Annotated in this window: 48 protein-coding genes and 1 riboswitch (1 of these 49 cut by a window edge); of the genes, 16 read left to right on the top strand and 32 right to left on the bottom strand. The window is 65.4% G+C overall.

What is annotated here, in order from left to right; all coding sequences use genetic code 11:
* The 8 genes from parC to DN388_RS14545 all read right to left on the bottom strand — a co-directional run.
* Window positions 1-204, bottom strand: the 5' portion of a protein-coding gene (gene parC, locus DN388_RS14580) for a DNA topoisomerase IV subunit A (RefSeq protein ID WP_255000659.1). 2,061 nt of this gene lie to the left of the window's left edge; the window shows 204 of its 2,265 coding nt (coding positions 1-204); its start codon is at window positions 202-204; the stop codon falls past the left edge of the window.
* A 10-nt stretch (window positions 205-214) separates the two neighbouring features.
* Window positions 215-733, bottom strand: coding sequence for a TIGR02281 family clan AA aspartic protease (locus DN388_RS14575; protein WP_078479871.1), 519 nt, complete (start codon window positions 731-733; stop codon window positions 215-217).
* Window positions 730-1,716, bottom strand: coding sequence for an esterase-like activity of phytase family protein (locus DN388_RS14570; protein WP_058541604.1), 987 nt, complete (start codon window positions 1,714-1,716; stop codon window positions 730-732). Before DN388_RS14570 ends, DN388_RS14575 begins: the two co-directional genes overlap by 4 nt.
* Entirely contained in the window at window positions 1,713-3,617 is a 1,905-nt protein-coding gene (gene parE / locus DN388_RS14565) for a DNA topoisomerase IV subunit B (RefSeq protein WP_043863558.1), read from the bottom strand. Before parE ends, DN388_RS14570 begins: the two co-directional genes overlap by 4 nt.
* 36 nt (window positions 3,618-3,653) lie before the next feature.
* Window positions 3,654-4,262 carry a YqiA/YcfP family alpha/beta fold hydrolase gene (locus tag DN388_RS14560; protein WP_255000653.1) on the bottom strand — a complete coding sequence of 203 codons (609 nt, stop codon included), beginning with the start codon at window positions 4,260-4,262 and terminating at the stop codon, window positions 3,654-3,656.
* A gap of 147 nt (window positions 4,263-4,409) precedes the next feature.
* Complete coding sequence (gene cpdA, locus DN388_RS14555) at window positions 4,410-5,225, bottom strand: 3',5'-cyclic-AMP phosphodiesterase (protein ID WP_255000650.1); 816 nt, start codon at window positions 5,223-5,225, stop codon at window positions 4,410-4,412.
* Between the two features lie 85 nt (window positions 5,226-5,310).
* Window positions 5,311-5,763, bottom strand: coding sequence for a DUF1249 domain-containing protein (locus DN388_RS14550; protein ID WP_043863561.1), 453 nt, complete (start codon window positions 5,761-5,763; stop codon window positions 5,311-5,313).
* On the bottom strand, window positions 5,754-6,371 hold the full coding sequence (locus DN388_RS14545) for an NUDIX domain-containing protein (protein ID WP_043863562.1): 618 nt from the start codon (window positions 6,369-6,371) through the stop codon (window positions 5,754-5,756). Before DN388_RS14545 ends, DN388_RS14550 begins: the two co-directional genes overlap by 10 nt.
* Window positions 6,372-6,553: 182 nt before the next feature.
* On the opposite strand from DN388_RS14545, the gene DN388_RS14540 reads away from it, so the two are divergent.
* A complete protein-coding gene (locus DN388_RS14540) occupies window positions 6,554-7,300 on the top strand; it encodes an RsiV family protein (RefSeq protein ID WP_043863563.1) in 747 nt (248 codons plus the stop codon).
* Here the strand turns inward: DN388_RS14540 and cytX are convergent.
* Together cytX and thiC are read right to left on the bottom strand one after the other, a co-directional pair.
* On the bottom strand, window positions 7,269-8,552 hold the full coding sequence (gene cytX / locus DN388_RS14535; protein ID WP_054915741.1) for a putative hydroxymethylpyrimidine transporter CytX: 1,284 nt from the start codon (window positions 8,550-8,552) through the stop codon (window positions 7,269-7,271). The two genes, DN388_RS14540 and cytX, sit on opposite strands and share 32 nt — an antisense overlap.
* A gap of 118 nt (window positions 8,553-8,670) precedes the next feature.
* Window positions 8,671-10,551, bottom strand: coding sequence for a phosphomethylpyrimidine synthase ThiC (gene thiC, locus DN388_RS14530; RefSeq protein ID WP_196933001.1), 1,881 nt, complete (start codon window positions 10,549-10,551; stop codon window positions 8,671-8,673).
* 146 nt (window positions 10,552-10,697) lie between these two features.
* Window positions 10,698-10,803: riboswitch (TPP riboswitch) on the bottom strand.
* Window positions 10,804-10,945: 142 nt separating this feature from the next.
* Between thiC and DN388_RS14525 the strand changes: the two genes are divergently transcribed.
* Window positions 10,946-12,376 (top strand): TolC family outer membrane protein, encoded by a 1,431-nt coding sequence (locus DN388_RS14525; RefSeq protein WP_043863566.1) that lies wholly within the window; start codon window positions 10,946-10,948, stop codon window positions 12,374-12,376.
* A gap of 78 nt (window positions 12,377-12,454) precedes the next feature.
* On the opposite strand, the gene waaA is transcribed toward DN388_RS14525, so the two are convergent.
* Window positions 12,455-13,729, bottom strand: coding sequence for a lipid IV(A) 3-deoxy-D-manno-octulosonic acid transferase (waaA, locus tag DN388_RS14520; protein WP_236176704.1), 1,275 nt, complete (start codon window positions 13,727-13,729; stop codon window positions 12,455-12,457).
* A gap of 14 nt (window positions 13,730-13,743) precedes the next feature.
* A complete protein-coding gene (locus DN388_RS14515; RefSeq protein WP_043863568.1) occupies window positions 13,744-14,634 on the bottom strand; it encodes a LysR family transcriptional regulator in 891 nt (296 codons plus the stop codon).
* Between the two features lie 85 nt (window positions 14,635-14,719).
* On the opposite strand from DN388_RS14515, the gene DN388_RS14510 reads away from it, so the two are divergent.
* The 4 genes from DN388_RS14510 to DN388_RS14495 all read left to right on the top strand — a co-directional run bounded on the left by DN388_RS14510 (window position 14,720) and on the right by DN388_RS14495 (window position 18,099).
* Entirely contained in the window at window positions 14,720-15,052 is a 333-nt protein-coding gene (locus tag DN388_RS14510; RefSeq protein ID WP_043863569.1) for a multidrug efflux SMR transporter, read from the top strand.
* Between the two features lie 68 nt (window positions 15,053-15,120).
* Window positions 15,121-16,296 carry an FAD-binding oxidoreductase gene (locus tag DN388_RS14505; protein ID WP_058541608.1) on the top strand — a complete coding sequence of 392 codons (1,176 nt, stop codon included), beginning with the start codon at window positions 15,121-15,123 and terminating at the stop codon, window positions 16,294-16,296.
* On the top strand, window positions 16,293-17,105 hold the full coding sequence (locus DN388_RS14500) for an aldo/keto reductase (RefSeq protein WP_058541609.1): 813 nt from the start codon (window positions 16,293-16,295) through the stop codon (window positions 17,103-17,105). The genes DN388_RS14505 and DN388_RS14500 overlap by 4 nt, the downstream gene beginning before the upstream one ends.
* 40 nt (window positions 17,106-17,145) lie before the next feature.
* A complete protein-coding gene (locus tag DN388_RS14495) occupies window positions 17,146-18,099 on the top strand; it encodes a hypothetical protein (protein ID WP_043863572.1) in 954 nt (317 codons plus the stop codon).
* A gap of 36 nt (window positions 18,100-18,135) precedes the next feature.
* Here DN388_RS14495 and hldE read toward each other — a convergent pair whose 3' ends face one another.
* Together hldE and msbA are read right to left on the bottom strand one after the other, a co-directional pair.
* Window positions 18,136-19,557, bottom strand: coding sequence for a bifunctional D-glycero-beta-D-manno-heptose-7-phosphate kinase/D-glycero-beta-D-manno-heptose 1-phosphate adenylyltransferase HldE (hldE, locus tag DN388_RS14490; RefSeq protein ID WP_058541610.1), 1,422 nt, complete (start codon window positions 19,555-19,557; stop codon window positions 18,136-18,138).
* Between the two features lie 122 nt (window positions 19,558-19,679).
* Complete coding sequence (gene msbA / locus DN388_RS14485; RefSeq protein ID WP_255000631.1) at window positions 19,680-21,488, bottom strand: lipid A export permease/ATP-binding protein MsbA; 1,809 nt, start codon at window positions 21,486-21,488, stop codon at window positions 19,680-19,682.
* 152 nt (window positions 21,489-21,640) lie between these two features.
* Between msbA and DN388_RS14480 the strand changes: the two genes are divergently transcribed.
* Window positions 21,641-22,246 (top strand): toluene tolerance protein, encoded by a 606-nt coding sequence (locus tag DN388_RS14480; protein ID WP_255000630.1) that lies wholly within the window; start codon window positions 21,641-21,643, stop codon window positions 22,244-22,246.
* On the opposite strand, the gene DN388_RS14475 is transcribed toward DN388_RS14480, so the two are convergent.
* The 9 genes from DN388_RS14475 to putP form a co-directional block, all read right to left on the bottom strand.
* On the bottom strand, window positions 22,232-23,344 hold the full coding sequence (locus DN388_RS14475; RefSeq protein ID WP_058541613.1) for a glycosyltransferase: 1,113 nt from the start codon (window positions 23,342-23,344) through the stop codon (window positions 22,232-22,234). The genes DN388_RS14480 and DN388_RS14475 overlap by 15 nt on opposite strands.
* Before the next feature lie 48 nt (window positions 23,345-23,392).
* Window positions 23,393-24,166 carry a glycosyltransferase family 2 protein gene (locus tag DN388_RS14470; RefSeq protein ID WP_058541614.1) on the bottom strand — a complete coding sequence of 258 codons (774 nt, stop codon included), beginning with the start codon at window positions 24,164-24,166 and terminating at the stop codon, window positions 23,393-23,395.
* 71 nt (window positions 24,167-24,237) lie between these two features.
* Window positions 24,238-25,194 carry a glycosyltransferase gene (locus DN388_RS14465; protein ID WP_100632911.1) on the bottom strand — a complete coding sequence of 319 codons (957 nt, stop codon included), beginning with the start codon at window positions 25,192-25,194 and terminating at the stop codon, window positions 24,238-24,240.
* A gap of 49 nt (window positions 25,195-25,243) precedes the next feature.
* Window positions 25,244-26,653, bottom strand: a complete 1,410-nt coding sequence (locus tag DN388_RS14460; RefSeq protein WP_255000625.1) for a PIG-L family deacetylase — start codon at window positions 26,651-26,653, stop codon at window positions 25,244-25,246.
* Window positions 26,650-27,546: an antimicrobial resistance protein Mig-14 gene (locus DN388_RS14455; RefSeq protein WP_255000623.1), complete on the bottom strand. Its 897-nt coding sequence runs from the start codon at window positions 27,544-27,546 to the stop codon at window positions 26,650-26,652. Before DN388_RS14455 ends, DN388_RS14460 begins: the two co-directional genes overlap by 4 nt.
* Complete coding sequence (locus tag DN388_RS14450; protein WP_255000622.1) at window positions 27,546-28,676, bottom strand: glycosyltransferase; 1,131 nt, start codon at window positions 28,674-28,676, stop codon at window positions 27,546-27,548. The genes DN388_RS14455 and DN388_RS14450 overlap by 1 nt, the downstream gene beginning before the upstream one ends.
* Entirely contained in the window at window positions 28,660-30,417 is a 1,758-nt protein-coding gene (locus tag DN388_RS14445) for a carbamoyltransferase (RefSeq protein WP_043863582.1), read from the bottom strand. Before DN388_RS14445 ends, DN388_RS14450 begins: the two co-directional genes overlap by 17 nt.
* Window positions 30,418-30,628: 211 nt before the next feature.
* A complete protein-coding gene (locus DN388_RS14440; protein ID WP_043863583.1) occupies window positions 30,629-31,465 on the bottom strand; it encodes a 23S rRNA (adenine(2030)-N(6))-methyltransferase RlmJ in 837 nt (278 codons plus the stop codon).
* A gap of 128 nt (window positions 31,466-31,593) precedes the next feature.
* Window positions 31,594-33,078, bottom strand: coding sequence for a sodium/proline symporter PutP (gene putP, locus DN388_RS14435; RefSeq protein ID WP_210013885.1), 1,485 nt, complete (start codon window positions 33,076-33,078; stop codon window positions 31,594-31,596).
* Between the two features lie 351 nt (window positions 33,079-33,429).
* Here putP and putA point away from each other — a divergent pair, with 351 nt between their 5' ends.
* The 8 genes from putA to yccS all read left to right on the top strand — a co-directional run bounded on the left by putA (window position 33,430) and on the right by yccS (window position 48,780).
* The gene (gene putA / locus DN388_RS14430) at window positions 33,430-37,383 is read left to right on the top strand and encodes a trifunctional transcriptional regulator/proline dehydrogenase/L-glutamate gamma-semialdehyde dehydrogenase (RefSeq protein WP_255000619.1); all 3,954 of its coding nucleotides are present in this window, start codon (window positions 33,430-33,432) and stop codon (window positions 37,381-37,383) included.
* 203 nt (window positions 37,384-37,586) lie between these two features.
* A complete protein-coding gene (locus DN388_RS14425) occupies window positions 37,587-39,389 on the top strand; it encodes an acyl-CoA dehydrogenase (protein WP_255000616.1) in 1,803 nt (600 codons plus the stop codon).
* A 31-nt stretch (window positions 39,390-39,420) separates the two neighbouring features.
* Window positions 39,421-40,863, top strand: coding sequence for a TldD/PmbA family protein (locus tag DN388_RS14420; RefSeq protein ID WP_255000614.1), 1,443 nt, complete (start codon window positions 39,421-39,423; stop codon window positions 40,861-40,863).
* Window positions 40,863-42,194, top strand: a complete 1,332-nt coding sequence (locus tag DN388_RS14415) for a TldD/PmbA family protein (RefSeq protein ID WP_255000612.1) — start codon at window positions 40,863-40,865, stop codon at window positions 42,192-42,194. Before DN388_RS14420 ends, DN388_RS14415 begins: the two co-directional genes overlap by 1 nt.
* A 110-nt stretch (window positions 42,195-42,304) precedes the next feature.
* Window positions 42,305-43,732, top strand: coding sequence for a multidrug transporter subunit MdtD (gene mdtD / locus DN388_RS14410; RefSeq protein ID WP_043863589.1), 1,428 nt, complete (start codon window positions 42,305-42,307; stop codon window positions 43,730-43,732).
* Between the two features lie 105 nt (window positions 43,733-43,837).
* Window positions 43,838-45,175 (top strand): ATP-dependent RNA helicase DbpA, encoded by a 1,338-nt coding sequence (gene dbpA, locus DN388_RS14405; protein ID WP_229589801.1) that lies wholly within the window; start codon window positions 43,838-43,840, stop codon window positions 45,173-45,175.
* 121 nt (window positions 45,176-45,296) lie between these two features.
* Window positions 45,297-46,478, top strand: coding sequence for an NAD(P)/FAD-dependent oxidoreductase (locus DN388_RS14400; RefSeq protein WP_043863590.1), 1,182 nt, complete (start codon window positions 45,297-45,299; stop codon window positions 46,476-46,478).
* A 121-nt stretch (window positions 46,479-46,599) separates the two neighbouring features.
* Complete coding sequence (yccS, locus tag DN388_RS14395; protein ID WP_043863622.1) at window positions 46,600-48,780, top strand: YccS family putative transporter; 2,181 nt, start codon at window positions 46,600-46,602, stop codon at window positions 48,778-48,780.
* Here yccS and DN388_RS14390 read toward each other — a convergent pair whose 3' ends face one another.
* The gene (locus DN388_RS14390) at window positions 48,781-49,518 is read right to left on the bottom strand and encodes an ABC transporter substrate-binding protein (protein WP_043863591.1); all 738 of its coding nucleotides are present in this window, start codon (window positions 49,516-49,518) and stop codon (window positions 48,781-48,783) included.
* 242 nt (window positions 49,519-49,760) lie between these two features.
* On the opposite strand from DN388_RS14390, the gene DN388_RS14385 reads away from it, so the two are divergent.
* Window positions 49,761-50,213 (top strand): GNAT family N-acetyltransferase, encoded by a 453-nt coding sequence (locus DN388_RS14385; RefSeq protein ID WP_054915757.1) that lies wholly within the window; start codon window positions 49,761-49,763, stop codon window positions 50,211-50,213.
* 68 nt (window positions 50,214-50,281) lie between these two features.
* On the opposite strand, the gene DN388_RS14380 is transcribed toward DN388_RS14385, so the two are convergent.
* From DN388_RS14380 to epd, 8 genes are all read right to left on the bottom strand, one after another.
* Window positions 50,282-50,578, bottom strand: a complete 297-nt coding sequence (locus tag DN388_RS14380) for a helix-turn-helix domain-containing protein (RefSeq protein WP_043863593.1) — start codon at window positions 50,576-50,578, stop codon at window positions 50,282-50,284.
* Window positions 50,579-50,595: 17 nt separating this feature from the next.
* A complete protein-coding gene (locus DN388_RS14375) occupies window positions 50,596-51,096 on the bottom strand; it encodes a YgjP-like metallopeptidase domain-containing protein (protein ID WP_043863594.1) in 501 nt (166 codons plus the stop codon).
* A complete protein-coding gene (locus tag DN388_RS14370) occupies window positions 51,011-53,266 on the bottom strand; it encodes a bifunctional diguanylate cyclase/phosphodiesterase (protein ID WP_255000599.1) in 2,256 nt (751 codons plus the stop codon). Before DN388_RS14370 ends, DN388_RS14375 begins: the two co-directional genes overlap by 86 nt.
* Window positions 53,267-53,530: 264 nt before the next feature.
* Window positions 53,531-54,595, bottom strand: a complete 1,065-nt coding sequence (fba, locus tag DN388_RS14365) for a class II fructose-bisphosphate aldolase (RefSeq protein ID WP_043863595.1) — start codon at window positions 54,593-54,595, stop codon at window positions 53,531-53,533.
* Window positions 54,596-54,695: 100 nt separating this feature from the next.
* The gene (locus tag DN388_RS14360; protein ID WP_043863596.1) at window positions 54,696-55,022 is read right to left on the bottom strand and encodes an MliC family protein; all 327 of its coding nucleotides are present in this window, start codon (window positions 55,020-55,022) and stop codon (window positions 54,696-54,698) included.
* Window positions 55,023-55,073: 51 nt separating this feature from the next.
* A complete protein-coding gene (locus DN388_RS14355) occupies window positions 55,074-55,292 on the bottom strand; it encodes a hypothetical protein (protein ID WP_043863597.1) in 219 nt (72 codons plus the stop codon).
* A 32-nt stretch (window positions 55,293-55,324) separates the two neighbouring features.
* Entirely contained in the window at window positions 55,325-56,488 is a 1,164-nt protein-coding gene (locus DN388_RS14350) for a phosphoglycerate kinase (protein WP_043863598.1), read from the bottom strand.
* Between the two features lie 12 nt (window positions 56,489-56,500).
* A complete protein-coding gene (gene epd, locus DN388_RS14345; RefSeq protein WP_043863599.1) occupies window positions 56,501-57,568 on the bottom strand; it encodes an erythrose-4-phosphate dehydrogenase in 1,068 nt (355 codons plus the stop codon).
* Window positions 57,569-57,671: the final 103 nt, after the last annotated feature.

Here is a 57,671-nt window from a genome sequence, read left to right as displayed (position 1 = left end):
CTTGTGCTTGGAATCGGCGTCCAGGCCCAGTTCGCTCATGGCGTAGACGATGCGTCGCTGCACCGGCTTCAAACCGTCGCCGATATGCGGCAGCGCACGGTCCATGATCACGTACATGGAATAGTTGAGGTAGGCCTGTTCGGTGAAGTCAGCCAGTGACCGGCGCTCTACGCCATCGAGGCTGAGATCAAGGGAGTCGCTCATGCGGGCCTCATCATTTCAAGGTCTGGCGCAGCAGCAAGGTGCCGCCGCGCTGGGTAAATTCGAGTTGTTTCAGGGCACTCATGCCCAGCAGTACCTGCTCGCCGTCCAGCCCCGGCACCACCAGGGCGCGTACGTCGCGCAGCAGAATATCGCCCAGTTGCAGGCTGTCGAGGCGAGTGCGATAGCCCTCGGTACGACCATTGGCGGTACTCAGGGTCACGGGCGCACCACGCTCCAGGCTGAACTGCCGGGCCAGGCTCTCGGGGATCGCCACGTCGGTGGCGCCAGTATCCAGCAGAAAATGCACGGCCTGGCCGTTGATCAGACCGTCGGCCACAAAATGCCCCTGGCCATTGCCCAGCAGCCGCACCTCGACATAGCCATCGCCGTGCTGCGAGCTGATCTGGCTGTTGGGGTTGGCCTGGCGCTGTTCCCAGTCGCCGAAAAAACGCGTGGCCAGGAACAGGCCGGCCGCCCACGCCAGCACCAGCATCACCCGGCCGGCACGCTTGCCCGGTGCCTGGCTCACGGCTTGGCGCTCCAGCCGCCCTGGGGCGCTGCAAAGCGCCACACGATCGGGCGGTTTTCGCCATCGGCGCGGCGACCGCCGTTGTTGTCCAGGCCTATCCAGGCACCCTTGGCATCGATCACCAGGGCCTCGGCCAGGCCGAACGGCTGCGAATACTGCCGCGATTCGATCAGGGCATCGGCAGCGAACGACCAGCAGCGCTCCACGCTTCCAGTGTCGGCATCACGCCGGCAGATACGGTAGGCGTTGCGCTCCAGGGTGAACAGCTTGCCTTCGAACAGCGCCAGGTCGGCAAAATCCCGGGGCCGCTCGCGGGCGTTGGGCATCTGCGCAGGCTGCATCTCGGTGCCGGCCTCGCTGAGCAGCACGCAGCCATCACCGCAGTGCCAGGTGGTCTGCTGGCGATTGATCGAAATCAGCCCGCGGCGCTCGCGCTCGGCGGCCAGCCACAGGCGATCGCCGGCCGGGTTCACGGCGATGCCTTCGAACAATGCATTGAAGTGCAGCAGCATGCCGCTGGCGCGCGCCTGGCGGACCATGCTCGGGTCGATCTTCAGCCAGCTGGGGTCGCCTGCGACTGGTACCTTGAGCACCGCCACATGGGTTTCGCTTACCAGGTAGTGATTGCCTGCGGCATCGCAACTGATGCCTTCGAAATCCAGCTCGCCGCCGCGCACGTAGGACATTGCCCAGTTGCTCGAGCGCAGGCCCCAGGGCAGGCCGCTGTCCGGCACCGGCGGCACCTCCAGGCGAATACCTTCGGCCTGCCACACCGTCTGGGTGGTGTCCAGGCGGTACAGCAGGTCGTCGTCGCGGTCCGAGACGGTCCAGAGCTCGCCGTTGCACAGGGCCAGCCCCGACAGGTTGCCGCCACGCATGCCCTCTACCGGATGCTCGCTCTGCATCGCCAGCTCCGGCCAGGTTTCGGCCAGCGCCGGCACGCCCAGCAGTGACAACAGCGCTGCCAGGCACCGAGCGATCAAGCCAGTACCTCGGCCAGGTTGCCTTTGGACTCCAGCCAGCTCTTGCGGTCGCCCGCACGTTTCTTGGCCAGCAGCATGTCCATGATCTCGCGGGTGCCTTCGAGGTCTTCCAGGGTCAACTGCACCAGGCGCCGGGTGTTCGGGTCCATGGTGGTTTCACGCAGCTGCGGCGGGTTCATCTCGCCCAGGCCCTTGAATCGGGTGACCTGCGGCTTGCCGCGCTTCTTCTCGGCCACCAGGCGGTCGAGGATGCCGTCGCGTTCGGCCTCGTCCAGGGCGTAGTAGATCTCCTTGCCCAGGTCGATGCGGTACAGCGGCGGCATCGCCACGTACACGTGGCCGGCCTCCACCAGCGGGCGAAAGTGCTGCACGAACAGGGCGCAGAGCAAGGTGGCGATGTGCAGGCCGTCGGAGTCGGCGTCGGCCAGGATGCAGATCTTGCCGTAGCGCAGCTGGCTCATGTCGGTGGCACCGGGGTCGACGCCGATGGCCACCGCGATGTTGTGCACTTCCTGACTGGCCAGCACTTCGCCGCCGTCGACTTCCCAGGTGTTGAGGATCTTGCCGCGCAGCGGCAGGATGGCCTGGAACTCCTTGTCGCGCGCCTGCTTGGCCGAACCACCGGCCGAGTCACCCTCGACCAGGAACAGCTCGGCGCGCATCGGGTCCTGCCCGGCGCAGTCGGCCAGCTTGCCCGGCAGTGCCGGGCCCTGGGTCACGCGCTTGCGCTCGACCTTCTTGCTCGCCTTGAGCCGGCGCCCGGCGTTGTTGATCGCCAGTTCCGCCAGTTGCATGCCCACTTCGGGGTGGGCATTGAGCCACAGGCTGAAGGCATCCTTGACCACGCCGGAAACGAATGCGGCGGCCTCGCGGGACGACAGGCGCTCCTTGGTCTGGCCGGAGAACTGCGGCTCCTGCATCTTCATCGAGAGCACGAAGCTGATGCGCTCCCACACGTCCTCGGGGGCCAGCTTGACCCCGCGCGGCAGCAGGTTGCGGAACTCGCAGAACTCGCGCATGGCATCGAGCAGGCCCTGGCGCAGGCCGTTGACGTGGGTGCCGCCCTGGGCGGTGGGGATCAGGTTGACGTAGCTTTCCTGCACGCTGTCGCCGCCTTCGGGCAGCCACAGCAAGGCCCAGTCCACGGCCTCCTTGTTGCCCGCCAGGCTGCCGCAGAACGGCGCATCGGGCAGGCGCAGGAACTCGCTTACCGAGTCTTCGAGGTACGAGCGCAGGCCGTCCTCGTAATGCCACTCGACCTTCTCGCCGGTGCCTTTGTCCTCGAAGCTGACCAGCAGCCCCGGGCACAGTACGGCCTTGGCCTTGAGCACATGCTTGAGGCGGCTGATGGAAAACTTGGGCGAGTCGAAATACTTGGGATCGGGCGCGAAGTACACGCTGGTACCGGTGTTGCGCTTGCCGACGGTACCGATCACTTCGAGCTCGGTGGCCTTGAAGCCGTCGGCGAAGGTCATCTGGTACTCGTTGCCGTCGCGCTTGACCCGTACCCGTACCTGGTTGGACAGGGCGTTGACCACCGAGATGCCCACCCCGTGCAGGCCGCCGGAGAACTGGTAGTTCTTGTTGGAAAACTTGCCGCCGGCGTGCAGCTTGGTGAGGATCAGCTCGACCCCCGACACGCCCTCTTCGGGGTGGATGTCCACGGGCATGCCGCGACCGTCGTCGGACACTTCCAGCGAATGGTCTGCATGCAGGATGACCTGCACGGTGCGGGCGTGGCCGGCCAGCGCTTCGTCGACGCTGTTGTCGATGACTTCCTGGGCCAGGTGATTGGGCCGGCTGGTGTCGGTGTACATGCCCGGGCGCTTGCGCACCGGGTCAAGGCCGGAGAGGACTTCGATGGCGTCTGCGTTATAGGCGCTAGCGCTGGGATTGGCCATGGGTTCTCGTCGTCAGTCGTAGGTGAAAATAATCAGTCAAAGTACAGAAAAATCGAATGCCTGGTACACCTGCGGTGCAATGCCGGCGAAGCTCAGCATGGCCGGCAGGTGCTGCGCGAAGCCCTGGAAGCTGTGGTCGCCACCGGCCTCGATGCGTAGCGCACAGGCCCGATAGAAGGCCTGGGCACGGCGGTAGTCCAGGGTTTCATCGCCCGTCTGCAGCCATACCTGAAAGCGCTCGGGGTCGCTCGGTGCGGGCACTTCCAGCTCGGCCAGGGCCTGCACGTGGTCCAGTGTCAGCTCCCAGGTTTCCCCGGTGTAGAAATTCTGCTGCGGGCCCAGGTAGCCGTCGAACAGCTGGTGCGGATTGACGGCCGGGTTGATCAGCAGGGCCTTGAGCCCGTGGCGCTGGGCCAGGTGGGTGGCATAGTAGCCCCCGAGCGAGCTGCCGACCAGCAATGGCGAACCCAGCTCGGCGATGGCACGTTCAAGCTGCGCCACGGCCTGGCGCGGATGGTTGTCCAGCAGGGGCACGCGCAGCTGCCCGGCCAGCCCCAGCTGCTGCACCACACTGCTCAGCTGGCTGGCCTTGGTCGAACTGGGCGCACTGTTGAACCCGTGGATATAAAGAATCGAACCCGACATGATCGCCCCCGATGCCCATGCAACGCCCGTCGCAACGAGCACAAAAGACGCGCAGTTTAGCCTGTTCGAGAAGCCTTGAGCGGCAACTTTCAAACATCAGGTTACAACCGGGCGGTGATATTCGCGTTCACTTGCAGCTTGCAGCGCTCAGTACCCACTGCTGCCGTAATCGACGGTGAAGGCAAAGTCGGTCACGCGCGAGACCCCGGTCTCGAGCCTGCCGTCGTCATGCAGGCGCAGCCAACGATACCCCGGGGCCTGGTCGCCCACCTTGAAGTCTTCACTGCCCGGCTCGAACTGAATGCAGGTGGACGGCGAAGCGAGCAGACGCACACCGTCACGCAGCTGGTCCCACTCCTGGTGGATATGCCCCCAGAGCAGCGCGCGCACCTGTGGATAACCCTTGAGCAGGTCGAACAGCACATCGGCGTTGCGCAGCCCGATGGGCGCCATCCAGGCGCAATCGATGGAAACCGGCTGGTGATGGAAGCAGATCAGGCAATGGCGCTGCGGTGCGGCCTCCAGGGCCTGCCTGAGCAGTTGCAGCTGATCGTCTGCCAGCAGCCCCGGCACCGAGCCGCACACGGCCGAGTTGAGCATGATCACCCGCCAGGCGCCGGCATCCACCACCGGCTCGAGCAGCGCGCTGCCGCGTGCCACCTGGGCCATGGGGAACGGTTCGTCGTGATTGCCGGCCAGCCAGCGGGCCGGGGCCGGAATCCTGCCGCTGAGGGCCAGAAACTGCAGATAGGATTCGACGCTGCCATCCTGCGACAGGTCGCCGGTGGCCAGCACCAGGTCGACCACCGGCTGTTCGTCGAGTACCCGCTCGACCACACGGCGCAGGCTGTCGCGGGTATTCATGCCCAGCAGCGTGCCTTCGGCTTCGGCGAACAGATGACTGTCGGAGAGCTGCACCAGCAGCACCGAGGCGTCACGGGAAGGGATGATCGAGTGCGGCAAGGCCGTCTCCTTGGGCGGATTCTGCACGATTATGGTGGGAATGCAGGCAACGGCAAACCCCGCGCCCACGACACCGGTCACATTTTCAGCGAACCGCTTCCAGTTCGTGGCCGCAGGCCAGGCAATGGCTCAGCCACTCGCCCAGGAACAGGTTGAGCTGGGCCTTTTCGTCCGGCTGGTGCATGGCCGCATTGGGGTATGGGTAGACACTGCGAAAGCGCCGCGCATGCTCGGCACTGACCACCTCGGCCATGCGCGCGTCGTGGTACACCTGCACCTCCAGCTGCGGCACCGGCAGCCACGGCAGGCTGTGCTCCTGGCGCACGCGCAGGGTGGTGGTGTAAGGGCAGGCCAGCACCACGTCGAGCACCAGCACGCCGAGCATCTGGTCACCCTGGGTCATGCCGATGCGGCGCGAGCTCTGGGTGGTGCGCATGTCGGGCAACAGTCGCATCAGGCGCGCATAGTTGGCCTCGCAGGCAGCCTGCAAGCCGACCAGATCGACCCGGTAGCGCTCGCGCAACAGATTCACGACCACAGCCCCCTGACTTCGTCACGGTTCAACGCCAGCCATTGCAGGGCGATGATGCTCGCGGCATTGGCAATGCGCCCATCGCGCACGGCCTGCAACGCATCCTCGAACGCCCAGGCCTTCACGCGAATGTCTTCGCCCTCTTCTTCCAGCCCGTGCAGGCCGCCCGCGCCGTCGCTGTGGCAACGCCCCAGGTACAGGTGCACGAATTCATCGCTGCCGCCGGGCGACGGAAAGTACTTGGTCATCGGCCACAGCGCACTGAATGTCAGCCCAGCTTCCTCCTGCGCCTCGCGGTGCGCAACCTCCTCGGGCTGTTCGTCCTTGTCGATCAGACCGGCGACCAGTTCCACCAGCCAGGGGTTGTCGACCTTGCCCATGGCGCCGACACGAAACTGCTCGATCAGCACCACTTCGTCACGCTGCGGATCGTAGGGCAGCACGCACACTGCGTCGTGGCGCACGAACAGCTCACGGCTGATCTCGCGGCCCATGCCGCCGGCAAACAGCTCGTGGCGCAGGTGCAGCCGGTCGAGCCGGTAAAAGCCCTTGAAGCAGTTTTCGCGCCGCACGATCTGTACGTCGGTCGGCATGGCCTTTGGCTTGTCTGTCATGGATACCTCGTTACCCCATTACCACGTCGCGCCATCCTAACCTGCACACTGCGCGGTTTCACCCCTTTAAAACAATCGTGCGGGCTGCGAGGATAGGCGCAGCCTTTCTTGTCAGCTTAGTGGCGAACCGACGGCATTGCCGACGGTCCAAGCCCGATTACCGTTGCACTACAAGGATCATCATGTCACTTGCGAAATTAGCCTGCGTGACCGCCCTGGCCTTGACCCTGGGCGCCTGCCAGAGCCTGTTCCAGCCCAACATGCGCGTGCCGCTCGAGGTCAAGCGCGACAGGTGGGAGCACATCAAGCCGGGCTGCACCGCAGCCGACTGCCCGCTGGTGAACATCGACACGGTGCACTTCCCCACCAACCCCAAGCTCGATGCGATCGTCGAGCGCAGCCTGCTCAAGCTCACCAGCGATGGCGAGGGCGCACCGTTGCCGGCCTCGCTCAAGTCCTACGAGGACAGCTACCTGCAATCGGCCCAGAGCCGCAACAGCAGCTACCTGCAGGCCAAGGTACGCGAGCAGCATGACGGCTTGGTGATCATCGAGTTGTCCAGCTACCTGGACACCGGCGGCGCGCACGGCATGCCGGGGCGCGGCTTCATCAACTATTCTCGCCAGCAGGACAAGGTGCTGACCCTGCAGGACATGCTGGTGCCGGGCCAGGAGGCGACCTTCTGGAAGACCGTCGAAGAGGCCCACAAGGGCTGGCTGATCAGCACCGGCATGGACAAGGACGCCGAGTTCGTGAAGAACTGGCCATTCCAGAAGTCACCGCACGTCGCCCTGACCTACGGCGCGGTGGTGGTGAAGTACGAGGTGTATGCCATCGCCCCGTACTCCATGGGCCACATCGAGCTCAAGATCCCCTACCCGCGCCTGAACGGCGTGATCAGGCCCGAGCTGTTTCCCGGCCGCGGTTGAAGCCCAGCAACAGATGCAGCGCCCCTGCCAGCAGCAAGGCTGGCAGGGTGGCGCCAACGTCCGCGGCGTAATGCGCCAGCACATGGTAGGTCGCCACGCCACAGGCCCACGCCACCAGCGCCCCGTAGTGCAGGCCATCGACCACACCCGGCAGGCGACGCCGGCGCAGCACGTAGTGGTCGCTCAGCACCACACCGAACAGCGGCGCGAACACCGAGCCGATCAGCAGCAGGAAGTTCTCGTACTGGCCCAGCGGCGCGAAGCAGGCGATCAGGGTGCACACCACGCCGATCACCAGTGCCAGGTGCTCGACCTTCACGCCTGACAGCAGGCTGCTGGACACCGCCGCCGAGTGGATGTCGGCAAAGGCCTTTTCCGACTCGTCGAGCAGCACCAGCAACAGCGGGATGCCAAAGCCTGCGCCGGCCAGCGCCAGCAGCAGGGTGCTGGCTTCGCCATCGGTGGCGAAGGCCAGGATGTAGGCCACGCCCAGGCTCATCATCCACAGGTTGCCGATGAAGTAGCCCAGTGCGGTACCCACGAACACCTGCCCCGAATGCCTGCCGAAGCGCGAGTAGTCGGCAATCAGCGGCAGCCACGACAGCGGCATGGCGATGGCGATGTCAAAGCCCACCCCCAGCGACATCGAGCCGTCCCCGGCGCGCGCCCACAGGGCAGCCAGGTCGGCCTTGGCGAACAGGTTCCAGGTCAGCCACAGGCAGGCGCCCAGCAGCAGCCAGATGCCCCATTTGCGCAAAATGCGGCGCACGAAGGTCAGCGGGCCGGCCACCGCCAGCGCGGTGGCCAGGGCGCCGAAGCACAGTGCCCACAGCAGCGGGCTGACCCACAGGCTGTCGGCGCCGAAGGCCCGCGCACCCAGCAGGCTGGCGGCGTCGCGCATCACGATGATTTCGAACGCGCCCCAGCCAACCAGTTGCAGCAGGTTGAGAATGGCCGGCAGCGCCACGCCGTGGCGGCCCAGGCTCAGGCGCAGGGTGCCCATGGCCGACAGGCCGGTGTCGCTGCCGATGACGCCGGCGGCGGCCAGCAGCAGAACGCCGACCAGCGTGCCGAGGGTGATGGCCAGCAACGCGCCGGACAGGCCCAGGCCGGGGCCGAGCAAGGCGCCGGTCTGCAGCACCATCAGGCCGATGCCGAGGGAGAACCACAGGGAGAACAGGTCCCGCGCGCCGAAGACGCGCTGGCTGTCGGGAATGGGGGAATCGGGGGAGTAGTGGCTGGGTGTGCTCACGATCAGGGCTCGGCAGGAGAGTGGGGGTTGGATTGCAGGACGCTTTCGCCGGCAAGGCCGGCTCCTACAGGGATTCGTCTCGCCTGTAGGAGCCGGCCTTGCCGGCGAAGGGATCGCCTCAGACCTTCTGGTACAACTGGCTGCCTTCCTGGCGGAACCGCTCGGCCTGCTCGCGCATGCCCTCTTCTACCGCCACCTCGACCGGCTGGTTGGCGGCGTATTCACGCACTTCCTGGGTGATTTTCATCGAGCAGAACTTCGGCCCGCACATCGAGCAGAAGTGCGCGACCTTGGCCGAATCCTTGGGCAGGGTCTCGTCGTGGAACGAGCGTGCGGTGTCCGGGTCCAGGCCCAGGTTGAACTGGTCTTCCCAGCGGAACTCGAACCGCGCCTTGCTCAAGGCGTTGTCGCGGATCTGCGCGCCCGGGTGCCCCTTGGCCAGGTCCGCCGCGTGCGCGGCGATCTTGTAGGTGATGATGCCGGTCTTGACGTCGTCCTTGTTCGGCAGCCCCAGGTGCTCCTTGGGCGTCACGTAGCAGAGCATCGCGCAACCGAACCAGCCGATCATCGCCGCACCGATGCCCGAGGTGATGTGGTCGTACCCCGGCGCGATGTCGGTGGTCAGCGGGCCCAGGGTGTAGAACGGCGCCTCGTCGCAGCACTCGAGCTGCTTGTCCATGTTCTCCTTGATCAACTGCATCGGCACGTGGCCGGGGCCTTCGATCATGCACTGCACGTCATGCTTCCAGGCGACCTTGGTCAGCTCGCCCAGGGTCTCCAGCTCGCCGAACTGCGCCGCGTCGTTGGCGTCGGCGATCGAACCCGGACGCAGGCCGTCGCCCAGCGAGAAGCTGACGTCGTAGGCCTTCATGATTTCGCAGATTTCGTCGAAATGGGTGTAGAGGAAGTTTTCCTTGTGATGCGCCAGGCACCACTTGGCCATGATCGAGCCGCCGCGGCTGACGATGCCGGTCACGCGCTTGGCGGTCAGCGGCACGTAGCGCAGCAGCACGCCGGCATGGATGGTGAAGTAGTCCACGCCCTGCTCTGCCTGTTCGATCAGGGTGTCGCGAAACAGCTCCCAGGTCAGGTCCTCGGCCACGCCGTTGACCTTCTCCAGTGCCTGGTAGATCGGCACCGTACCGATCGGCACCGGCGAGTTGCGGATGATCCACTCGCGGGTTTCATGGATGTGCTTGCCGGTGGACAGGTCCATTACCGTGTCCGAGCCCCAGCGGATGCCCCAGGTCAGCTTGGCCACTTCTTCCTCGATGGAGGAGCCCAGCGCGCTGTTGCCGATGTTGCCGTTGACCTTCACCAGGAAATTGCGGCCGATGATCATCGGCTCCAGCTCCACATGGTTGATGTTAGCCGGAATGATCGCGCGGCCGCGAGCGACTTCCTCGCGTACGAATTCGGCGGTGATCTCCTTGGGGATGCTTGCGCCGAAGCTGTGCCCGGCGTGCTGCTGGTCGAGCAGGCCGGCGGCGCGGGCCTCCTGCAGCTTCATGTTCTCGCGGATGGCCACGTACTCCATCTCGGCGGTGATGATGCCCTGGCGCGCGTAGTGCATCTGGCTGACGTTGGCGCCGGCCTTGGCCCGGCGCGGGTTGCGCACGTGGGCAAAGCGCAGCTTGGTCAGTTCCACGTCGTTCAGGCGCATCTGGCCGAAACTGGAGGACAGCCCGGCCAGGCGCTCGGTGTCGCCGCGCGCGTCGATCCAGGCCGAGCGCACATCGCCCAGGCCCTTGCGCACGTCGATCTGCACGGTGGGGTCGGTGTAGGGGCCGGAGGTGTCGTACACCAGCACCGGCGCGTTGGCTTCGCCGCCGAAATCGGTGGGGGTGTCGTCCAGGCTGATTTCGCGCATCGGCACCTGGATATCGGGGCGCGAGCCCTGCACGTAGATCTTGCGCGAACGGGTGAACGGCTGCACGGACTGCTCGTCGACCTTGGCCGATTCACTCAGGTGCGCGGGGTATTTTTGTTTTTGGCTCATCACAGGCTCTCCAGACGGGTTGGCAGTCGGAGTGAACCTGAAAGGCACGGGCGCACCAGGGCTGGTGCTGTGCCGAAAACGGAAGATGCCACACCAGCCAAAAAGCTGAAATGACAATCCCGCAGCCGACACAAGAGGGCTCGCGGGAGACGAGCAATCTTGTTCCCTACGCAGGCGCTAACCTGATCAGGTTCAACGGGATCCGGAATTATCCGATCTCAGCCTCAACGCAAGGCACCCCGACAAGAACGCGCCCAGCATAGACCGGTGCGACGCGAAACGCCAACAGTCCAAGCACAAGCATGATAAAAGGCGCAAATAGCGGATTGTTGCAAAATGCCTGCGCAACTACACTCATCGGTTCAGAAATACTCAACCGTTCAAGGACTGCCCTATGCTGCGCAAACTTTCACTGGCCCTCGCCGTGTCGTGTGCTACCAACGGAATGGCCTGGGCAGCAGAACCGCCCCTGTCGGTACGCACCGATCTGGTCAGCGTGTATCAGGAAGCGGTGAACAACAACGCCGACCTGGCCGCTGCCCGCGCCGACTACGGCGCCCGCAAGGAAGTGGTGCCCCAGGCCCGTGCCGGCCTGCTGCCCAACCTCTCGGCCGGCGCCGAGATGATGAACAGCCGTACGAAGATCGATCACCCCTCGATCACCGCCAACCGCAGCGGCAACTCCTGGCAGGCCACCCTGGCCCAGCCGATCTTCCGCGCCGACCGCTGGTTCCAGTTGCAGGCAGCCGAAGCGGTGAACGAACAGGCGGCGCTGGAGCTGTCGGCCACCGAACAGAACCTGATTCTGCAAAGTGCCGAGAACTACTTCGCCGTGCTGCGCGCCCAGGACACCCTGGCCTCGACCAAGGCCGAAGAAGCCGCGTTCAAGCGCCAGCTCGACCAGAGCAACGAGCGCTTCGACGTGGGCCTGTCGGACAAGACCGACGTGCTGCAGTCCCAGGCCAGCTACGACACCGCACGGGCCAACCGCATCGTCGCGCAGCGCCAGGTGGACGACGCCTTCGAGGCCCTGGTGACCCTGACCAACCGCGACTACAACTCGGTGCAGGGCATCGTGCACACCCTGCCGGTGCAGGTACCCACGCCCAATGACGCCAAGGCCTGGGTAGAAACCGCCGCAAAGCAGAACCTGAACCTGCAGGCCACCAACTACGCGGTCAACGCGGCCGAGGAAACCCTGCGCCAGCGCAAGGCCGGGCACGCGCCGACGGTGGACGCGGTGGCGCGCTACCAGAAGGGTGACAACGACAGCCTGGGCTTCAGCAACCCCAACCTGACGGGCCAGAACTACCGCGGCGACGTGGAGCAGACCAGCATCGGCCTGCAGCTGAACATCCCGATCTACAGTGGCGGGCTGACCAGCTCGCAGGTGCGCGAGGCGTACCAGCGCCTGAGCCAGAGCGAACAGCAGCGCGAGAGCCTGCGTCGCCAGGTGGTGGAAAACACCCGCAACCTGCACCGCGCGGTGAACACCGACGTGGAGCAGGTGCAGGCGCGCAAGCAGTCGATCATTTCCAACCAGAGTGCGCTGGAAGCGACCGAAATCGGTTACCAGGTGGGTACGCGCAACATCGTCGACGTGCTGGATGCACAGCGCCAGCTGTACACCTCGGTGCGCGACTACAACAACACCCGGTATGACTACATCCTCGACAACCTGCGCCTGAAGCAGGCCGCCGGGACCTTGAGCCCGCAAGACCTGAATGACCTGGGTCGCTACCTCAAGCCCGACTACAACCCGGACAAGGACTTCCTGCCGCCGGACCTGGCCAAGGCGGCGCAGGCCAATTTCGAAAGGCCCTGAAACAGCTTCGCCGGCAAGGCCGGCTCCTACAGGTGTTGCGCACCCCGTGTAGGAGCCGGCCTTGCCGGCGAACAGGCCTCACGCCTTGAGCAGATTCCCCAGCCCATCCAGCAGGCGCTTCAACGCCCCCTGATTGGCCCGCATCACCCCGACCCCCGCCTCGCCCATCTTCAGTGCATCACTGGGCAGCTCGATCAGGCGCCGCACCTCGGCCGCCAGCCCCTGGGCATCATCCACTTCGCACAACGCCCCCGCCTCGCGCAGCATTGCCGCGATCTCGAGAAAGTTGAACAGATGCGGCCCACTCAGCACTGGCCTGGCCAGTGCAGCCGGCTCCAGCAGATTGTGCCCGCCGTTGGGCACCAGGCTGCCGCCGACGAACGCGATGTCCGCCAGCGCATACAGAAACAGTAGCTCGCCCATGGTATCGCCCAGCAGTACCTGGCAATCCGCCGTCACCGGCGCACCGCCAGAGCGGCGCACCGTGGAAAACTGCGCTGCGCACAACCCATGCACCGCGTTGAAGCGCTCCGGATGGCGCGGTACCAGCATCAGCAGCGCGTCCGAATGGTGCGCCAGCAACTGCCGATGCGCTGCCAGGATCACCTCGTCCTCGCCCTCATGGGTGCTTGCGGCAATCCACACCGGCCGTTGCAGCGCCTGCCACTCTTCACGCAGCGCCCTGGCGCGCACCGGCAGCTGCGCATCGATGGTCAGGTCGAACTTGATCGAGCCGGTCACCTGCACGCACTCGGGCCGCGCACCGAGCTGGCGAAAACGCTCGGCCTCGGTTTCGGTCTGCACCGCGATCAGGCTCATCTCGGCCAGCATCGGCCGGGTCAGCCCGGCAAAACGCGCATAGCCCCTGGCCGAACGCGCCGACAACCGCGCATTGGCCAGCGCCACCGGTATGCCACGTCGGGCGCACTGGTGGATATGGTTGGGCCACAGCTCGGTCTCCATGATCACCGCCAGTTGCGGGCGAGCACGCTCCAGAAACCGCGCCGCCGCCCACGGCAGGTCGTACGGCAGGTAGCAGTGCTGGATGCGTGGCTCGTTTGCGAACAGCGCCTGGATGCGCTCGGAACCGGTGGGCGTCATGCAGGTGATGGTGATCGGCAACTGTGGATAACGTTGCAGCAGGGCGCGCACCATCGGCGCGGCGGCGATGCTCTCGCCCACCGACACCGCATGCACCCAGATGCCCCCCGGCTGCAGGGGCGGCAGCTTCAGGCCGAAGCGCTCGGCGATGCGCCGGGCATAGGCCGGCGCCTTGCGCGAGCGCAGGTACAGGCGCAGCGCGACCAGCGGCAGGCCCAGGTGAAACAGCAGGGTATATAGGGTTCTGTTCATGGCGCCGAAGTGTACTAGCCAATGGCGCACAAATGCACTGCGAAGCGCTCGGCCAGCCAGCGCGCGGCCGGCCCCAGCGGCTCGTCGCGGCGCCACGCCAACTCCACCACCAGCGCCGGCGGGCGCCACTCGCTGGCAAGCTCCACCATCTGCTGCTGGTAGGCCGGGTACTGCACCACATGGCGCGGCAGCCAGGCCCAGCCCAGCCCGCGCATGAGCATCTCGGCCATCACGTAGAAGCTGTCGGCGCGCCAGATCTGCGGGCTGATCGGTTCGCCGCCAGGGTAGCCGCTCTGCTGGGGTGTGATCAGCAACTGACGGTGCTGCGCCAGCTGCTGGCGATTGACGCTGGCCAGTTGCGCCAGCGGGTGATGCACCGCGCACACGGTGACCATCTCCACGCTGCCCAGCGCCTGGCGCTCCAGCGCTGCAGGCATGTGCTCGTGGTGAAACATCAGGCCCAGGTCGGCACGGCGCTCCAGCAGCTTGCGCGCCACATCGCCCTGGGCCCCGCTGGCCACCTGGATTTCCAGCAGCGGGTACTGCACGGCCAGCTCGTCGAGGCTGTCGAGCACCGGCTGGAAGGGCATGGCCTCGTCCTGCGCCAGGCGCAGTTGCGCCTCCTGCCCGCGCATCAGCGCCTGCGCCCGGCCGTCCAGGCGCTCGCACTGGCGCAGCAGCTCGCGTGCCTCCTCGAGCAACGCCTGGCCGGCATCGGTCAGGCGCGGCTGACGCCCGCTGCTACGCTCGAACAGCGTGACCCCAAGGTCGGCCTCGAACAACGCGATGGCGTTGCTGACCGCCGACTGGGCCTTGCGCTGCTCACGCGCCACCGCCGAGAACGAGCGCAGTTCGGCGACCCGCACGAAGGTGCGCAGCTGTTCGAGGTTCCATTGACCGTGCATGCCAGCCTATCTCCAGAATAGATAGGTAATGACTTTACCCCATTGCGCCATCCTCTAGAATGCGCGACCAGAACAGAGGACTACCATGAACGCCTATACCTACCTGGCCATCGCCATCTGCGCCGAAGTCATTGCCACCGCCTCGATGAAGGCGGTCAAGGGCCTGAGTACGCCGCTGCCCCTGCTTCTGATGGTGTGCGGCTACATCGTGGCGTTCTGGATGCTGACCCTGGTGGTGCGCAGCATTCCGGTAGGCATTGCCTACGCCATCTGGTCGGGCCTGGGCATCGTGCTGATCAGCATCGCGGCGCTGGTGATCTACGGGCAGAAACTGGATGTGCCGGCCATGCTCGGCATGGCCATGATCGTCGGCGGCGTGGTGGTGATCCAGGTGTTCTCCAAAACCACCGGGCATTGATGAGCGACAGGGTACGAAACCTCACAGGCTGTATACTGCGCTCCTGTCTTTGCTTGTGAGGTGCGTGCATGTCATCCGTTATTTCCACCGACGTGCTGATCGTCGGCGCAGGGGTCGCAGGCCTCTGGCTCAATGCCCGCCTGCGCCGCCTGGGCTACTCGACGGTGCTGGTGGAACGCGCCAGCCTCGGTGGCGAGCAGACCCTCAAGTCCCAGGGGATCATCCACGGTGGTGCCAAGTACGCCCTGCACGGTGCGCTCACCGGCGCCTCCGAGGCCATTGCCGACATGCCGCGGCGCTGGCGCGAGGCCCTGGCCGGCAACGGCGAACTGGACCTGAGCGGCGTGCGCCTGCTGTCCGAGGCGCACTACCTGTGGTCGCCCGGCACCCTGGCCGGCAACCTCACCAGCTTCTTCGCCAGCAAGGCGGTACGCGGCCGGGTCGACCAGGTCAAGGGCGACCAGTTGCCCCCTGCCCTGCAGGACCGTGCCTTCAAGGGCAAGGTGTACCGCCTGGCCGAACTGGTGGTGGACGTGCCGAGCCTGCTCGCGCGCCTGGCAGAGCTGGCCGGCGACAGCCTGCTGGCCGGTGAACATATCGAACCGCTGCATGAAGGTGACGAACTGGTCGGCTTGCGTGTCGATGGCCGCGATATCCGCGCCCAGCGCGTGGTGCTCAGCGCCGGTGCCGGCAATGCCGCGCTGCTGCAAAGCCTGGGCCTGAGCCAGCCGGCCATGCAGCGCCGACCGCTGCACATGGTCATGGCCAAGGGCCCGAGCCTCAAGCCGCTGTACGCCCACTGCCTGGGCGGCGGGCCCAAGCCGCGCATCACCGTGACCACCCACCCGGCCGCCGACGGCCAGTGGGTGTGGTACCTGGGCGGCGACCTGGCCGAAGCCGAGGGCGTTGCCCGCGAACCCGAAGCGCAGATCGCTGCCGCCCGCAAGGAGGTCGCGGGGCTGCTGCCCTGGGTCGACCTCAGCCAGGTGCAGTGGGCCACCGTGCGTGTCGACCGCGCCGAACCCGCGCAATCGGGCCTGGTGCGCCCCGACAACGCCTTCCTCGCCGACCAGCAGCGCCTGCTGGTGGGCTGGCCGACCAAGCTGGCCCTGGCACCGGACTTCGCTGACCGCGTGCTGAACAGCCTGGAACGTGACGGTATCAAGCCAGGCAATCTGCCTGCCCTGCCGCCCCTGCCAAAACCGCCCCTGGCACAACCGGTATGGGAGCAACTGCTGCCATGAGCCTGCCGACCCTGCACCCCTATCACCGCCCGCTGGGCAGCACCGGCCTGAGCGTTTCCCCGCTGGGGCTGGGCACGGTCAAGCTGGGCCGCGACCAGGGCGTCAAATACCCCAACGGCTTCACCATCCCCGACGACGACGAGGCCCGCCTGCTGCTGCGCCAGGCCCGTGAGCTGGGCATCAACCTGATCGACACCGCACCGGCCTATGGCCGCAGCGAAGAGCGGCTGGGCCCATTGCTGCGCGGCCAGCGCCACGACTGGGTGATCGTCAGCAAGGTCGGCGAAGAGTTCGACGACGGCCACTCGCACTTCGACTTCAGCGCCGCCCACACGCGCCGCTCGGTGGAACGCAGCCTCCAGCGCCTTGAAACAGATTGTATCGATCTTGTACTGGTGCATTCCGACGGCAACGATCTGCGCATTCTGCAGCAGGAAGCGGTGTACGAAACCCTGGCCCGACTCAAGCAGGAAGGCAAGATTCGCGGCTTCGGGCTGTCTGGCAAAACCGTCGAAGGGGGGCTGCAGGCCCTGCAATCAGGCGATTGCGCGATGGTTACCTACAACCTCGACGAGCAGGGCGAACGCCCGGTGCTGGACTATGCTGCCGAACACGGCAAGGCCATCCTGGTGAAAAAGGCCCTGGCCAGCGGTCATGCCTGCCTGGCCCCGGGCGTCGACCCGGTCCGGGCCAGCTTCGAGCTGCTGTTTGCCCACCCCGGGGTGAGCAGTGCTATTGTCGGCACCATCAATCCCGTGCACCTGGCCCACAACGTGGGCGTGGTTGCCAAGATCCTGAGCCAGCGCTGAGCCGCCGTCGCGGCCGACCCCAACGCAAGAAGGAGCCGAGATGCCGCGCACGCTGATCCGCAAGAACCCCAGCAACTTCAAGACCCTGCCCCTGCATGTGGAAGCCGGCCCCGAGGGCCTGAGCTACCAGAGCATCGGCATGCCGCTGAACTTTGCCCAGACCCTGCAGCGGCGCAAGGCGATCCAGGTGGCCGACCCCGAGCGCTTCGCCGTGGAACTGGCCAACCTGGGCGTTTCGGTGCGCCTCACCCTGCAGTGGCAGAACCGCGACTACTGGGTGCTGGTGCGCCAGCGCCGCCAGGACCGCGGTGATGTGGTGCTCAAGCTGATCTCCGGTTACGTGCCCGCTCAGGAGCTGAACCTGCCCTTGCACACGGCCGTGCAGGAAGTGGCCGAGGAATGCCTGCTGGAGACCCCGGAAGGCTGGCTTGGCGGGCGTTTCAACGACACCTGGTTGCCGGCGCCGTACGCCGACGCGCTGCATTACCGTGAAGCGATGCCCTTCGTGCTGACCCCTCACTCGGGGGCCGCGCGACCGGTGCGCTGTGGCAACCAGCCGTTGATCGAGCGACCGCGAGCCTATGTCCACCTGCCCACGGCGTCACTGCAACTGATTTATGACCTGCGCCTTCAAGTGCCCAGGGAAGCCAAATCATTGAGCCTGTTCCATGTGGACGAGCGCCTTGAGGGCGACCAACTGGTGGCACGCCTCAACCGCAGCCGGCCAGACTTGTACCTGATGCCGCTGGAAGACGGACAGCCGCAGGCCGAGCTGTACACCCTGAAGAAGGACCGATTGGTGCCGGCGAGTACACGTGGTATCTACCTGGCCGAAAGCTTTGCCCGGCAGGATGGCTGGCTGGTGCGTGAAGAGCGGATTCGCTGGAAGGACTGGCTGAGGCAGCAGGGGCTGGTGGCGCCCAGGCCGGACTCTAAACTTAAAAGGCTGACGGGCAAGGCCCGCCAGCTGTTGGGGCTGGCTTTGCAGAAGTAGGACGTTTTTGCAGGCCCTAATCGCGGGTCAAACCACTCAGTTCTTGCGGATTTTCTCCACGATCGCCGTGGTCGAGCTGTTTTCCACCAGCCCCAGCACCTTCACCGTACCGCCATAGGCCTTGACGATATCGGCGCCCACCACCTGATCGATGCCGTAGTCGCCACCCTTGACCAGCACGTCGGGCTTGACCTCGGCAAGCAGGTTTTCCGGGGTGCCTTCGGAGAAGCTGATGACCCAGTCCACTGCCCCCAGCCCCGCCAGCACTGCCATGCGCCGGTCGACACTGTTGATCGGCCGACCCGGCCCCTTCAGGCGACTGACCGAAGCATCGTCATTGACCGCCACGATCAACCGGTCGCCCTGCGCACGCGCCTGCTCCAGGTAGGTCACGTGCCCGGCATGCAGAATGTCGAAGCAGCCATTGGTGAACACGATCTTCTCGTTGTGCGCCCGCGCATCGTCGATGGCCAGCAGCAACTGCTCAAGGCTCAGCACCCCGCGCTCGGAGCCTTCTTCGCGCTGGATGGCGCGGCGCAGTTCCGGCGCGCTGATGGCCGCCGTACCCAGCTTGCCGACCACGATGCCGGCGGCCAGGTTGGCCAGACCAACCGCATGCGGCAGCTCCTCACCGGCGGCGATCGCCGCCGCCAGGGTGGAGATCACGGTATCGCCGGCACCGGTCACATCGAACACTTCACGCGCCCGTGCCGGCAGGTGCATGGCCGGATGGCCCGGGCGCAGCAAGGTCATGCCGTGCTCGCCTCGGGTCACCAGCAAGGCGCCCAGTTCCAGCTCGCGCATCAGCTCGCCGCCCTTGTTGACCAGTTCGGTCTCGTCGGCGCAATGCCCGACGATGGCCTCGAACTCGCCCAGATTCGGCGTGATGACGCTGGCGCCGCGGTAGATCGAGAAATCCTTGCCCTTGGGGTCGGCCAGCACCGGAATGCCCTTGGCTCGCGCGGCCTGAATCAGGCTCTGGTGGTTCTTCAATGCGCCTTTGCCGTAGTCGGACAGCACCAGCACCTTCACCCCTTCGAGCAGGGCGTCGACTTCGGCGCCCAGCGACAGCGGGTCGGTGGCAAAGGGTTCTTCGAAATCGATGCGCAGCAATTGCTGGTGACGGCTCATGACCCGCAGCTTGACGATGGTCGGCTGATGGGCGATGCGCTGGAAGATCGAACGCACCCCCGCTGCCTGCAGGCTGTTGGCCAGGCTGTCGGCGGCCTCGTCCTGGCCGGTGACGCCCACCAGCGAGGCCGGCGCACCCAGCGCGGCAATGTTCAGCGCAACGTTGGCCGCACCACCCGGACGGTCCTCGATCTGCTCGACCTTGACCACCGGTACCGGGGCTTCAGGTGAAATGCGAGAGGTACCGCCATGCCAGTAGCGGTCGAGCATGACATCCCCGACCACCAGTACCGGAGCTTGATCGAAACGCGGCATGGACAACTTCATGGGCAACCCATATAGACAAAATGAACAGGGGCGGGATATTAGCACAGCCCTGGCACCGGCCTGTTCGGCGCCGGTAACCTGCTGTGACAACCAGGGCGCAGAACGCGCCCTGGCAGGGTGACTCAGGTGATGTCGGCCTTGGCCGGCTCGTCCAGGCCCATGGCGTGCAGGCGCGCGTAATAGCCGTTTTCGGCCAGCAACTGGCTATGCGTGCCACGCTCGACGATGCGCCCCTGATCCATCACCAGGATCAGGTCGGCCTTCTCGATGGTCGACAGGCGGTGCGCGATCACCAGGGTGGTACGGCCTTTCATCACCTGGTCCAGGGCGGCCTGGATGTGCCGCTCCGACTCGGTATCGAGGGCCGAGGTGGCCTCGTCCAGAATCAGCAGCGGTGCATTCTTGAGCAGGGCCCTGGCGATCGCCAGACGCTGGCGCTGGCCGCCGGACAGCAGCACGCCGTTCTCGCCGACCTCGGTGTCCAGCCCTTGGGGCAACTGATCGATGAACTCCTTGGCATAGGCATCGGCTGCCGCAGCCTCGATCTGCTCGCGCGGCGCACCGGCCAGGTCACCGTAGGCGATGTTGTTGGCCACGGTGTCGTTGAACAGGGTCACATGCTGGGTCACCTGGGCAATGTGCCGACGCAGGTTACGCAGGCGGTACTGCTCCACCTCCACGCCATCGAGCAGGATCTCGCCCTCGGCATGCGGGTAGAAACGCGGTATCAGGCTGGCCAGGGTCGACTTGCCGCTGCCCGAACGCCCAACCAGCGCCACCATCTGACCCGGCTCGGCGGTGAAGCTGATGTCATCGAGCACGCGGCGCTCGCTACCCGGGTAGGTGAAGCTCAGGTGACGTACATCCAGGCGCCCGGTAACCCGGTCGCGCTCGACGGTGCCGTGGTCGACTTCCGGCTCCACATCCAGCTGCTCGAAGATGCTCTCGGCCCCCGACACACCCTTCTGGATGGTCGAGCTGACTTCCGACAGCTGGCGGATCGGCTTGGGCAGCAGGCCGGCCGCGGTAATGTAGGCCACCAGGTCGCCGGCGGTGGAGTCGCCGCGCAGGTACAGCACCAGGAACATCAGCACGGCCATGGCCGAGTAGATCACCAGTTGCAGCATCGGTGTGTATACCGCGCTGGTCTTGGTCATGCGCAGCTGCTTCTCGGTGTTGCTCTGGCTGGCATCGGCGAAGCGCTGCTGCTCGTAGTTCTCGCCCCCGAAACTGCGCACCACGCGATAGCCCTGGATGGTCTCGGACGCGACATGCGTCACATCGCCCATGGCCACCTGGATCTTCTTGCTCTGCTTGCGGAATTTCTTGCTCGAACTGCTGACCATCAGCGCGATCAGCGGCAGGATCGCCAGCATCACGATGGTCAGCTTCCAGTTCATCCACAGCAGATAGCCGAACAGGAACACCACGGTCAGGCCTTCGCGGATCACAACCTTGATTGCATCGGTGGCGGCGCCGGTGACCATGGTCACGTTGAAGGTGATACGCGAAATCAGGTGTCCGGAGTTGTGGCTGTCGAAATAGCGGTTGGGCAGTACCAGCAGCTTGTTGAACAACTCCACCCGCAGGTCGTGCACCAGGCCCAGGGAAACCTTGGCCAGAAAGAAGTTGCCCAGAAACGAGCCCAAGCCCTGCCAGGCGGCGATCAGCACGATCAGCAGCGGCACGGCCTGCAACAGTTGGAGGTCACGCAGGTAAGGCACGTTGGGGAACAACACCGCTTCGGGATTGCTCAGCCCATCGACGAAATACTTGAGGATGCCCGCCAGCATGGGCTGGGTCGAGGCGAATATCACGAAGCCGAGGATACTCAGCAGGAAAATGCCAATGTAGGGCTTTACGTAGGTCAACAGTCGGAAATAGATCTTCAGACTGGAGCTCTGCTGCGCCGTGCGCGGTGTTTCAGCCATCTTCGAGCTCACTGTTCAGGTTGAACGATCGATTTTATCACAGCCTGCCGATTGGGCACGCGCCCGGTCCGGCATGCTGGCGTGGTGCATTGGTGAAGTTTTCGGCATTATGCCCTGTCTTTCCTGCTCGCTACTTCGACAAGGCCATCTACATGCAATGCTCCCGGCTCCCTCAGGCCGACCTCAACCAACTGATCGTCGGTGCCCAGATACTGGAAGCTGACAGCTACGGTGCGAAAGTCTACCTGCTAGAGAACGGCAATATCCTTAAACTTTTCCGGCGCAAGCGCCTGCTGTCGTCGGCGTTGCTGCGGCCCTACTCCCGCCGCTTCATCGACAACGCCGCCAGGCTGGAGCAGTTGGGCATTCCGACTCTGCGTGTATTGGCGCATTACCGCCTGGAAAAGCCCGGCATGACGGCGGTGCTGTACCACCCCCTGCCCGGCCAGACGCTGAGCCAGCTCAGCCGCAAGGAAGGTTTCAGCTGGCAGCAGGCACTGCCGGACATGGTCCGCCTGGTACGGACCCTGCATCGATCGGGGGTGTATTTTCGCTCGCTGCACCTGGGCAACATCGTGGTGTCGCCCGACCAGCAGTGGGGGCTGATCGATGTGGCGGACATGCGTTTTCTGCGCGGGCCGCTGAGCCGGCGCATGATCAAGCGCAACATACAGCACTTCGGCCGCTACCTGTCACGTGAAAAACTCGACGGGAGCTTCCCCCTCGCCGAGCTGGAGCAGGCTCTACTGGCTCCCTGAGTCAGGCTTGACCGCCCACATTTCCCGCAGGGTTCGACTGAAGCACTCCCAGGCTTGCTCCGGGGCCAGCGAGCGGTGCTGCGCCTGGGCAACGGCGGTTGCCGGCAGGCTGGCGCAACGCTCGATGGCAGCGGCCCACTCCTGCACGTCACCGACCCGTGCGTAAAGACCGCTATCACCCAACTGTTCATGGAACACCGGCAGGTCACTGCACAGTACCGGCACGCCGGCAATGACTGCCTCCTGCAGTACCAGGCCCAGGCCCTCGGCCCGGGAAGGCACGAGCAACCAGTCGAACGCCTGGTACAGGCGGCCCAGAATGTCACAATGCCCTGTCAGCGATACCTTGCCCTGCAGACCCAGCGCCTGGATCTTTTGCTGCAGCAATGGCCGCTCGGGGCCTTCGCCGAGAATGACCAGGCGCAGATCGGGTTGCGTCCGGCTAGCGGCGGCAAATGCATCGATCAGGTAGTCGAACCCCTTGTCCATGACCAGGCGACCGACAGCCCCCATGATCCGCACACCGGGCTCCCTCAACCCCATGACCTCGCGCGCTTGCTGTGCTGTCAGTTGCTCGTCGCAAAAACGGGTAGGTTCCAACGCGGTACGCAAGGCCGTCACCTTCAGGCCCAGCTCGGCCTGCAATGACGCCGCCAGCGTGGCCGACACCGCCACCAGTGACAGCTGCGCCGGCTTGAACCCGCACAACAGCGCCACATCCCTGGGGTGCAAACGGGTCTTGCCGTGAAACACCACAGTAGCCTTCACCTCAGGCAACCCCCTGAGAACAGGCAGTATCAGGCGCGATACCCCCAGCCCATCGAGCAGCAATGCGTCGGCTTGGGCTTCGATCAACGCCTTGCGTAGACGAGCGCGTAACCAAGGCTGCAGCAGCCCCCATACATGACGGCCCTTTATCAGGCGTTGCGGCAAGTTCCATTCTCGAGACGGCCCAGGAACACACGCCGCCCCCTGACCTTGCAACAGCCAGCTGTTCACGGAAATCTCAGGAGGCACCAATGAAAGGATCTGCTGATGGACCTTGTGCACCGAGACGAACGGCGAGCCACCAGCCCACATGATATTGATGACGTTCACTGGCCAGCCCACCTTGATTCACATATTACTGAAAAGACAGAAAACAACTCACAAAAAAAGAAGAGCAAGGCCCACTCCCACCACCAACCCCACTATTACCGCCAACGTCAACCGCACACGCTCGCGCTGCTTGCGACGTACCTTGCGCAGCCGCTCCTCAGGCACCGTGACATGATTGCCGAATCCGGTGTGCAGCACCGCATCGCCTTCAAGGGTCACAGCGGTCAGCTCAAGTTCGGCATACCGCTTTGAAAGCGACTTCTCGCCGCTATGCGCAGCGAAAGGTGCACATAGATGATAGTCACTCAGGCGTCGCAGCCCAGGGTTCAGCGAGAAAGACTGCCACTCGGGCTTGTCCGAGAGCAGCGGGTAGCAAGGGACCCCAGCGATGATCTCGCGCTCGCCCAGGTGAATGTAGGGGCTGTTGACATTGAGGTCGTAGACGAAATTGCGCAACCATACCTGCAGCAGTTTCGGCCGCGCCTCGAGAATCACCTGCGAATCTTCGACGAAGGCCGGGCGATAGAACCGCCAGTCATCTTCGCAATGAAAGATGTACGGGGTTTTGACATGACCGTAAGCCAGATCGATCGACGCCAGCTGCCCAAGCTTGGGCTTGTTCACGAACACCGTGCAGTAAGGCTTCCAGTGCTCCGGAATGGCGTCGTGCACGGCCTCGTCACCGCTGTCTTCGGTGATGAAAACCTCACGGATAGGCGCTGTGTTGAACTGATCGAAACTGTCCAGCGTCAGCTTGAGCAGATCGAACCGCCCACAGCTGGTCACTACCAGCGTCACATCACTCTTTTCACTAAATTGCACAGCAACCCCCGGTAAATGCGTCCATGCAGTTGCAACCTCTCCAGTCCGTTCAGGCTGCACGCCCAGTGGAGTCAGACCCCCAGTTTCAGACGCAGACGCTGCCAAGCGCTCAGTGGTGGGTGAGGACGGAGTACCGGCTGCAACTGCTCGACAATACTGCGCCCGACCTGGGCGAAACTGAAACGTGAAACCGCCAGATCGCGGCCGTTGGTGGCGATACGCTGCACCAGGGCCTCGTCGGCACGCAGGACCTTCAACTTGGCCTGCAGCTGGGCAATGCTGCCATACAGTACGACGTTGTGCATGTCCTGCAAACCCAGCGCACGATTCTCCGCCTCGCCCTGGTCGAACGCCAGCAGCACGCAACCGCAGGCCATGGCCTCGAAGTTCTTGATCATGTATTCGCCCATGCCGACGTCGGCACTGACGAAGAAACGAATGCGGTTGAGCGTGTCGCAATACTCGGCACCCGAATTGGTACGGGTCACCACCAGGTTCTCGACTTGCCCCAGCTCGTCGAGCAACGCCTTGCGGCCGCTGTAGGCCACACTGTTGGTGCTGCCGACGAAGGCAAGTTCCATGTCCCGCTCGCGCCCCTGGTCGGCCAGCAACTGCTGGTCGTAGCCCTTGGGCACGAACACCGCGTCGAAGCCTTCCTGGCGCAGGCGCTCGCTGACCATGAAGCCCGAGCTGATCACCCGGGCCCAGGGCAGCTTGCGGTAATGCGCGCTGAACTTGCCGGTGTACTTGCACGGAATGTAGTTCTGGTAGGCATCGTGCTCCAGAATGACCAGATTGGGCACGGTACGGATGAAACCGACCTGACGGATCTCCTGCTTGAAGCGCAGGAAGAAGATGATGCGGTCGTACCGGGTGACGTCCACCTCGCGGCGAAAATACCCGCGCAGGTCGCGCTGTTCGGCACTGCTCAACCAGCGCAGGTCGCATTCGCAATGGGCCGCAACCCCTTCGTACAGCCGGTCAAGAATGGCCCGCTGTTCCTTCTGCACCAGAAATAGAACTTTCATTGTCTTCCTTGCGGCGCTCGGGCCACAGCTATGCAGTCATGCACCGGGTTCAGAGGTCCCGGCGCCAGAACAATTCGTGTCGACGTACCGCCTTGCGGAAGAACTCGTTCTCACCGTAAGGCGAAGGCTGACGCCCGGCCAGCCAACGTTGCAGCAGGCGACGCAGGCGACGCTTGAAGGGTGCACGCGGCTGCAGGTCATGCATCATGCCCAGGGCCATGGCCTTGTCGCGCTGGGTGTCCAGCGTCAGGCTCAGGCTGTAGGGCGCCCAGGCCTGGCCAGGCTCGACCTGCGGCGGCAAGGCAATGCCGGCACCGCTGTCACCCATCGGCCAGCGATCGTTGTCATGCAGGTGGTTGGCGTAGTACAGCACGCTCTCGGGCTGCCATTGCAGGCCGTGCAACGCTTCGAGCACGGCGGCCTGGGCACACAGGTGGTCAGGATGCGGGTCCAGAGTCGGGTGCGGCATCACCAGCACCTGTGGACGCGCCTGCATGATCAGTGCACGCAGGTCGGCCAGCAGGTTGTTCCAGGTGGGCGCGCCGTCCTGGTCGCCCGGCAGCGACAGGGCGTTGAGCTGGCGGAACAGCCGCGTATCGCTCAGGTCGGCTTCGCGTGAGGCGACGGGCTGATCCGGTGCGGCCTGCATGGCGGGCAATTGCAGGCAGAAATAGCCCAGTTGCACGCACTGCGCTTCTGGCACACCGGCCCAGCGCGGTACGGCGATACTGTCCCACGCGCGCAAGCGGCCCTTCAGGCGTGCGGCCTGCGCAGGCTCCAGGCCCATCTGCTGGTAATGCTCGGCCTCGATCTCGCCGGCCGTAAGCGTCACGACCCACGCCTCTTCGGCCTGGCTGTACAGCCCGTAGGCGGCCAGTTCCGCATCGTCGGCGTGGGGCGCAATCACCATCACCCGGCGCTGGCGCAGGTCGCTGGCGCGCACCACGATCAGCGACGCAGCCTCGACCACCCGGCAGCAACGCCCGCGGATGCGCAGCGTGCCGGCCAGCAGCGCCGGCGCCTGCCCGGTCAGATTGAGGTAGCGCAGCCCGTCGACCCCTCGCTCCAAGCCCTGCAGGTCCGCCCCCCCCTCGCCCGACACCTCGACGCCAGGGTCGCGAAAACGCCCCAGCAGCGAGCTTTTGACACGCACCTGCAACACCAGCGTCTCATCGCCCGACAGGCTCAATGATGCCGGCGCACTCAGCACCAGGCCATCCAGCGACACCGGCACGCGCTCGCAGGGTTCAGGGAACTCGTACAGATAATCATCACCTGGCGAATAGAACAGGTGATCGGCAAACCATGCCTCGTGAGCCACCCACAACAGCGGCAACAGGATCAGCGCCAGCCACCATTTCACCAGCACGCCCAGGGCGACCAGCACCACCAGAGCGACCAGCAGGCCCACGCGCTTGTTGCGCCGATGGCGCCTGAGCAACTGTTGCTTGCGGCTCACACCTGAAACACCGGCACGGGGTTGCACCATCGGTCCTTGTACTCGCGATCGGCGCGGCCGAAGGAGAACCGCAGCGGCTTGTTCAGCGCACGCGCGGCTTCCCAGGCGCTCTGGGTGTTGAGAAAGCTCAGCACGCTGCCCGGGCTGAACGCACGCGTCTCGGGATCGACGCCGCCGTTGACGTACTCGACGCTGACCCACTCGGGAGCCTCGACGCGGTACACCAGCTGGATCGCGATCGGCTTGTCTTCCAGAAACAGCACCGAGCCGATCAGCAGCGCGCGCAGGCGTTCGACCATCTCGGCCATGCGCTCGGCACCGGTGGCCGCAAAGCCCCAGCGGCGCTGGAACAGGTCGCAATACATCGACGCGATCTCGGCACTGGTGAACTCGGTGATGGCCCGCACCTGCCCGCCCGCCTCTTCCAGCAAACGCAGTTCACGGCGCTGGTTGTAGCGAAACTTCTTCGACAGTTCTTCGGGCTGGCGTGCCATGGCCAGGGCTTCGGGCTGCGCCTTGAGGCCGCTGAAACGGCCCTGGTTGAGCTCGGACAGGTAGCGCCCGGCATGGCGCAGCGGCGCCTGTGCATCGGCAGCGGCCGGCAGAATCAGCTCGGCATTGCCCAGGTCGAACAGGCCCTTCTTGCCCCGGCGCTTGAGCACGTCCTTGGACAATGCCAGGTAGCGGTCCCAGGTGGGGATGGCCGCCTTCAGTTCGTCACCCTGGTACCAGCCCAGGTAACGCACCGGAATATCGGCCATCTCGACCAGTTGCGCGAGCACCAGCGGGTGGGTCGCCACACTGCCGCCAAAGCGCTGCCAGGCGTCGGCGTAGGCCGGCGCATCGATCACGCGCCAGCCGCGCTCACGCCAGCCTTGTACATAATTGAGCATCAGGCCTGCCCCGTCAGTTCGACAACCTGGGGAAGGTGCCAGAAAGTCTCGCGCACGGCCGTGTCGGAGAAGCGTTCGCGCAGGCGCTCGAGCATGCGCTCGGCACAGCCCTGGCGTTGCGCCTGGTCCAGCTCGGCCAGGTGTTGCAGGCCTTGCGCCAGACGCTCGGCATCCCCGAGCGGGAACAGGATGCCGACACCTTCGACCACTTCCTTGGCGCCACCGCAGGCGGTGGCCAGCAACGGCACGCCGGCCACCATCGCTTCGAGCAGCACCATGCCGAAAGGCTCGTGGTCCGAGCTCAGGGCAAACACGTCGAAGGCACTGAAATAGCGCCGTGCATCCGGTACCTGGCCGAGAAAGTCCACCTGTGCGGCAATCCCCAGCGCCTCGGCCTGCGCCTTGAGCGCGTGCTCCAGGCGGCCGGTGCCCAGCACTGCCAGGCGGGCGCCTGCCGGCAGTGCCGGCAGCGCCTGGGCAAACCCGCGCAGCAAGGTGGCCTGGTCCTTGTCCGGGTGCAGGCGGCCGACGTTGCCGACGATCCATGCCTTCGCATCCAGGCCCAGGGCCTGGCGCGCCTGCGCGGCGGGCACCAGGCTGGCCTGCAGGGCGTCGATGTCGATGCGGTTGTACAGCGTCTGGATACGCTCGGCCGGCCACTTGGGCAGGCACTGGCGCATGTCGTCGCGCACCGCGTCCGACACCCCGAGCAGGCTCAGGCGTTTGCTGAACAGGTTGGCGAACAGCTGGCGGGTACGCCGCTGGTAGTCGCCAAAGGCGTGGTGCACGCCGATCACCGGCAGGCGGGTGGCCAGCAGGGCGATGTAGATCGGCTTGAAGCGGTGGGCGATGCAGAAGCTGAATCGGCGCGACGCGGCAATGCGGCGCAGTTCGCGAATCGCGCCCAGCTTCAAGCCACGAATGGCCTTGGAGCTGAACTCGAGAAACAGCACTTCATCGCTCGCACAGCCCGCCGCCACCTGCGGATCGGCGGCGCCGGTGAGAAACACCGTGGTGACGCGGTAGCCCTTGCCCGCGAACAGGCTGGCGTACTGACGGGCGCAATCGAGAAACGGCCCGTCATAGCCGTGGCAAAACTGCAGGACGTGCCGTTCAGCCAACGCTGTCATAAGCTTTCGCGCCGTCCTTGACCACCAGGATGTCTTCCATGATCAGGTACTGCAGGTCCGAGCCGAAGAACATGTTCAGGGCATCGGTCGGCGAGCAGATCATCGGTTCGCCACGACGGTTGAGCGAGGTATTGAGCGACACGCCGTTGCCGGTCAGGGTCTCCAGCGCCTTCATCATGTCGTAGTAGCGCGGGTTGTACTCGCGCTTGAGCACCTGGGCCCGGGAGGTGCCATCTTCGTGGACCACTTCCGGCACGCGGGTCTTCCACTCTTCAGCCACTTCGAAGGTGAAGGTCATGAACGGGGCCGGGTGATCGATCTTGATCATTTGCGGCGCCACGGTGTCGAGCATCGACGGGCAGAAAGGCCTCCAGCGCTCGCGGAACTTGATCTGGTGGTTGATGCGGTCGGCCACGCCCGGCACGCTCGGGCAGCCGATGATCGAACGTCCGCCCAAGGCCCGCGGGCCGAACTCCATACGGCCCTGGAACCAGGCCACCGGGTTGCCGTCGACCATGATCCGGGCGATCTGCTCGGGCATGTTGTCCAGCTTGCGCCAGGTCGGCTTGTGTTCGTGACGGGCGCAGGCGGCGATCACGTCCTCGTTGCTGTACGCCGGGCCGAGGTAGACGTGTTCCATCTTCTCGACCGGTACGCCACGGGCGTGGGACACATAGGCGGCAGCACCGACTGCGGTGCCGGCGTCGCCCGAGGCGGGCTGCACGAACAGCTCCTTCACGTCGGGACGGGCGATGATCTTCTGGTTCAGCTTGACGTTCAGCGCGCAGCCGCCGGCAAAGGCCAGCTTGCCGGTTTCCTTGAGCACGTCACCCAGGTAGTAGTCGATCATCTGCAGCGCGAGCTTCTCGAACAGCGCCTGCATGCTGGCCGCGTAGTGGATGTACGGCTCGTCGGCGATGTCGCCTTCGCGCTTGGGGCCCAGCCACTCGATCAGCTTGGGCGAGAAGTAGAAACCCTTGCCCTTCTCTTTATAGCGGCGCAGGCCGATGACGTTGGCGTAGTCGGTGTTGATCTCCAGCTCGCCGTTTTCGAAGCTGGCCAGGCGCGAGAAGTCATACTTGCTGGCGTCGCCGTACGGCGCCATGCCCATGACCTTGAACTCGCCGTCGAGCATTTCGAAGCCCAGGAACTCGGTGATCGCGCCATACAGGCCGCCGAGGGAGTCCGGGTCGAAGAATTCCTTGATCTTGTGGATCTTGCCGTTTTCGCCGTAGCCGAAGAACGTGGTGGCGTACTCGCCCTTGCCGTCGATGCCCAGGATCGCGGTCTTTTCCTTGAAACCCGAGCAGTGGTAGGCGCTGGAGGCGTGGGCCAGGTGGTGCTCGACCGGTTCGATCTTGATCTTTTTCGGATCGAAGCCCAATTGTTCCAGGCACCAGACGATCTTGTTGCGGTAGCGCTTGTAGCGACGGTTGCCCATCAGCAGCGCGTCGAGGGCGCGATCCGGGGCGTACCAGTAGCGCTTGGCGTAGTGCCAGCGGGCCTTGCCGAACAGGCTGATGGGGGCGAACGGAATCGCTACCACATCGACATCGGACGGCTTGATGCCGGCCTGTTCGAGGCAGAACTTCGCCGATTCGTAGGGCATGCGGTTCTTTGCATGTTTGTCGCGCACGAAGCGCTCTTCTTCAGCGGCGGCAATCAGCTTGCCGTCGATGTACAGGGCCGCGGAAGGATCATGGCTAAGGGCGCCGGACAGGCCAAGAATCGTCAATGCCAAGGGTCTAGCCTCTTCAAATCTGTAGATGTGCGCCCCGGCCTCATGGGCGGGTGGCAGCGAAAGGGCGGGATTATAGCGTAAAGCGTGGGGGTGCATGTAGGAGGCGCAGCGTTGTGTTGGCAGTTGCGCCCTCTTCGCCGGCAAGGCCGGCTCCTACGGGGTCGCGCGCACCTGTAGGAGCCGGCCTTGCCGGCGAAGAGGCCCGGGCACCCTACTCGGCAATCAGCCAGTCCATGCGCCAGCTGCCCTGGGTCTGCCCCAGCACCTGGGCCAGCCACGGCAGCAGTGCGCGCAGCTCTTCTTCCAGGCCCCATGGCGGGTTGGCGATCGCCAGGCCAGAGCCGTTCAAGCCCTGCGGGCTGTCCTGCGGGTGCACATACAGCTCCACCCGCAGCAGCTTCGGCGCACCGGTGCTGGTCAGGTCCTGATAGAAACGCACCAGCTGGCGCTGGTCCTTGATCGGGTACCAGATGGCCGCGACCGTCTGGCGCATGCGGCCAATCGTCTCCTTCATCGCCACCGTGCAGCGCTTGAGCTCGTCGGCCTGCTCGAAGGGCGGGTCGATCAGCATCACCGCGCGCTTCTCCTGCACCGGCAGCAAGGCCCTCGGCACGTGCCAGCCCTCGCCCAGGTGCACCGCCACGCGCGGGTCCTTCTTCATGTTTTCCTTGAGCAGGCGCCCGTCTTCGGGGTGCTTCTCGTTGAGCAGCACGCGGTCCTGCTGGCGTGCCAGGCGCCGTGCCAGCTCGGGTGACCCCGGGTAGTAGCGCAGCTCGCCGTCGGGGTTCATCTTGCGCAGGATGCGCAGGTAATCGGCCGTCACCTCGGGCAGGTCGTCGCGCCCCCAGAGCCGGCCGATGCCTTCCAGCCACTCGCCGGTGCGGGTCGCCTGGTCGCCCTGCAGGTCATACAGGCCAAGGCCGGCGTGGGTGTCGAGGTAGGCGAACGGCTGCTCCTTGCGCGACATCAGCGCAATCAGCCGGGTCAATACGAGGTGTTTGAACACGTCGGCGTGGTTGCCGGCGTGAAAGGCGTGACGATAGTTCATGGCAACTCCTGCAAGGCCCGGAAGTTTACCCTGTCAGGCCCGCGCCGTCAGGTGACAGCCGCCAGAATGACAACGGCCCGACCTCCAGAAGAGGCCGGGCCGTTGCCGGGCAGCATGATGCAGCCGTGTTACTTGTCGGCGTGGAACGCCGCTTCAGCGGTTTCGAAACGCTTGACCATCGCAGCCGACGGGCTGCCCGCCTTGCTCACGAAGTAGATCGCCAGCGATGCGAACAGGAAGCCCGGGATGATTTCGTACAGGCCCATGGTGTCGAACTGCTTCCACAGGATCACGGTCACCGCGCCCACCACGATACCGGCCAGTGCGCCGTCGCGGGTCATCCCCTTCCACAGTACCGAAATCAGCACCACCGGGCCGAAGGCGGCACCGAAGCCGGCCCAGGCGTAGGCCACCAGGCCCAGCACGCGGTTGTCCGGGTTGGCGGCCAGCGCGATGGCGATCAGCGCAACCGCCAGCACCATCAGGCGACCGACCCATACCAGCTCGACCTGCGAGGCGTTCTTGCGCAGGAAGGTCTTGTAGAAGTCTTCGGTCAGGGCGCTGGAGCACACCAGCAGCTGGCAGCTCAGGGTACTCATCACTGCTGCCAGGATGGCCGACAGCAGCACACCGGCAATCCACGGGTTGAACAGGATCTTGGCCAGTTCGATGAACACGCGCTCGTGGTTCTCGGTGACCGGGCCGGCCACTTCAGGGTGCGCCGAGAAGTAGGCGATGCCGAAGAAGCCCACGGCCACGGTACCGGCCAGGCACAGGATCATCCAGGTCATGGAGATGCGACGGGCATTGGCGATCGATTTCACCGAGTCTGCCGCCATGAAGCGCGCCAGGATGTGCGGCTGGCCGAAGTAGCCCAGGCCCCAGCCCATCAGCGAGATGATGCCGATGAAGGTCGCGCCCTTGAACATGTCGAAGTTGCCCGCGCCCTGGGCTTCGATGGCCAGGAAGGTGGTGTCGAAGCCGCCGGTGGCGATCAGCACGATCACCGGGGTCAGGATCAGCGCGAAGATCATCAGCGTAGCCTGCACGGTATCGGTCCAACTCACCGCCAGGAAGCCACCGACGAAGGTGTAGGCGATGGTGGCAGCAGCACCGGCCCACAGCGCCGTTTCATACGACATGCCGAAGGTGCTTTCGAACAGGCGGGCACCGGCCACGATGCCGGAGGCGCAATAGATGGTGAAGAACACCAGGATCACGATTGCCGAAATGATGCGCAGCAGGCCGCTGTGGTCTTCGAAACGGCTGGCGAAATAGTCCGGCAGGGTCAGCGCGTCGCCGTTGTGCTCGGTCTGCACGCGCAGGCGGCCGGCCACGAACAGCCAGTTCAGGTAGGCACCGACGGTCAGGCCGATGGCGATCCAGGCTTCGGAAAGGCCCGACATGTAGATGGCGCCCGGCAGGCCCATCAGCAACCAGCCGCTCATGTCCGAGGCACCGGCCGAGAGCGCGGTCACCACGCTGCCGAGGCTGCGGCCACCGAGGATGTAATCGGAAAGGTTGTTGGTGGAGCGATAGGCCATGAAGCCGATCAGCACCATTGCCGCGATATAGATCACGAACGTGATCGTGATTGGATTGCTAAAACTCATTGTTGCGCCCTGGCGTTTGTTTTTATGTAGTGACAGCCGCTAACGGTTGCACCCAGGCGGCGAATCCTATGCAACAACGCAAACAAGGTGCAACCAGTTTCTTCAGTCAAGTTGCACCTGGTCGGATATTTCGCATAACAACGTGTTTTTGCTCCATTTGGGAGCAAAAACCGCCGTTTACATAAGCAAATGCACCTTGAACAGCCATTTATGCTGTGGGGTTTTAGCCACCGGACGAGTTGCACTCCTCAACGCGATTATTTGGGTTGCACTAGGTTGCACCCACAAAGGCGCCCGGCTAATCTTGGCGCCAGCTTAGCCACGGCCCAGTGGCAATAATGAGGATAAGAAATGGCGACGACCACCCTTGGGGTCAAACTCGACGACCCTACCCGCGAGCGACTGAAAACGGCTGCGCAGTCCATCGACCGCACCCCGCACTGGTTGATCAAGCAGGCGATCTTCAACTACCTGGAGAAGCTCGAGGGTGGCGCCACCCTGACCGAACTCAGCGGTCAGCCCGGCAATCAGAGCGACGACGCCGGCGATGTGCAGGCCGACCACTCGCACCAGTGCTTCCTCGAGTTCGCCGAGAGCATCCTGCCGCAGTCGGTGCTGCGCGCCTCGATCACCGCCGCCTACCGTCGTCCGGAACCGGAAGTGGTGCCGATGCTGCTGGAGCAGGCACGCCTGCCCGCGCCCATGGCTGAGGCCACCCACAAGCTTGCCGCCGGCATTGCCGAAAAGCTGCGCAACCAGAAGAGCGCCAGCGGCCGCGCCGGCATCGTCCAGGGCCTGCTGCAGGAGTTCTCGCTGTCGTCCCAGGAAGGCGTGGCGCTGATGTGCCTGGCCGAAGCGCTGCTGCGCATTCCCGACAAGGGCACCCGCGATGCGCTGATCCGCGACAAGATCAGCACCGGCAACTGGCAGCCGCACCTGGGCAACAGCCCGTCGCTGTTCGTCAACGCCGCCACCTGGGGCCTGCTGCTGACCGGCAAACTGGTGTCCACGCACAACGAATCCGGCCTCACCTCCTCGCTCAGCCGCATCATCGGCAAGAGCGGCGAGCCGATGATCCGCAAGGGCGTCGACATGGCCATGCGCCTGATGGGCGAGCAGTTCGTCACCGGCGAGACCATTGCCGAAGCCCTGGCCAATGCCAGCAAGTTCGAAGCCAAGGGTTTCCGCTACTCCTACGACATGCTTGGTGAAGCCGCGCTCACCGAGCACGACGCGCAGAAATACCTGGCCTCCTACGAGCAGGCCATCCACGCCATCGGCAAGGCCTCCCATGGCCGCGGCATCTATGAAGGCCCGGGCATCTCGATCAAGCTCTCGGCCCTGCACCCGCGCTACAACCGCGCCCAGTACGAGCGCGTGATGGACGAGCTGTACCCGCGCCTGCTGTCGCTGACCCTGCTGGCCAAGCAGTACGACATCGGCCTGAACATCGACGCCGAAGAGGCCGACCGCCTGGAGCTGTCGCTGGACCTGCTCGAGCGCCTGTGCTTCGAGCCGCAGTTGAGCGGCTGGAACGGCATCGGCTTCGTGATCCAGGCCTACCAGAAGCGCTGCCCTTACGTGATCGACTACGTCATCGACCTGGCACGCCGCAGCCGTCACCGCCTGATGATCCGCCTGGTAAAGGGCGCGTACTGGGACAGCGAGATCAAGCGCGCCCAGGTCGAAGGCCTGGAAGGCTACCCGGTGTACACCCGCAAGGTGTACACCGACGTCTCCTACATCGCCTGCGCCCGCAAGCTGCTGTCGGTGCCCGAAGCCATCTACCCGCAGTTCGCCACCCACAACGCCCACACCCTGTCGGCCATCTACCATATCGCCGGGCAGAACTACTACCCGGGCCAGTACGAGTTCCAGTGCCTGCACGGCATGGGCGAGCCGCTGTACGAACAGGTGGTGGGCAAGGTGGCCGACGGCAAGCTGAACCGTCCGTGCCGCGTGTACGCCCCGGTCGGCACCCACGAAACGCTGCTGGCCTACCTGGTGCGTCGCCTGCTGGAAAACGGCGCCAACACCTCGTTCGTCAACCGTATCGCCGACCAGTCGATCTCGATCCAGGAACTGGTGGCCGACCCGGTCGCGACCATCGAGCGCATGGCCACCCAGGAAGGCGGCTTCGGCCTGCCGCACCCGCGCATCCCGTTGCCGCGTGACCTGTACGGTGCCGAGCGCGCCAACTCCAGCGGCATCGACATGGCCAACGAGCACCGCCTGGCCTCGCTGTCGTGCGCCCTGCTGGCCACCGCGCACAACGACTGGAAGGCCGAGCCGATGCTCGGTTGCGCGTCCAGCGACGAAGCTGCCGCACCGGTGCTGAACCCGTCCGACCACCGTGACGTGGTCGGCCACGTGCAGGAAGCCACCGTCGAGGACGCCGACAACGCCATCCAGTGCGCACTCAACGCCGCACCGATCTGGCAGGCCACCCCGCCGGCCGAGCGTGCCGCGATCCTGGAACGTGCCGCCGACCTGATGGAAGGCGAGATCCAGCCGCTGATGGGCCTGCTGGCCCGCGAAGCCGGCAAGACCTACGCCAACGCCATCGCCGAGGTGCGCGAAGCGGTCGACTTCCTGCGCTACTACGCGGTGCAGGCACGCAACGACTTCAGCAACGACGCCCACCGCCCGCTGGGCCCGGTGGTGTGCATCAGCCCGTGGAACTTCCCGCTGGCGATCTTCAGTGGCCAGGTGGCTGCAGCGCTAGCTGCCGGCAACCCGGTACTGGCCAAGCCTGCCGAGCAGACCCCGCTGGTGGCGGCCCAGGCCGTGCGCCTGCTGCTCGAGGCCGGCATCCCGCAAGGCGTGGTGCAACTGCTGCCGGGCCGTGGCGAGACCGTCGGTGCGCGCCTGGTAGGCGATGACCGGGTCAAGGGCGTGATGTTCACCGGTTCCACCGAAGTGGCGCGCCTGCTGCAACGCAACATTGCCGGCCGCCTGGACAGCCAGGGCCGTCCGATCCCGCTGATCGCCGAAACCGGTGGCCAGAACGCGATGATCGTCGACTCCTCGGCGCTGACCGAGCAGGTGGTCATCGACGTGGTCTCCTCGGCCTTCGACAGCGCCGGTCAGCGTTGCTCGGCCCTGCGCGTGCTGTGCCTGCAGGAAGACTCGGCCGACCGCGTGATCGAGATGCTCAAGGGCGCCATGGCCGAAAGCCGCCTGGGCAACCCGGAGCGCCTGAGCGTGGACATCGGCCCGGTGATCGACGCCGAGGCCAAGGCTGGCATCGAAAAACACATCCAGGGCATGCGCGACAAGGGTCGCAACGTGTATCAGGTGGCCATTGCCGACGGTGAAGAGATCAAGCGCGGCACCTTCGTGATGCCGACCCTGATCGAGCTGGAAAGCTTCGATGAACTGCAGCGTGAGATCTTCGGCCCCGTCCTGCACGTGGTGCGCTACAACCGCAAGCACCTCGACCAGCTGATCGAGCAGATCAATGCATCCGGCTACGGCCTGACCCTGGGCGTGCACACCCGCATCGACGAGACCATCGCCAAGGTGATCGACAACGTCCATGCCGGCAACGTCTACGTCAACCGCAACATCGTCGGCGCCGTGGTCGGCGTGCAGCCGTTCGGTGGTGAAGGCCTGTCGGGTACCGGCCCCAAGGCCGGTGGCCCGCTGTACCTGTACCGTTTGCTGTCCACGCGCCCGGCCGATGCCATCGAGCAGTCGTTCCAGCGCAGCGACGCCGGTACTGCCCCGGACGTGCGTCTGCGCGAGCAGTTGCTCAAGCCGCTGCAATCGCTCAAGGCGTGGGCCGGCAGCAACCAGCAGGCCGAACTGGCGCAGCTGTGCGAGCAGTTCGCGCAGCAGTCGCAGAGCGGCGTCACCCGCCTGCTCAACGGCCCGACCGGCGAGCGCAACAGCTACACCATCCTGCCGCGCGAGCACGTGCTGTGCCTGGCCGAGTCGGAGGCTGATCTGCTGACTCAACTGGCAGCGGTACTGGCGGTGGGCAGCTCGGCAGTTTTCGTCGACGGCGAGCCGGGCAAGGCCTTGCGTGGGCGCTTGCCGAAGGATGTGCAGGCGCGCATCAAGCTGGTGAGCGACTGGGCCAAGGACGAGGTGGTGTTCGACGCGGTGCTGCATCACGGCCATTCGGACCAGCTGCGCGCAGTATGCGAGCAGGTGGCCAAGCGTGCCGGTGCGATCGTGGGTGTGCAGGGCTTGTCGTCGGGTGAAACCGCGATTGCGCTGGAGCGCCTGGTGATCGAGCGTGCGTTGAGCGTGAACACCGCCGCAGCGGGCGGCAATGCCAGCCTGATGACCATCGGCTAACCACCGAGGCGTTACCAGTCGCGGGTCAGGCCCGCCCCCACAGGATCGATGCAGATTCTTGTGGGGGCCGGCCTGGCCCGCGATTTTTTTGCGGACACACACCTGACAACGGTTCTGACCCCTCATCACCCCCACCTATTAACCTGTCCACCTCCCGCCCGCATGCCTAGACTCGGCCCCATCCCCACCAAGGTATGGCCGCCATGTCCGACACCCTGCTCAGCGCCCGCAACCTGGCCTTCGAACTCTACGAAGTGCTCGACGCCGAAGCCCTCACCCAACGCCCACGCTTCGCCGAGCACAGCCGCGAAACCTTCGATGCCGCGCTGCACACCGCTCGCACCCTGGCCGAAAAATACTTCGCCCCGCACAACCGCAAGGGCGACGAGCACGAACCACGCTTCGAGAACGGCCAGGCCATCCTGATTCCCGAGGTCAAACCTGCCGTCGACGCCTTCCTCGACGCCGGATTTCTCAACGCCAACCGCGACTTCGAGGCCGGCGGCATGCAGTTGCCCACCCTGCTCTCGCAAGCCTGCTTCGCCCACTTTCAGGCCGCCAACGCCGGCACCACCGCCTACCCGTTCCTGACCATGGGCGCCGCCAACCTGATCGAGAACTTCGGCACCGACGAGCAAAAGCGCCTGTTCCTGCAACCGATGATCGAGGGCCGCTTCTTTGGCACCATGGCCCTCACCGAACCCCACGCCGGCAGCTCGCTGGCCGATATCCGCACCCGCGCCGAACCCGCCGCCGACGGCAGCTTCCGCCTCAAGGGCAACAAGATCTTCATCTCCGGGGGCGATCACACGCTGTCCGAGAACATCGTGCACCTGGTGCTGGCCAAACTCCCCGACGCACCACCCGGGGTAAAGGGCATTTCGCTGTTCATCGTGCCCAAGTTCCTGGTCAACCCGGACGTCAGCCTGGGCCAGCGCAACGATGTCGTGCTGGCCGGCCTGTTCCACAAGATGGGCTGGCGCGGCACCACCTCCACCGCACTCAACTTCGGCGACAACGGCCAGTGCGTCGGCTACCTGATCGGCCAGCCGCACCAGGGCCTGGCCTGCATGTTCCAGATGATGAACGAGGCGCGCATCGGCGTGGGCATGGGCGCGGTGATGCTCGGCTACGCCGGCTACCTGTACTCGCTGGACTACGCCCGCCAGCGCCCGCAAGGCCGCCTGCCCGACAACAAGAACCCCGCCACCGCCGCCGTGCCGATCATCCAGCACAGCGATGTGAAACGCATGCTGCTGACCCAGAAAGCCTACGTCGAAGGCGCTTTCGACCTGGGCCTGTACGCCGCCCGGCTGTTCGACGACAGCCATACCGCCGCCACCGAAGACGAGCGCCAGCAGGCCCAGCAACTGCTCGACTTGCTGACCCCGATCGTCAAATCGTGGCCGTCCGAGTTCTGCCTCAAGGCCAATGAGCTGGCGATCCAGATCCTCGGTGGCCACGGCTACACCCGCGATTACCCGGTAGAGCAGTACTACCGCGACAACCGCCTGAACCCGATCCACGAAGGCACCCACGGCATCCAGTCACTCGACCTGCTCGGGCGCAAGCTGGCCCAGCACGGTGGCGCCGGCCTCAAGCAACTGGTACGCCTGATCGCCGGCACCTGCGCCCAGGCCCATGCCTACACCCGCCTGGACCCGTTGCGCGAACCGCTGGAACAACTGCTCAGCCGCCTGCAGCACGTGACCCTGGGCCTGCTTGGCGAGTTGTCCACAGGCCAGGTCAACAGCGCCCTGGCCAACTCGGCGCTGTACCTCAAGGCCTTCGGTCACTGCGTGATCGGCTGGCGCTGGCTGGAGCAGGCGATTCGCGCCGAACAGGGCCTGGCCCGCGGCAACCCGGCCGATACCGGGTTCTATCGGGGCAAGTTGCAGGCCGCACGGTTTTTCCTCACCTGGGAAGTACCGGCCTGCCATAATGACCTCGCATTGCTCGAGGCCCGCGACGACACCTGCCCGGGCATGCACGAGGAGTGGTTCTGAGGGGGAACCACCGTCACCCGGAGGTTCGCGCATGTTCGATTTCACCGCGCCGCTGCGCCAGCGTTTCGCTGGCCTGAACAGCGGCGCCGAGTTTTTCTCCCTGCGCTATGTGCAGGAAGCCCACCAGCACCTGTCGGTGCGCAAGAACATCGCCGAACCACCCAGCCTGACCCGCGACCAGGGCGCGATGCTCACCGTGCGCGTCAACGGCGTGGAGGCCTACGCGGCCACCGCCGACCTGTCCCAGGCCGGCCTGCAACGCGCCCTCGACCAGGCCGAGGCGCTGGCCCGCCAGATCGCGCGCCACGCCCTGCTCGACCTGCGCGAGCAACCGGTGTCCAGCGCCCGCGCCGACTACTGCTCGCCCAACCTCAACAGCACCTTCCCGGCCCTGGCCGACTGCTATGAACTGCTGGCCCGCGAATCGGCCAGCGTGCCGGGCGATTCGCGCCTGGTGAACTGGCAGGCCAGCCTGGGACTGAGCACGGTCGAGCAGATCTACCTCAACAGTGCCGGCGCCGAACTGCGCCAGGCGCAACGCTTCGTGTTCCCCGGCATGAGCGTCACCGCCTTCGACGGCAGCGACAGCCAGAGCCGCAGCCTGGGCCGCGAGAACTTCGGCCAGCAGGGCGGCGTGGATGTGATCGAGCGCTGCGGCCTGCTCGGTGCCGGTGCCCAGGTGGCCGACCAGGCCCTGCAACTGCTGCTGGCGCCCAACACCCCGAGCGGGGTACGCGACCTGCTGCTGATGCCCGACCAGATGATGCTGCAGATCCACGAGTCCATCGGCCACCCGCTGGAGATGGACCGCATCCTGGGCGACGAGCGCAACTACGCCGGCACCAGCTTCATCAAGGTCCAGGACTTCGGCCACCTGCAGTACGGCTCGGCACTGCTCAACGTGACCTTCGACCCGGCCATCCCCGAAGAGCTGGCCAGCTACGCGCACGATGACGACGGCACCCCGGCCCACAAGCAGTTCCTGATTCGCGAGGGTGTACTGGTGCGCCCGCTGGGCGGTGCGCTGTCACAGTTCCGCTCGGGCCTGGACGGCGTGGCCAACAGCCGCGCCTGCGGCTGGAACCGCGCACCGATCGACCGCATGGCCAACCTCAACATCGAGCCGGGCGACAAGTCCCTGGCGCAACTGATCGGCGGCATCGAGCACGGCATCCTGATGCGCACCAACCGCTCGTGGTCCATCGACGATGCGCGCAACAAGTTCCAGTTCGGCTGCGAATGGGGCCAGTTGATCGAGCACGGCGAACTCAAGGGCGTGGTCAAGAACCCCAACTACCGCGGTATTTCCGCCGGTTTCTGGCGCAACCTCAGCGCCGTGGGCGACGCCAGTACCTTCCAGGTGCTCGGCACGCCCAACTGCGGCAAGGGCGAACCCAACCAGGTGGTGCGCGTGGGCCATGCCTCGCCGGCCTGCGTGTTCAGCCAGATCGACGTATTCGGAGGAGACGCCTGATGGCCGCCAGCCCTTTGCACAACTTCCAGGACCTGGTCGCATGGCTGCGCGACAACGTGCGCGCCCCCGAACAGTTCACCCTGAGCTACAGCGCCGAGCAGTCGCAATTCATCCGATTCAACCATGCCAGGGTGCGCCAGGCCGGCGACGTGCAACAGGCCGGCGCGAGCCTGAAGCTGATTGCCGACGGTCGCCAGGCCGACCTGCACCTGACCCTCAGCGGCGAGCCGGCGCTGGACCGCGAGCGCCTGCACCAGGCACTGGCCGAGCTGCGCCAGATCCTGCCGCTGATCCCTGCCGACCCGTACCTGTTGCTCAACGACAGTGCCTGGCACAGCCATCAGGTACAGGACGGCCCGCTGCCAGATACCACACGGGTGCTCGAGCAGATCGAACACGGCGCCGGCGCGCTGGACCTGGTGGGCATCTATGCCGCCGGGCCGATCAGTCGCGGCTTTGCCAGTTCGTTCGGCGCCTCTGGCTGGCATCAGGCCAACAGCTTCAATTTCGACTTCAGCCTGTTCCACGCCAACGGCCAGGCGGTGAAGGCCAACTACGCCGGGCAGGTGTGGGACAACGCCGCGTTCGCCCGGCGCCTGGCCCAGGCCCGCGAGCAGCTGGAGTACCTGGGTCGTCCACTCAAGACCCTCGCCCCCGGCCAGTACCGCGCCTACCTGGCACCGGCAGCGATGGACGAGATCATGGGCATGCTGTGCTGGGGCGGTTTTTCGGCGCAGGCCATCGCCAGCAAGGACAGCCCGCTGCAACGCCTGTATGCCGGCGATGCGGCATTGAGCCCGCTGGTGAGCATCACCGAACAGGTCAGCGGCTCGCTGAGCCCGGCGTTCTCCGGCGAAGGCTACCCACGCAGCGACGTGCAGCTGGTGGACGCAGGGCAGGCGCGCGAACAGCTGACCAATGCGCGCAGCGCCGCCGAGTTCGAGCAGGTCGCCAATGGCGCCGAGGCCCACGAGTGGCCGAGCGCCTTGAGCCTGGCCGCCGGCGAGCTGGCGCTGGATGAGGTGCTCGCCAGGCTGGGTACGGGGCTGTACATCAGCAACCTGTGGTACCTGAACTACTCCGACCTGCCGGCGGCGCGCATGACCGGGCTGACGCGCTTTGCGACATTCTGGGTCGAGGACGGTCAGATCCAGGCGCCGGTCAGCACCATGCGCTTCGACGACAGCGTATACAGCCTGCTCGGCTCGCAGCTGGAGGCGCTCACGACCGAGCGCGAGCTGATCCTGTCGACCAGCACCTACGGACAGCGCCAGACCAGTTCGAGCCATTTGCCGGGGGCGCTGGTCAAACGCCTGACGCTGACATTGTGATGCCGCCATCGCGGGTCAAGCCCGCTCCCACAGGGATCACCGCCGCCCCTGTGGGAGCTGCGGTTCGACGCTTCGACTTGCCCGCGAAGGGGCCCTCAAGGACATAGAGCATGCCCAACCGCACCCCGCTGGACCCCGTCACCGCCCGCTGGATTCCCTGGGTGGTGGCCATCGCCTTCTTCATGCAGTCGCTGGACGGCACCATCCTCAACACCGCGCTGCCGGCCATGGCCCGCGACCTGGCGGAAAACCCGCTGCGCATGCAGTCGGTGATCATCGCCTACATGCTCACCGTGGCCCTGCTGATCCCGGCCTCGGGCTGGATCGCCGACCGCTTCGGCACCAAGCGCATCTTCTTCAGCGCGATCCTGCTGTTCAGCATCGGCTCGCTGCTGTGTGCACTGTCCAACAGCCTCGGCATGCTGGTCGGCGCCCGCGTGATCCAGGGCCTGGGCGGCGCGCTGATGCTGCCGGTGGGGCGCCTGGTGGTGCTGCGCGCCTACCCGCGCACCGAACTGGTGCGCATCATGAGTTTCATCACCATCCCCGGCCTGCTCGGCCCGCTGCTGGGCCCGACCATGGGCGGCTGGCTGGTGGAGTACCTGAGCTGGCACTGGATCTTCCTGCTCAACCTGCCGGTCGGCGCGCTGGGCTGCTACGCGGTGTGGAAGTTCATCCCCGACCTGCGCGGCTCCGAGCGCACACGCTTCGACGGCGTGGGCTTTGTGCTGTTCGGCGCCGCGATGGTGCTGATCACCATCGCCATGGAGGGCCTGGGCGAGCTGCACCTGCCGCACCTGCGCGTGATGCTGCTGCTGTTCGCCGGCATGGCGTGCCTGGCCGCCTACTGGCTGCGCGCCGGCAGCATCGACAACCCTCTGTTCTCGCCCCGGCTGTTTCGCACCCGCACCTTCTCGGTGGGCATCCTCGGCAACCTGTTCGCCCGCCTGGGCAGCGGCGCACTGCCGTTTCTGGTGCCGTTGCTGCTGCAGGTGGCGCTGGGCTATTCGCCGTCCCAGGCCGGCATGAGCATGATCCCGCTGGCCGCCTCGGCAATGGTCGCCAAGTCCATCGCCCGGCCGCTGATCGAGCGCCTGGGCTACCGCACCATCCTCACCGGCAACACCCTGCTGCTGGGCGTGTTGCTGTGCAGCCTGGGGCTGGTCAACGAACACACCCCGTATGCCCTGCTGCTGGTGCAACTGGGGCTGCTGGGGGCGGTGAACTCGCTGCAGTTCACGGCGATGAACACCGTGACCCTGATCGACCTGGACGACGCCAGCGCCAGCAGCGGCAACAGCCTGCTGTCGGTGGTGGCGCAGCTCTCGCTGAGCCTGGGTGTGGCCTGCGCCGGCGCACTGCTGGGCGGCTTTACCGGCGCCGGCAGCGGCGATGGGGTGGAGACCACGCTGGGCGCGTTCCAGCTGACCTTCCTGACCATCGGCCTGATGTCGATGCTGGCGGCAGCGATCTTCATGCAGCTGTCCAGGGCGGACGGAAGGCGTGCCCGTCGTCCGGAACCGGAGATCGAGGCTTAGGGCTAATGGCCACGAGGCTGGTACACTGCGCGACATTTTGTTTTGCAGGCCCGCCTCGTGACCACCATTGCCACCGAATTCGCCACCTTGCCGCTGTCCGCCGCCATGCTGGCCAACCTGGACGCCCTCGGCTACGCCCAGATGACCCCGATCCAGGCCCAGAGCCTGCCGGTGATCCTCAAGGGCATGGACCTGATCGCCCAGGCCAAGACCGGCAGCGGCAAGACTGCCGCGTTCGGCATCGGCCTGCTCAACCCGATCAACCCGCGCTACTTCGGCTGCCAGGCCCTGGTGCTGTGCCCCACCCGCGAGCTGGCCGACCAGGTGGCCAAGGAGCTGCGCCGTCTGGCCCGCTCCGAAGACAACATCAAGATCCTGACCCTGTGCGGCGGCGTGTCCCTGGGCCCGCAGATCGCCTCGCTGGAACACGGCGCGCACATCATCGTGGGCACCCCGGGCCGCGTGCAGCAGCACCTGCGCAAGGGCACCCTGGTGCTCGACGGGCTCAACACCCTGGTGCTCGACGAAGCCGACCGCATGCTCGACATGGGCTTCTACGACGCCATCGCCGACATCCTCGGGCAAACCCCGGAGCGTCGCCAGACCCTGCTGTTCTCGGCCACCTACCCGGCCGGCATCAAGCAGCTGTCGGCCGCATTCATGCGCAACCCGCAGCAGGTCAAGGCCGAGTCGCTGCATGCCGACACGCAGATCGAGCAGCGCTTCTACGAGATCTCGCCCGAGCAGCGCATGGACGCGGTGACTACCCTGCTGGCGCACTTTCGTCCGCAGTCGTGCGTGGCGTTCTGCTTCACCAAGCAGCAGTGCCAGGAAGTGGTCGATCACCTCAAGGCCAAGGGCATCGCCGCCGAGTCGCTGCATGGCGACCTGGAGCAGCGCGACCGTGACCAGGTGCTGACCCTGTTCGCCAACCGCAGCACCTCGGTGCTGGTGGCCACCGACGTGGCCGCGCGCGGGCTGGATATCGACGCGCTGGACATGGTCATCAACGTGGAGCTGGCGCGGGACTCGGAAATTCACGTGCACCGCGTGGGCCGCACCGGGCGTGCCGGCGAGAAGGGCCTGGCGGCGAGCCTGGTGGCCCCGTCCGAAGCGCACCGCGCCCAGGCCATCGAGCAGCTGCAGAAGGCGCCCCTGCGCTGGGAGCAGATCGACAGCCTCAAGCCCCAGGCCGGCGGCCCGCTGGTGCCGACCATGAGCACGCTGTGCATCGGTGCCGGGCGCAAGGACAAGCTGCGGCCGGGCGACATCCTGGGTGCGCTGACCGGTGATGCCGGCATCCCGGGCACCCAGGTGGGCAAGATCGCGATCTTCGATTTCCAGGCCTTCGTGGCGGTGGAACGCGGCGTGGCCAAGCAGGCGCTGCAGCGGCTCAACAGCGGCAAGATCAAGGGGCGCTCGCTGCGGGTTCGCATCGTCTGAGTCGTTTATCGCCTATCAGGGCCTCATCGCGGGTCAAGCCCGCTCCCACAAGGACTTGCGTACCTCCTGTGGGAGCGGGCTTGACCCGCGATAGCTTCAACACCTATTTGAGGATTTTGCAGTGCGTTCCACCGAAGTGATCATCATCGGCGCTGGCGCCGCCGGCCTGATGTGCGCCATCCACGCCGCCAACCGCGGCCGCCAGGTGCTGCTGCTGGACCATGCCAACAAGCCCGGCAAGAAGATCCTGATGTCCGGTGGCGGGCGCTGCAACTTCACCAACCTGTACACCGAGCCGGCCAACTTCCTCTCGCACAACCCGCACTTCTGCAAGTCGGCCCTGGCCCGCTACACCCAGTGGGACTTCATCGAGATGGTCGGCAAGCACGCCGTGCCCTATCACGAGAAAAAACTCGGCCAGCTGTTCTGCGACAACAAGTCCAGCGACATCCTCGACATGCTGCTCAGCGAGCTTCAGAGCGCCGGCGCCGAACTGCGCATGGACACGCGCATCGAGCAGATCGAAAAGCTCGAGCATGGCTACCTGCTCGAAACCAGCATGGGCACGCTGCAATGCCAGTCGCTGGTGATCGCCACCGGCGGCCTGTCGATCCCGACCCTGGGCGCCACCGGTTTCGGCTACCAGGTGGCCCGCCAGTTCGGCCACACCCTGCTGCCGACCCGCGCCGGGCTGGTGCCCTTCACCATCACCGAGCCGCAGCTCAAGGCCATGTGCACCGAGCTGTCGGGCACCTCGGTGGACTGCGTGGCCAGCTGCAACGGCACCAGCTTTCGCGAGAACCTGCTGTTCACCCACCGCGGCCTCAGCGGCCCGGCGATCCTGCAGGTGTCGTCGTTCTGGCACAGCGGCGACAGCGTCGAGATCAACCTGCTGCCCGAGCATGACGCCCTCGCCTGGCTGCAACAGCAACAGGCCGAACGCCCCAACAGCGAACTCAAGACCCTGCTTGGCGAGGTCTTCACCAAGAAGATGGCCAACCTGCTGGCCGAGCACTGGTTCGTGTCCCGGCCGATGAAGCAGTACACCCCGGCCGAACTGGCCGAGGTCGCCGACAAACTGGCGGCCTGGCAGGTGGTGCCGGCCGGCACCGAGGGCTACCGCACCGCCGAAGTCACCCTGGGCGGGGTCGACACCCGCGAAGTGTCGTCCAAGACCCTGGAGTCGCTGAAAAGCCCCGGCCTGTATTTCGTGGGCGAAGTGCTGGACGTCAGCGGGCACCTGGGCGGGTTCAATTTCCAGTGGGCTTGGGCATCGGCCTACGCGGCCGCGCAGTTCGTCTAACCTTCGCGTTAGAATCGCGCATCACGGAACAAATTTTGCTGGTACGTGACCACGGTGACAGTTCGCTGCCACCGTGACCGGCTCAATTTCGATCATCGCCAAGCAGGCCTGCCGCCCTATCATGTCATCGTCTTCCTTGCGTCACTCGCTGCGTCGTTTGTGGGCCCTGGACAAGTTCAGCTACAGCATCCGGGTATTGATCGCGCTGACCGGCAGCATGGCGCTGTGCTGGTACCAGGACGAGATGGGGCTGCTGATCCCGCTATTCCTGGGCATCATCGCCAGCGCCCTGGCCGAGACCGACGACAGCTGGCAGGGCCGGCTCAACGCCCTGGCCGTGACCCTGGTGTGCTTCACCGTCGCTGCGCTGTCGGTGGAGCTGCTGTTCCCCTACCCGATCCTCTTCGGCTGCGCCCTGGCGCTGGCGGCATTCGCGCTGACCATGCTCGGCGCGCTGGGCGAGCGCTACGGCGCCATCGCCTCGGCCACACTGATCCTGTCGGTGTACACCATGATCGGCGTGGACCAGCGCGGCGGCCAGGTCACCGACTTCTGGCACGAGCCCTTGCTGCTGGTGGCAGGCGCCGCCTGGTACGGATTGCTGTCGGTGCTGTGGCAGGCGCTGTTCTCCAACCAGCCGGTGCAGCAGAGCCTGGCGCGGCTGTTTCGCGAACTGGGCCGCTACCTCAAGCTCAAGGCCACCCTGTTCGAGCCCATCCGCCAGCTGGACGTGGAGGCCCGCCGCCTGGAACTGGCCCAGCAGAACGGCAAGGTGGTGGCCGCCCTCAACGCCGCCAAGGAAATCATCCTGCACCGCGTGGGCAATGGCCGCCCCGGCTCCAAGGTGAGCCGCTACCTGAAGCTGTACTTTCTGGCCCAGGACATCCACGAGCGCGCCAGTTCCTCGCACTACCCCTACAACGCTCTCACCGAGGCGTTCTTCCACAGCGACGTGCTGTTTCGCTGCCAGCGTTTGCTGCGCCAGCAGGGCAAGGCGTGCGTGCAGTTGTCCGAGTCGATCCAGCTGCGCCAGCCGTTCGTCTACGACACCAGCTTTGCCGCCGCACTGGAAGACCTGCACGCCTCGCTCGAGCACCTGCGCATCCAGAGCAACCCGGCCTGGCGTGGCCTGCTGCGCTCGCTGCGGGCGCTGGCGGCGAACCTGGCAACCCTCGACCGCCTGCTCGGCGATGCCAGCAACCCCGACAACCTGGCCGACAACAGCGACTCGAGCCTGCTCGACCGCTCGCCGCGCAGCCTCAAGGATGTGTGGAGCCGCCTGCGCCAGCACCTCACGCCGACCTCGCTGATCTTTCGCCACGCCCTGCGCCTGCCGCTGGCGCTGTCGATCGGCTACGGCATGGTGCACCTGATCCACCCCACCCAGGGCTACTGGATCATCCTCACCACGCTGTTCGTGTGCCAGCCCAGCTATGGCGCCACCCGGCGCAAGCTGGTGCAGCGGATCATCGGCACCGCCATCGGCCTGACCGTGGGCTGGGCGCTGTTCGACCTGTTCCCCAGCGCGATCATCCAGTCGCTGTTCGCGGTGGCCGCCGGGGTGGTGTTCTTCGTCAACCGCACCACCCGCTACACCCTGGCCACGGCGGCGATCACGCTGATGGTGCTGTTCTGCTTCAACCAGATCGGCGACGGCTACGGCCTGTTCCTGCCGCGCCTGTTCGACACCCTGGTGGGCAGCCTGATCGCGATCCTGGCGGTGTTCCTGTTCCTGCCCGACTGGCAGGGCCGTCGGCTGAACAAGGTGCTGGCCAACACCCTGAGCTGCAACAGCACCTACCTGCGCCAGATCATGCAGCAGTACGCCCAGGGCAAGAGCGACGACCTGGCCTACCGCCTGGCCCGGCGCAACGCGCACAACGCCGACGCGGCGCTGTCGACCACGCTGGCCAACATGCTCATGGAGCCGGGGCATTTTCGCAAAGAGGCCGACGTGGGCTTTCGCTTCCTGGTGCTCTCACACACCCTGCTCAGCTACCTCTCCGGGCTGGGTGCACACCGTGACAGCGCACTGGCACCCGAGGCCCACGAGCAGTTGATCGACGGCGCGGGTGCCAGCCTGGCCGCCAGCCTCGACGAAATTGCCACTGGCCTTGCCAGCAAGACCCCGGTGGCGATCCACAGCGACGCCGAGGAAGCCCTGGCGGCGAGCCTTGAGCAGATGCCCGAGGAAATGGACGAGAACCAGCGCCTGGTGCAGACCCAGCTGGCACTGATCTGCCGCCAGCTGGGCCCGCTGCGCACACTGGCCGCGCACCTGATCAAGGACACCCCGGCCTGACTACAGGCCGTAGTCCTTGAGCAACCGGGCATAGCTGCCATCGGCCTTCATGGCGGCGATGGCCTTGTCGAAGCCGGCCACGATCTGGGCATGCTGCGGATGCCTGAGGCTGACCAGGATGTGCAGGCTGTTCTCGCTCACCGGCTTGCCGAAGAACTGCACGCGGTTGCGCACGTTCGCGCTTTCACGCTGCAGGTAGTAGCGCGCCACGTATTCGTCCTCAAGGGTCAGGCGCACCCGTCCGGCAGCCAGCATGCCCACCGCCACCGAAAAGTCGCGCACCGGCACCTTCTGCAGACGCCCGTCATTGTCGAATTCGGCCGCATAGGCATAGTCGCGCACCACCGCGATGGCGTGCGGGTAGAGATCGCTCAGGGTATCGAAACGCAGCACGTCGCCCTTGCGCTTGAGCAGCCGCACGCGGTTGCTCAGGTAGCCTTGGGAGAAGGCCCCGATGCGGGTACGCGCATCGCTCTGCCAGGCGTTGATCAGCACATCGTAGCGGCCCTCGCCGATGCCCAGCAGCGCGCGCGCCCACGGCGCCTGCTCGAACTCGCTGGCAAACCCGGCACGCTCCAGGGCGGTGGTGACAAGGGCGGTGGCCAGCCCGCCCCTGGGTAGGCGGGCGTCGGTGAAGGGGGGCCAGGCATCGGCCACCAGCCGCAGTTTTTCGGCCTGGGCCGACTGGGCACAGAGCAGCAATCCAAGCAAACCCAAGGCTCGAAGCAGTGGCCGCATGCTCAAATCCCTTAGCGGATCGGGTCCGCGTTCTTGTTGAATGGCATGAGATTTCTGTTGGCGCAAAGCTAGGCTGCACGGCCAGATTACACAAAGATTCCGGTATCGGGCAGTGCCAGGTGATAGCTAATTGCCTCTATTTTTGCCGATTCCGCGCCGACTTGATCCATGGCAATTCGCGACCTTCGCCCTGAGGTGCTCGGCGTGGTTATGATCGGGGCATTACACAGGAGAGAAACGCGATGAGCATCGACTGGATCTGCAAGCATCACACCGACCTTGGCAAGCAACAGCTGTACGCGCTGCTGACGCTGCGCATCGAGGTGTTCGTGGTGGAGCAGAAATGCCCGTACCTGGAAACCGATGGCCAGGACCTGGAGGGCGACACCTGCCACCTGATGGCCTGGCGCGATGGCGAGCTGGTGGCGTACCTGCGTCTGCTGGACCCCGAGTCACAGGGCGGCGACGTGGTGATCGGGCGGGTGGTGATTGCGCCGTCGGCGCGGGGCGAGGGGCTGGGGCATGCACTGATGGTGCAGGGGCTGGCGCAGGCCGAGAAGCACTGGCCAGGGGTGCCGGTGTACCTGTCCGCACAGGCGCACCTGCAGGCCTACTATGCGCGGCACGGGTTCGAGGTGGCCGGGGAGGCGTATCTGGAGGATGGCATCCCGCACATCGGCATGCGCCGGGGCTAGACGCTTCGCCGGCAAGGCCGGCTCCTACAGGGGTAGGTGCAGGGGCCGGGCTTGCCGGCGGTGGGGCTTCAGGGGTAGCCCAGCACCTGGCGGATACTGCGCAGATGCTGGGTGATCCACTGCTTGTCGATCGCGCCCCAGTCACGTATCCGGTAATGCCCGGCATGGTTGCGCGCACCTTCCTGCTGCTCGAACTCGCACACGATGTCCAGGTCGGCCAGCGCCGCGATGGTGTCCTGCGCCGTGCGCCGCGGCATGCCGGTGGCCTCCATCAGCGCCGGCACGCTGCTGGCGGTACGGCTGTCGATCAGCCACGCCACGTACAGGCGACGATAGAAACTGGTCTTGGTCTTGCTCACTTCCATTGGCAATTCCCTTTCGCTCACTGGGCACCGGACAGGTCGCGCCAGGTCAGGTAGATGCGCAGGTCGAACTCCAGTTGATGGTAGCCCGGCTGCATGTATTCGCAGAGTTGGTAGAACGCCTTGTTGTGGTCGCTCTCCTTGAGGTGCGCCAGTTCGTGCACCACGATCATCTTCAGAAACTGCGGCGCCGCGTCCTTGAACAGCGAGGCGATGCGGATTTCCTTCTTGGCCTTGAGCTTGCCGCCCTGCACGCGCGATACCGCGGTGTGCAGGCCCAGCGCGCGGTGGGTGAGATCGAGGCGATTGTCGAACAGCACCTTGTCCAGGTTCGGCGCATTGCGCAGGTGCTCCTGCTTCAGGGCCTGGGCATAGGCATACAGCGCCTTGTCGCTCTGTACCGCATGGCGCTCGGGGTAGCGCTGGCGCAGGTAGTCACCCAGACGGTTCTGGGCAATCATCTGGCGCACCTGGTCTTGCAGGGCAGGCGGATAGGCTTGCAGGTACTTGAGTACGGTCATGGGCACGGGGCATTGCAGGCAAAGGCGTCAGTGTACTCAATTCCCCGGCCGCCTCGTTGCGCCAGTCGAAAAAAGCCGGGAAATCACCGGCGCGCTGCGCCGTCAGGGGCCGTGCCACCAGAAAGCCCTGGGCATAGGCGCAACCGTTTGCCTGCAGCCACTGCGCCTGCTCCCGCGTCTCGACGCCCTCGGCCACCACACACACGCCATAGTCGCGGCACAGACCGATGACACTGCGGACCAGCGCCGCGTCCGCCGCCGAACCGGGCAGGCGCGCCACCAGGTGCCGGTCGAGCTTGAGCGTGTCGATGGGCAGGTCGCGCAGCAGGCGCAGCGAGCACTCTCCCGCGCCGAAATCGTCCAGCGCCACTCGCACGCCCAGCTCGCGCAGCCTGCGCAACTGACGCAGCGCGATGTCGAGGTTGGCGGCCAGCGAGGTTTCCGCCACCTCCACCTCAAGCTGGGCCGGGCGCAGGCCATGGCTGGCGATCACCCGCCCCAGTTCCTCGACCAGGTTGGGCATGGCGAACTGCACGCGGCTGAGGCTGATGCTCAGCACCAGGTCCGGCTCGAACCGCGCTTCCCAGGCGCGCCGCTGCGCCGCACCCTGGGTGTAGATCCAGCTGGCCAGCCGCGAGACCAGCCTGGCCTCCTCCAGCAACGGCAGGAACAACCCCGGCGGCACATCGCCGACACTGGGGTGCTGCCAGCGCAACAATGCCTCGAACCCGCGCAGGCGACCATCGGCAAACGCCACCTGCGGCTGATACACCAGGCTGAAGTCGTGCCGCTCGATCGCGTCGCGCACACTGTCTTCGAGCATCAGGCGCGAGCGAGCACGACCGTTGAGCTCCTGGTCGTAGTAGCGGTACTGCTGGCGACCGGCCTGCTTGGCGGCATACATGGCCGCGTCCGCCGCACGCAGCAGGCCGTCCAGGTGCGGCCCGCAGTCGGAGTAGGTGGCGATGCCGATGCTCACGCCAAGCGTCACCTCCAGGCCGTCGATCTGCTGGCAGATGGACATGCGCTCGATCAGCTTTTCGGCAAAGCGCGCCGCCTGCTCCGGGTATTCCAGGGTATCGAGCAAGGCCGTGAACTCGTCACCGCCCATACGCCCGAGGATCGCGTAGGCGCCCAGGCATTCCTTGAGCTGTTCGCCCACCCAGTGCAGCACGCGGTCGCCGGCTGCATGGCCGAGCGAGTCGTTGATCCGTTTGAAACCGTCAAGGTCCATGTACATCAGGGCCTGGGCCTTGTCGGAATGCTCGCTGCGCAGCAGCGCAGCTTCGGCGGCCTGGCAGAACCCGCGGCGGTTGAGCAGCCCAGTCAGCGGGTCGGTAACGGCCTGGAACTCCAGCTGCTGGTGCAGGTTGCGCACCACCGACATGTCCAGCACCGTCACCACCATCGCCCGCTGCTCGCCGGGCAGCGCCGCGCACGACAGCGCCACCGGCAGCGGCAACCCGGAGGCGGTGATCAGCACGGCGTCGTGCAGGCGGTAGATGTCGCGCTCCTGGTAGGCCTGGTAGAACGCCGAGTCACACCACCGGGTTGGCACGGGCGACTGCACGAAGCCCAGCAGGTCTGCGCCCTGCAATTGCTCCACCGGGGCCTGGAGCAGGCGCGAGATGGCCGGGTTGGCAAAGCGGATGCGACCGTCCTCGGCCACCACCAGGATGCCTTCGGCGGCGTTGTCCAGCACCGAGGCGTTGAATGCGCGCTCGGCCTCCAGGTCGCGGCTCAGGCGCTGCAAGGCACGCCGGTTGCGCTGCTGGTCGAGCAGGGCCTGGACCTTGGGCTTGAGAATGTGCGGGTCGAATGGCTTGAACAGGTAGTCCACCGCGCCACTGGCATAGCCCTTGAGCACGGCCGCCTGGGACTGTTCGTTGGCGGTCAGGAAGATGATCGGGGTCAGGCAGGTGCGCTGGCTGCCGCGCATCAGGCGCGCGACTTCGAAGCCGTCCATGCCGGGCATCTGCACATCCAGCAGCACCAGGTCCACCTCATGCTCGAGCAGCGTGCTCAGGGCTTCGGTACCGGAGCTTGCGGTCAGCACACGCCAGTCCTCACGTGCAAGCAAGGCTTGCAGGCTGATCAGGTTTTCCGGGTAGTCATCGACGATCAGTAAAACCGAACCGCTGTCGTGAGTGTGAGGTTGCGCGCAATCCATGCTGCTTCTCTTGTGTAACGACGCCAGATTCCGGATGGAACTTGAGGCTTTACTCTAGACCTGGCTGAAACAAATCTGAAGTCAGCACATTGGCATCATCGGTATAAACAAAGTGTTGCCCGACTAACGGTCTGTCGCGTTGGGCCAGATCCGGTGTCCGTGGCGGCCCCGCAGCCGAAAACCCCCGGTTCCGGCCGGTGAAGCAGGCCGCACGGGCACAAAAAAACCCGCATCGCTGCGGGTTTTTCGTACAACCAACCAGGCTTAGTTGACCTTGGCGGCCAGCTCGCCCTTGGCATAGCGCTGGAACATCGCTTCGAGGGAGATCGGCTTGATCTTCGAGGCGTTGCCGGCGGTGCCGAAGGCTTCGTAGCGAGCGATGCACACGTCGCGCATGGCCTTGACGGTTTCACCGAAGAACTTGCGCGGGTCGAACTCGCTCGGGTTGGTGGCCATCAGGCGGCGCATGGCACCGGTGGACGCCAGGCGCAGGTCGGTGTCGATGTTGACCTTGCGCACGCCGTACTTGATGCCTTCGACGATTTCTTCAACCGGTACGCCGTAGGTTTCCTTGATGTCGCCACCGTACTGGTTGATGATCGCCAGCCACTCCTGCGGCACCGAAGACGAACCGTGCATCACCAGGTGAGTGTTGGGGATGCGCTTGTGGATCTCCTTGATGCGGTCGATCGCCAGCACGTCGCCGGTAGGCGGCTTGGTGAACTTGTAGGCGCCGTGGCTGGTGCCGATGGCGATGGCCAGGGCATCGACCTGGGTACGCTTGACGAAATCGGCGGCTTCTTCAGGGTCGGTCAGCATCTGGCTGTGATCCAGCACGCCTTCGGCGCCGATGCCGTCTTCTTCACCGGCCATGCCGGTTTCCAGCGAACCCAGGCAGCCCAGCTCGCCCTCTACCGAAACGCCGCAGGCGTGGGCCATGGCCACGGTCTGTTGGGTGACACGCACGTTGTAGTCGTAGTCGGTCGGGGTCTTGCCGTCTTCGCCCAGCGAGCCGTCCATCATCACCGAGCTGAAGCCCAGCTGGATCGAACGCTGGCACACGTCAGGGCTGGTGCCGTGGTCCTGGTGCATGCACACCGGGATGTGCGGGAATTCTTCGATCGCCGCCAGGATCAGGTGGCGCAGGAACGGCGCACCGGCGTATTTGCGGGCACCGGCCGAGGCCTGGACAATCACCGGGGAGTCGGTCTTGTCGGCGGCTTCCATGATGGCGCGCATTTGCTCGAGGTTGTTGACGTTGAAAGCCGGAACGCCGTAGCCGAATTCGGCGGCGTGGTCCAGCATCTGGCGCATGCTAATGAGTGCCATTGTGTATCTCTCTCCCGACAAGCGTCGTTTTTCGTGCAAGCCTGCCGCAGCGGCGGTTGCTATTCAAGTAGTGTGGGCCGACAGCGGTCGGCCCGGCCAGTCACGGTGCCTTGCAGCCCCGCCCTATCAAATCGTTGGTCGCTACCCAGTACACCAGGCCTTCATCGCCCTTGGTGTGCAGGGCCAGCACGCCATCGCTGTACAGCGCACCCGACGCACCGGGCTCCGGCTTGAGCCGGTAGACCTGATCGCCGCCACCAAGGCGTACATCCACCTCTTCCTGGCTGGCATCGGCAAACCGCCACAGTACCTCGGCCTGACTGTCACAGACCCAGCGGGTCCAGTTGTCGGTCGGGGCCGGGGTTGGCTTGAGGCTTGCGCAACCTGCCATCAGAACCAGGGCCATCAGGGCTACAACGCTTTTCATCGAATATCCTCTAGAAGACCACGAACCGGCCAACAGGTTGCCTCGAACCGATCAAGGGCAACCCGGGGCCTGGCGCTGGTGTTCCTCGTCATACTTCTCCAGCCCGTCCGGGCCGAGCCTCTTGTTGATCACCGGCACGGTCTCTGCCTGCCACTGCGACTGGTAGCAACCGCCCTTCGGCTTGCCGGGGGCATCCGCCGCAGGCTCCGGGCTGCCAGCGCAGGCGCTGAGCAGACCGGCCAGGATAAACACAGGCAACCGCTTGACCATCAGGTCACACTCCCTTTGCCAGGCTGAGCGAGTCAGGCCTTGGCCCGTTGTTCCAGCACGTCCACCGCCGGCAGCACCTTGCCCTCGACGAACTCGAGGAATGCACCGCCACCGGTAGAAATGTAGGAGATCTGGCTGGCCACGCCATATTTGTCGATGGCCGCCAGGGTGTCGCCACCGCCGGCAATGGAGAACGCGGCGCTGTCGGCGATGGCCTTGGCCAGGGTCCTGGTGCCGTTGCCGAACTGGTCGAACTCGAACACGCCCACCGGGCCGTTCCACAGGATGGTCTTGGACGACTTCAGCAGCTCGGCGAACTGTTCGGCGGTCTGCGGGCCGATGTCCAGGATCATGTCGTCCTCGGCCACCTCGCCCACCAGCTTGACGGTAGCCGTGGCGCTTTCGGCAAATTCCTTGGCCACCACCACGTCCACCGGCAGCGGCACGTTGACCTTGGCCGCGATGGCCTTGGCGGTGTCGATCAGGTCGGCTTCGTACAGCGACTTGCCCACCGGGTGGCCGGCAGCGGCCAGGAAGGTGTTGGCGATGCCGCCACCGACGATCAGCAGGTCGCACACCTGGCTCAGGCTGTTGAGCACGTCCAGCTTGGTCGATACCTTGGAACCGGCGACGATGGCGGCCATCGGCTTGGCCGGGGCCTTCAGCGCCTTGCCCAGTGCATCCAGCTCGGCGGCCAGCAGCGGACCGGCAGCGGCGACCTTGGCGAACTTGGCCACGCCGTGGGTCGAGCCCTCGGCACGGTGGGCGGTACCGAAGGCGTCCATCACGAACACGTCGCACAGGGCGGCGTATTGCTGGGCCAGTTCGTCGGCGTTCTTTTTCTCGCCCTTGTTGAAGCGCACGTTCTCGAACAGCACGATGTCGCCGGCCTTCACGTCCACGCCGCCCAGGTAGTCGGCCACCAGCGGCACCTCACGGCCCAGCGCCTTGCTCAGGTAGTCGGCCACCGGCTTGAGGCTGTTCTCGGCCGAGAACTCGCCTTCGGTCGGGCGCCCCAGGTGCGAGCAGACCATCACGGCCGCGCCCTTCTCCAGGGCCAGCTTGATGGTCGGCAGCGAGGCCAGGATGCGCGCGTCGCTGCTGACCACACCGTCCTTCACAGGCACGTTGAGGTCTTCGCGGATCAGTACGCGCTTACCTTGCAGATCGAGGTCGGTCATCTTCAAAACGGTCATGAATGCAGTCCTTCAGGGCTGTTTGCGAGTGGTGCTGGTTGAGTCCACGACGCGCAGAAAATGTTCGGCGACGTCGAGCATGCGGTTGGCGAACCCCCATTCGTTGTCGAACCAGGCCAGCAGGTTCACCAGGCGGGGGCCGCAAACGCGGGTCTGGCTGGCATCGACGATGGCCGAATGTGGGTCATGGTTGAAATCACAGCTGGCGTGGGGCAGTTCGGTGTAGGCCAGCAACCCCTTGAGCGGGCCACTCAGGGCCGCTTCACGCAGCACCTGGTTGACTTCGGCCGCGGTGGTATCGCGGGCGGTCTGCAGGGTGATGTCCAGGCACGACACGTTCACCGTCGGCACGCGTACCGCTTTGGCCTGGATTCGCCCGGCAAGTTCCGGCAGCAGGCGTTCGATACCCCGCGCGAGCCCGGTAGACACCGGAATCACCGACTGGAACGCCGAACGGGTGCGGCGCAGGTCTTCGTGGTGGTAGGCATCGATCACCGGCTGGTCGTTCATTGCCGAGTGGATGGTGGTGATCTGCACGTACTCGATGCCGAAGGCCTGGTCGAGCACACGCAGCAGCGGCACGCCGCAGTTGGTGGTGCAGGAGGCGTTGGATACCAGCCGTTCGCCGCCTTCAAGGCAATCCTGGTTGATGCCGTAGACAACGGTGGCGTCGACATCCGCCTCGCTGGCCATCGGCTGGGAAAACAGCACCCGTGGTGCGCCGGCGTCGAGGAAACGCTGGCCGTCGGCGCGGGTGTTGTAGGCCCCGGAGCATTCGAGCACCAGGTCGACGTCGAGCGCGGCCCAGTCGATGCCTTCGGGGGTGGCGCTGCGCAGTACTTTGACGCAGTCGCCATTGATATGCAGACAATCGCCGTCGACCCTGACCTCACCGGGAAAGCGCCCGTGGGTGGAGTCGAAGCGTGTCAGGTATTCGAGGCTGGCCTGATCGGCCAGGTCATTCAGTGCAACGATCTCGAAGCCCGCGCTGGCCCCCCGCTCAAAGAGTGCGCGCAGGACGCAACGACCGATGCGGCCGTAGCCGTTGAGTGCAACTTTGTAGGGACGCGGTTGGGGCATGGGATGCTCACGGAACAGAATGTTATCTGCAACCTGCAGGAACCGAGTCGCGGCAATCGCGGGTCAAGCCCGCTCCCACAAGGACAGTCGTGATCCCTGTGGG

The sequence above is a fragment of the Pseudomonas sp. S12(2018) genome (assembly GCF_024355235.1).
Classification (GTDB): Bacteria; Pseudomonadota; Gammaproteobacteria; order Pseudomonadales; family Pseudomonadaceae; genus Aquipseudomonas; species Aquipseudomonas palmensis.
The sequence above is the reverse complement of the archived record's forward strand: the minus strand, read 5'-3'. Positions and strand labels throughout refer to the sequence as shown.

Bases quoted from the DNA above. Each gene is read 5' to 3' on its own strand.
- DN388_RS14510 (WP_043863569.1), top strand. From the start codon at position 14,720: ATGAACGCCTATACCTACCTGGCCATCGCCATCTGCGCCGAAGTCATT.
- thiC (WP_196933001.1), bottom strand. From the start codon at position 10,551: ATGAGCCAAAAACAAAAATACCCCGCGCACCTGAGTGAATCGGCCAAG.
- DN388_RS14360 (WP_043863596.1), bottom strand. From the start codon at position 55,022: ATGAAAAGCGTTGTAGCCCTGATGGCCCTGGTTCTGATGGCAGGTTGC.
- DN388_RS14465 (WP_100632911.1), bottom strand. From the start codon at position 25,194: ATGAAAGTTCTATTTCTGGTGCAGAAGGAACAGCGGGCCATTCTTGAC.
- DN388_RS14380 (WP_043863593.1), bottom strand. From the start codon at position 50,578: ATGGAAGTGAGCAAGACCAAGACCAGTTTCTATCGTCGCCTGTACGTG.
- putA (WP_255000619.1), top strand. From the start codon at position 33,430: ATGGCGACGACCACCCTTGGGGTCAAACTCGACGACCCTACCCGCGAG.
- DN388_RS14415 (WP_255000612.1), top strand. From the start codon at position 40,863: ATGGCCGCCAGCCCTTTGCACAACTTCCAGGACCTGGTCGCATGGCTG.
- DN388_RS14480 (WP_255000630.1), top strand. From the start codon at position 21,641: ATGCAATGCTCCCGGCTCCCTCAGGCCGACCTCAACCAACTGATCGTC.
- DN388_RS14515 (WP_043863568.1), bottom strand. From the start codon at position 14,634: ATGCACGGTCAATGGAACCTCGAACAGCTGCGCACCTTCGTGCGGGTC.
- DN388_RS14500 (WP_058541609.1), top strand. From the start codon at position 16,293: ATGAGCCTGCCGACCCTGCACCCCTATCACCGCCCGCTGGGCAGCACC.
- yccS (WP_043863622.1), top strand. From the start codon at position 46,600: ATGTCATCGTCTTCCTTGCGTCACTCGCTGCGTCGTTTGTGGGCCCTG.
- mdtD (WP_043863589.1), top strand. From the start codon at position 42,305: ATGCCCAACCGCACCCCGCTGGACCCCGTCACCGCCCGCTGGATTCCC.
- DN388_RS14495 (WP_043863572.1), top strand. From the start codon at position 17,146: ATGCCGCGCACGCTGATCCGCAAGAACCCCAGCAACTTCAAGACCCTG.
- DN388_RS14540 (WP_043863563.1), top strand. From the start codon at position 6,554: ATGTCACTTGCGAAATTAGCCTGCGTGACCGCCCTGGCCTTGACCCTG.
- DN388_RS14390 (WP_043863591.1), bottom strand. From the start codon at position 49,518: ATGCGGCCACTGCTTCGAGCCTTGGGTTTGCTTGGATTGCTGCTCTGT.
- DN388_RS14350 (WP_043863598.1), bottom strand. From the start codon at position 56,488: ATGACCGTTTTGAAGATGACCGACCTCGATCTGCAAGGTAAGCGCGTA.
- DN388_RS14425 (WP_255000616.1), top strand. From the start codon at position 37,587: ATGTCCGACACCCTGCTCAGCGCCCGCAACCTGGCCTTCGAACTCTAC.
- putP (WP_210013885.1), bottom strand. From the start codon at position 33,078: ATGAGTTTTAGCAATCCAATCACGATCACGTTCGTGATCTATATCGCG.
- DN388_RS14420 (WP_255000614.1), top strand. From the start codon at position 39,421: ATGTTCGATTTCACCGCGCCGCTGCGCCAGCGTTTCGCTGGCCTGAAC.
- DN388_RS14355 (WP_043863597.1), bottom strand. From the start codon at position 55,292: ATGGTCAAGCGGTTGCCTGTGTTTATCCTGGCCGGTCTGCTCAGCGCC.
- epd (WP_043863599.1), bottom strand. From the start codon at position 57,568: ATGCCCCAACCGCGTCCCTACAAAGTTGCACTCAACGGCTACGGCCGC.
- fba (WP_043863595.1), bottom strand. From the start codon at position 54,595: ATGGCACTCATTAGCATGCGCCAGATGCTGGACCACGCCGCCGAATTC.
- hldE (WP_058541610.1), bottom strand. From the start codon at position 19,557: ATGAAGTTGTCCATGCCGCGTTTCGATCAAGCTCCGGTACTGGTGGTC.
- DN388_RS14375 (WP_043863594.1), bottom strand. From the start codon at position 51,096: ATGACCGTACTCAAGTACCTGCAAGCCTATCCGCCTGCCCTGCAAGAC.
- DN388_RS14455 (WP_255000623.1), bottom strand. From the start codon at position 27,546: ATGCTCAATTATGTACAAGGCTGGCGTGAGCGCGGCTGGCGCGTGATC.
- DN388_RS14370 (WP_255000599.1), bottom strand. From the start codon at position 53,266: ATGGATTGCGCGCAACCTCACACTCACGACAGCGGTTCGGTTTTACTG.
- DN388_RS14560 (WP_255000653.1), bottom strand. From the start codon at position 4,262: ATGTCGGGTTCGATTCTTTATATCCACGGGTTCAACAGTGCGCCCAGT.
- DN388_RS14440 (WP_043863583.1), bottom strand. From the start codon at position 31,465: ATGAACTATCGTCACGCCTTTCACGCCGGCAACCACGCCGACGTGTTC.
- dbpA (WP_229589801.1), top strand. From the start codon at position 43,838: ATGCTGGCCAACCTGGACGCCCTCGGCTACGCCCAGATGACCCCGATC.
- parE (WP_043863558.1), bottom strand. From the start codon at position 3,617: ATGGCCAATCCCAGCGCTAGCGCCTATAACGCAGACGCCATCGAAGTC.
- msbA (WP_255000631.1), bottom strand. From the start codon at position 21,488: ATGGCTGAAACACCGCGCACGGCGCAGCAGAGCTCCAGTCTGAAGATC.
- DN388_RS14505 (WP_058541608.1), top strand. From the start codon at position 15,121: ATGTCATCCGTTATTTCCACCGACGTGCTGATCGTCGGCGCAGGGGTC.
- DN388_RS14525 (WP_043863566.1), top strand. From the start codon at position 10,946: ATGCTGCGCAAACTTTCACTGGCCCTCGCCGTGTCGTGTGCTACCAAC.
- DN388_RS14545 (WP_043863562.1), bottom strand. From the start codon at position 6,371: ATGACAGACAAGCCAAAGGCCATGCCGACCGACGTACAGATCGTGCGG.
- DN388_RS14385 (WP_054915757.1), top strand. From the start codon at position 49,761: ATGAGCATCGACTGGATCTGCAAGCATCACACCGACCTTGGCAAGCAA.
- waaA (WP_236176704.1), bottom strand. From the start codon at position 13,729: ATGAACAGAACCCTATATACCCTGCTGTTTCACCTGGGCCTGCCGCTG.
- DN388_RS14450 (WP_255000622.1), bottom strand. From the start codon at position 28,676: ATGACAGCGTTGGCTGAACGGCACGTCCTGCAGTTTTGCCACGGCTAT.